The 57,345-nt window shown below is 41.1% G+C and carries 61 protein-coding genes and 1 other RNA gene (2 of these 62 only partly in view); 20 read left to right on the top strand and 42 right to left on the bottom strand.

Going from position 1 to position 57,345, the window contains the following annotated elements; translation table 11 throughout:
- Together proB and proC are read right to left on the bottom strand one after the other, a co-directional pair.
- Positions 1-240, bottom strand: partial view of a glutamate 5-kinase gene (proB, locus tag BK049_RS17770; protein WP_071169080.1) — the start only. It extends 879 nt beyond the left edge of the window; 240 of the gene's 1,119 nt are visible here — the first part of the coding sequence; it begins with the start codon at positions 238-240; its stop codon lies beyond the left edge, outside the window.
- A 27-nt stretch (positions 241-267) separates the two neighbouring features.
- The gene (gene proC / locus BK049_RS17765; RefSeq protein WP_008357313.1) at positions 268-1,065 is read right to left on the bottom strand and encodes a pyrroline-5-carboxylate reductase; all 798 of its coding nucleotides are present in this window, start codon (positions 1,063-1,065) and stop codon (positions 268-270) included.
- Positions 1,066-1,536: 471 nt separating this feature from the next.
- Here proC and BK049_RS17760 point away from each other — a divergent pair, with 471 nt between their 5' ends.
- Together BK049_RS17760 and BK049_RS17755 are read left to right on the top strand one after the other, a co-directional pair.
- The gene (locus BK049_RS17760; RefSeq protein ID WP_071169079.1) at positions 1,537-2,733 is read left to right on the top strand and encodes a cytochrome P450; all 1,197 of its coding nucleotides are present in this window, start codon (positions 1,537-1,539) and stop codon (positions 2,731-2,733) included.
- A 117-nt stretch (positions 2,734-2,850) separates the two neighbouring features.
- Positions 2,851-4,893: a molybdopterin oxidoreductase family protein gene (locus BK049_RS17755; RefSeq protein WP_071169078.1), complete on the top strand. Its 2,043-nt coding sequence runs from the start codon at positions 2,851-2,853 to the stop codon at positions 4,891-4,893.
- 623 nt (positions 4,894-5,516) lie between these two features.
- Here BK049_RS17755 and csaA read toward each other — a convergent pair.
- Positions 5,517-5,849, bottom strand: a complete 333-nt coding sequence (gene csaA, locus BK049_RS17750) for a chaperone CsaA (RefSeq protein ID WP_008357318.1) — start codon at positions 5,847-5,849, stop codon at positions 5,517-5,519.
- A gap of 239 nt (positions 5,850-6,088) precedes the next feature.
- Here csaA and BK049_RS17745 point away from each other — a divergent pair, with 239 nt between their 5' ends.
- Positions 6,089-6,568 carry a zinc metalloprotease gene (locus BK049_RS17745; protein WP_071169077.1) on the top strand — a complete coding sequence of 160 codons (480 nt, stop codon included), beginning with the start codon at positions 6,089-6,091 and terminating at the stop codon, positions 6,566-6,568.
- Here BK049_RS17745 and BK049_RS17740 read toward each other — a convergent pair.
- The 5 genes from BK049_RS17740 to BK049_RS17720 all read right to left on the bottom strand — a co-directional run bounded on the left by BK049_RS17740 (position 6,565) and on the right by BK049_RS17720 (position 11,079).
- Positions 6,565-8,190 (bottom strand): YndJ family protein, encoded by a 1,626-nt coding sequence (locus BK049_RS17740; RefSeq protein ID WP_008357321.1) that lies wholly within the window; start codon positions 8,188-8,190, stop codon positions 6,565-6,567. The two genes, BK049_RS17745 and BK049_RS17740, sit on opposite strands and share 4 nt — an antisense overlap.
- Positions 8,183-8,788: a DUF4166 domain-containing protein gene (locus BK049_RS17735; RefSeq protein WP_071169076.1), complete on the bottom strand. Its 606-nt coding sequence runs from the start codon at positions 8,786-8,788 to the stop codon at positions 8,183-8,185. The genes BK049_RS17740 and BK049_RS17735 overlap by 8 nt, the downstream gene beginning before the upstream one ends.
- Positions 8,751-9,632, bottom strand: a complete 882-nt coding sequence (locus BK049_RS17730; protein ID WP_071169075.1) for a hypothetical protein — start codon at positions 9,630-9,632, stop codon at positions 8,751-8,753. The genes BK049_RS17735 and BK049_RS17730 overlap by 38 nt, the downstream gene beginning before the upstream one ends.
- Positions 9,633-9,783: 151 nt before the next feature.
- A complete protein-coding gene (locus tag BK049_RS17725) occupies positions 9,784-10,356 on the bottom strand; it encodes a TetR/AcrR family transcriptional regulator (protein ID WP_071169074.1) in 573 nt (190 codons plus the stop codon).
- A gap of 3 nt (positions 10,357-10,359) precedes the next feature.
- Positions 10,360-11,079 carry an MBL fold metallo-hydrolase gene (locus BK049_RS17720; RefSeq protein WP_071169073.1) on the bottom strand — a complete coding sequence of 240 codons (720 nt, stop codon included), beginning with the start codon at positions 11,077-11,079 and terminating at the stop codon, positions 10,360-10,362.
- A 282-nt stretch (positions 11,080-11,361) separates the two neighbouring features.
- Here BK049_RS17720 and BK049_RS17715 point away from each other — a divergent pair, with 282 nt between their 5' ends.
- Positions 11,362-11,886 (top strand): CcdC protein domain-containing protein, encoded by a 525-nt coding sequence (locus tag BK049_RS17715; protein WP_008357331.1) that lies wholly within the window; start codon positions 11,362-11,364, stop codon positions 11,884-11,886.
- Between the two features lie 48 nt (positions 11,887-11,934).
- Here BK049_RS17715 and czrA read toward each other — a convergent pair whose 3' ends face one another.
- Entirely contained in the window at positions 11,935-12,264 is a 330-nt protein-coding gene (czrA, locus tag BK049_RS17710) for a Zn(II)-responsive metalloregulatory transcriptional repressor CzrA (protein ID WP_007500691.1), read from the bottom strand.
- 187 nt (positions 12,265-12,451) lie between these two features.
- On the opposite strand from czrA, the gene BK049_RS17705 reads away from it, so the two are divergent.
- Together BK049_RS17705 and BK049_RS17700 are read left to right on the top strand one after the other, a co-directional pair.
- Entirely contained in the window at positions 12,452-13,777 is a 1,326-nt protein-coding gene (locus BK049_RS17705) for an APC family permease (protein ID WP_008357334.1), read from the top strand.
- A gap of 96 nt (positions 13,778-13,873) precedes the next feature.
- Complete coding sequence (locus BK049_RS17700; protein WP_071169072.1) at positions 13,874-14,536, top strand: lysozyme family protein; 663 nt, start codon at positions 13,874-13,876, stop codon at positions 14,534-14,536.
- A gap of 79 nt (positions 14,537-14,615) precedes the next feature.
- Here BK049_RS17700 and prpB read toward each other — a convergent pair whose 3' ends face one another.
- The 4 genes from prpB to BK049_RS17680 form a co-directional block, all read right to left on the bottom strand.
- Positions 14,616-15,533, bottom strand: coding sequence for a methylisocitrate lyase (gene prpB, locus BK049_RS17695; RefSeq protein WP_071169071.1), 918 nt, complete (start codon positions 15,531-15,533; stop codon positions 14,616-14,618).
- 12 nt (positions 15,534-15,545) lie between these two features.
- A complete protein-coding gene (locus BK049_RS17690) occupies positions 15,546-16,982 on the bottom strand; it encodes a bifunctional 2-methylcitrate dehydratase/aconitate hydratase (RefSeq protein WP_071169070.1) in 1,437 nt (478 codons plus the stop codon).
- Between the two features lie 2 nt (positions 16,983-16,984).
- Positions 16,985-18,127: a citrate synthase gene (gene mmgD / locus BK049_RS17685; protein WP_008357341.1), complete on the bottom strand. Its 1,143-nt coding sequence runs from the start codon at positions 18,125-18,127 to the stop codon at positions 16,985-16,987.
- 168 nt (positions 18,128-18,295) lie between these two features.
- Positions 18,296-18,835: a DUF420 domain-containing protein gene (locus tag BK049_RS17680; protein ID WP_008346516.1), complete on the bottom strand. Its 540-nt coding sequence runs from the start codon at positions 18,833-18,835 to the stop codon at positions 18,296-18,298.
- Between the two features lie 195 nt (positions 18,836-19,030).
- On the opposite strand from BK049_RS17680, the gene BK049_RS17675 reads away from it, so the two are divergent.
- Entirely contained in the window at positions 19,031-19,537 is a 507-nt protein-coding gene (locus BK049_RS17675; RefSeq protein ID WP_008357343.1) for a GNAT family N-acetyltransferase, read from the top strand.
- Positions 19,538-19,689: 152 nt separating this feature from the next.
- On the opposite strand, the gene BK049_RS17670 is transcribed toward BK049_RS17675, so the two are convergent.
- From BK049_RS17670 to BK049_RS17640, 8 genes are all read right to left on the bottom strand, one after another.
- Positions 19,690-20,481, bottom strand: a complete 792-nt coding sequence (locus tag BK049_RS17670; RefSeq protein ID WP_008357345.1) for a 3D domain-containing protein — start codon at positions 20,479-20,481, stop codon at positions 19,690-19,692.
- Positions 20,482-20,727: 246 nt separating this feature from the next.
- Positions 20,728-22,518 carry a DNA helicase RecQ gene (gene recQ / locus BK049_RS17665; RefSeq protein ID WP_071169069.1) on the bottom strand — a complete coding sequence of 597 codons (1,791 nt, stop codon included), beginning with the start codon at positions 22,516-22,518 and terminating at the stop codon, positions 20,728-20,730.
- 134 nt (positions 22,519-22,652) lie between these two features.
- Positions 22,653-22,838, bottom strand: a non-coding RNA gene (gene ssrS, locus BK049_RS17660) — 6S RNA.
- A gap of 132 nt (positions 22,839-22,970) precedes the next feature.
- Positions 22,971-23,471, bottom strand: a complete 501-nt coding sequence (locus BK049_RS17655) for a TraR/DksA family transcriptional regulator (RefSeq protein ID WP_034738713.1) — start codon at positions 23,469-23,471, stop codon at positions 22,971-22,973.
- 96 nt (positions 23,472-23,567) lie between these two features.
- On the bottom strand, positions 23,568-24,215 hold the full coding sequence (locus tag BK049_RS17650) for an SDR family oxidoreductase (RefSeq protein ID WP_071169068.1): 648 nt from the start codon (positions 24,213-24,215) through the stop codon (positions 23,568-23,570).
- Positions 24,216-24,392: 177 nt separating this feature from the next.
- Positions 24,393-24,734: a PH domain-containing protein gene (locus tag BK049_RS17645; RefSeq protein WP_008357353.1), complete on the bottom strand. Its 342-nt coding sequence runs from the start codon at positions 24,732-24,734 to the stop codon at positions 24,393-24,395.
- Positions 24,735-25,024: 290 nt separating this feature from the next.
- Positions 25,025-25,162, bottom strand: coding sequence for a DUF4025 domain-containing protein (locus tag BK049_RS19170; protein WP_082194734.1), 138 nt, complete (start codon positions 25,160-25,162; stop codon positions 25,025-25,027).
- A gap of 49 nt (positions 25,163-25,211) precedes the next feature.
- Positions 25,212-25,424, bottom strand: a complete 213-nt coding sequence (locus BK049_RS17640) for a DUF6501 family protein (RefSeq protein ID WP_008357355.1) — start codon at positions 25,422-25,424, stop codon at positions 25,212-25,214.
- A 210-nt stretch (positions 25,425-25,634) separates the two neighbouring features.
- Here BK049_RS17640 and BK049_RS17635 point away from each other — a divergent pair, with 210 nt between their 5' ends.
- The 4 genes from BK049_RS17635 to BK049_RS17620 all read left to right on the top strand — a co-directional run bounded on the left by BK049_RS17635 (position 25,635) and on the right by BK049_RS17620 (position 31,011).
- On the top strand, positions 25,635-27,119 hold the full coding sequence (locus BK049_RS17635) for an aldehyde dehydrogenase family protein (protein ID WP_008357356.1): 1,485 nt from the start codon (positions 25,635-25,637) through the stop codon (positions 27,117-27,119).
- 105 nt (positions 27,120-27,224) lie between these two features.
- Positions 27,225-29,102, top strand: a complete 1,878-nt coding sequence (locus BK049_RS17630) for a terpene cyclase/mutase family protein (RefSeq protein ID WP_071169067.1) — start codon at positions 27,225-27,227, stop codon at positions 29,100-29,102.
- A complete protein-coding gene (locus BK049_RS17625; RefSeq protein WP_008359976.1) occupies positions 29,095-29,916 on the top strand; it encodes a superoxide dismutase in 822 nt (273 codons plus the stop codon). The genes BK049_RS17630 and BK049_RS17625 overlap by 8 nt, the downstream gene beginning before the upstream one ends.
- Positions 29,917-30,060: 144 nt before the next feature.
- Entirely contained in the window at positions 30,061-31,011 is a 951-nt protein-coding gene (locus BK049_RS17620) for a bile acid:sodium symporter family protein (RefSeq protein WP_071169066.1), read from the top strand.
- Positions 31,012-31,045: 34 nt separating this feature from the next.
- On the opposite strand, the gene odhB is transcribed toward BK049_RS17620, so the two are convergent.
- The 7 genes from odhB to cdaS all read right to left on the bottom strand — a co-directional run bounded on the left by odhB (position 31,046) and on the right by cdaS (position 41,288).
- Positions 31,046-32,302, bottom strand: a complete 1,257-nt coding sequence (gene odhB / locus BK049_RS17615) for a 2-oxoglutarate dehydrogenase complex dihydrolipoyllysine-residue succinyltransferase (protein ID WP_071169065.1) — start codon at positions 32,300-32,302, stop codon at positions 31,046-31,048.
- Between the two features lie 14 nt (positions 32,303-32,316).
- The gene (gene sucA / locus BK049_RS17610) at positions 32,317-35,151 is read right to left on the bottom strand and encodes a 2-oxoglutarate dehydrogenase E1 component (RefSeq protein WP_071169064.1); all 2,835 of its coding nucleotides are present in this window, start codon (positions 35,149-35,151) and stop codon (positions 32,317-32,319) included.
- A 224-nt stretch (positions 35,152-35,375) separates the two neighbouring features.
- A complete protein-coding gene (locus BK049_RS17605; RefSeq protein WP_071169063.1) occupies positions 35,376-37,292 on the bottom strand; it encodes a vWA domain-containing protein in 1,917 nt (638 codons plus the stop codon).
- 11 nt (positions 37,293-37,303) lie between these two features.
- Positions 37,304-38,182: an ATP-binding protein gene (locus BK049_RS17600; protein WP_008359985.1), complete on the bottom strand. Its 879-nt coding sequence runs from the start codon at positions 38,180-38,182 to the stop codon at positions 37,304-37,306.
- An 89-nt stretch (positions 38,183-38,271) separates the two neighbouring features.
- Entirely contained in the window at positions 38,272-38,850 is a 579-nt protein-coding gene (locus BK049_RS17595; protein ID WP_071169062.1) for a superoxide dismutase family protein, read from the bottom strand.
- A 75-nt stretch (positions 38,851-38,925) separates the two neighbouring features.
- Positions 38,926-40,260, bottom strand: coding sequence for a C40 family peptidase (locus BK049_RS17590; RefSeq protein WP_008359989.1), 1,335 nt, complete (start codon positions 40,258-40,260; stop codon positions 38,926-38,928).
- Positions 40,261-40,661: 401 nt separating this feature from the next.
- Complete coding sequence (cdaS, locus tag BK049_RS17585) at positions 40,662-41,288, bottom strand: sporulation-specific diadenylate cyclase CdaS (RefSeq protein ID WP_071169061.1); 627 nt, start codon at positions 41,286-41,288, stop codon at positions 40,662-40,664.
- Between the two features lie 81 nt (positions 41,289-41,369).
- On the opposite strand from cdaS, the gene BK049_RS20020 reads away from it, so the two are divergent.
- Both BK049_RS20020 and BK049_RS17580 read left to right on the top strand, forming a co-directional pair.
- Positions 41,370-41,495: a hypothetical protein gene (locus tag BK049_RS20020; RefSeq protein WP_008359993.1), complete on the top strand. Its 126-nt coding sequence runs from the start codon at positions 41,370-41,372 to the stop codon at positions 41,493-41,495.
- A gap of 59 nt (positions 41,496-41,554) precedes the next feature.
- Entirely contained in the window at positions 41,555-42,952 is a 1,398-nt protein-coding gene (locus BK049_RS17580) for an MATE family efflux transporter (protein ID WP_071169060.1), read from the top strand.
- Positions 42,953-43,116: 164 nt separating this feature from the next.
- Here the strand turns inward: BK049_RS17580 and BK049_RS17575 are convergent, their stop codons facing one another.
- The 5 genes from BK049_RS17575 to rarD form a co-directional block, all read right to left on the bottom strand.
- Positions 43,117-44,325, bottom strand: a complete 1,209-nt coding sequence (locus BK049_RS17575; RefSeq protein ID WP_071169059.1) for an MFS transporter — start codon at positions 44,323-44,325, stop codon at positions 43,117-43,119.
- 474 nt (positions 44,326-44,799) lie between these two features.
- Positions 44,800-45,465: a bacillithiol biosynthesis deacetylase BshB2 gene (gene bshB2 / locus BK049_RS17570; protein ID WP_008359998.1), complete on the bottom strand. Its 666-nt coding sequence runs from the start codon at positions 45,463-45,465 to the stop codon at positions 44,800-44,802.
- 18 nt (positions 45,466-45,483) lie between these two features.
- Positions 45,484-45,834: a YojF family protein gene (locus BK049_RS17565; protein WP_008359999.1), complete on the bottom strand. Its 351-nt coding sequence runs from the start codon at positions 45,832-45,834 to the stop codon at positions 45,484-45,486.
- Positions 45,831-46,112, bottom strand: a complete 282-nt coding sequence (locus tag BK049_RS17560) for a hypothetical protein (RefSeq protein WP_008360001.1) — start codon at positions 46,110-46,112, stop codon at positions 45,831-45,833. Before BK049_RS17560 ends, BK049_RS17565 begins: the two co-directional genes overlap by 4 nt.
- Before the next feature lie 79 nt (positions 46,113-46,191).
- Entirely contained in the window at positions 46,192-47,097 is a 906-nt protein-coding gene (gene rarD, locus BK049_RS17555; protein WP_071169058.1) for an EamA family transporter RarD, read from the bottom strand.
- 95 nt (positions 47,098-47,192) lie between these two features.
- Here rarD and BK049_RS17550 point away from each other — a divergent pair, with 95 nt between their 5' ends.
- Positions 47,193-47,666 (top strand): Hsp20/alpha crystallin family protein, encoded by a 474-nt coding sequence (locus BK049_RS17550; protein ID WP_008360004.1) that lies wholly within the window; start codon positions 47,193-47,195, stop codon positions 47,664-47,666.
- Between the two features lie 40 nt (positions 47,667-47,706).
- Here BK049_RS17550 and BK049_RS17545 read toward each other — a convergent pair whose 3' ends face one another.
- A complete protein-coding gene (locus BK049_RS17545) occupies positions 47,707-47,925 on the bottom strand; it encodes a hypothetical protein (RefSeq protein ID WP_008360006.1) in 219 nt (72 codons plus the stop codon).
- Between the two features lie 75 nt (positions 47,926-48,000).
- Positions 48,001-48,333: a winged helix-turn-helix transcriptional regulator gene (locus BK049_RS17540; RefSeq protein ID WP_071169057.1), complete on the bottom strand. Its 333-nt coding sequence runs from the start codon at positions 48,331-48,333 to the stop codon at positions 48,001-48,003.
- Between the two features lie 139 nt (positions 48,334-48,472).
- On the opposite strand from BK049_RS17540, the gene BK049_RS17535 reads away from it, so the two are divergent.
- The 3 genes from BK049_RS17535 to BK049_RS17525 all read left to right on the top strand — a co-directional run bounded on the left by BK049_RS17535 (position 48,473) and on the right by BK049_RS17525 (position 51,024).
- Entirely contained in the window at positions 48,473-49,090 is a 618-nt protein-coding gene (locus BK049_RS17535) for a nitroreductase family protein (RefSeq protein WP_071169056.1), read from the top strand.
- 237 nt (positions 49,091-49,327) lie between these two features.
- A complete protein-coding gene (locus BK049_RS17530) occupies positions 49,328-49,531 on the top strand; it encodes a DUF3311 domain-containing protein (RefSeq protein ID WP_008360011.1) in 204 nt (67 codons plus the stop codon).
- Entirely contained in the window at positions 49,531-51,024 is a 1,494-nt protein-coding gene (locus tag BK049_RS17525; protein WP_008360013.1) for a sodium:solute symporter family protein, read from the top strand. The genes BK049_RS17530 and BK049_RS17525 overlap by 1 nt, the downstream gene beginning before the upstream one ends.
- 221 nt (positions 51,025-51,245) lie before the next feature.
- Here the strand turns inward: BK049_RS17525 and BK049_RS17520 are convergent, their stop codons facing one another.
- Complete coding sequence (locus BK049_RS17520) at positions 51,246-52,631, bottom strand: S41 family peptidase (protein ID WP_071169055.1); 1,386 nt, start codon at positions 52,629-52,631, stop codon at positions 51,246-51,248.
- Between the two features lie 151 nt (positions 52,632-52,782).
- Here BK049_RS17520 and BK049_RS17515 point away from each other — a divergent pair, with 151 nt between their 5' ends.
- Together BK049_RS17515 and BK049_RS17510 are read left to right on the top strand one after the other, a co-directional pair.
- Positions 52,783-53,484, top strand: coding sequence for a class I SAM-dependent methyltransferase (locus tag BK049_RS17515; RefSeq protein ID WP_071169054.1), 702 nt, complete (start codon positions 52,783-52,785; stop codon positions 53,482-53,484).
- 92 nt (positions 53,485-53,576) lie between these two features.
- Positions 53,577-53,834 carry a hypothetical protein gene (locus tag BK049_RS17510; protein ID WP_008360018.1) on the top strand — a complete coding sequence of 86 codons (258 nt, stop codon included), beginning with the start codon at positions 53,577-53,579 and terminating at the stop codon, positions 53,832-53,834.
- Between the two features lie 253 nt (positions 53,835-54,087).
- Here the strand turns inward: BK049_RS17510 and BK049_RS17505 are convergent, their stop codons facing one another.
- The 5 genes from BK049_RS17505 to BK049_RS17485 form a co-directional block, all read right to left on the bottom strand.
- Positions 54,088-54,915: a M15 family metallopeptidase gene (locus BK049_RS17505; RefSeq protein ID WP_008358196.1), complete on the bottom strand. Its 828-nt coding sequence runs from the start codon at positions 54,913-54,915 to the stop codon at positions 54,088-54,090.
- 68 nt (positions 54,916-54,983) lie between these two features.
- Positions 54,984-55,679 carry a purine-nucleoside phosphorylase gene (gene deoD, locus BK049_RS17500; protein ID WP_008358194.1) on the bottom strand — a complete coding sequence of 232 codons (696 nt, stop codon included), beginning with the start codon at positions 55,677-55,679 and terminating at the stop codon, positions 54,984-54,986.
- Between the two features lie 110 nt (positions 55,680-55,789).
- Positions 55,790-56,107: a YodL domain-containing protein gene (locus BK049_RS17495; protein ID WP_008358192.1), complete on the bottom strand. Its 318-nt coding sequence runs from the start codon at positions 56,105-56,107 to the stop codon at positions 55,790-55,792.
- A 54-nt stretch (positions 56,108-56,161) separates the two neighbouring features.
- Positions 56,162-56,770: a phosphatase PAP2 family protein gene (locus BK049_RS17490; RefSeq protein WP_008358190.1), complete on the bottom strand. Its 609-nt coding sequence runs from the start codon at positions 56,768-56,770 to the stop codon at positions 56,162-56,164.
- A 51-nt stretch (positions 56,771-56,821) separates the two neighbouring features.
- A complete protein-coding gene (locus BK049_RS17485; protein ID WP_071169053.1) occupies positions 56,822-56,992 on the bottom strand; it encodes a YozD family protein in 171 nt (56 codons plus the stop codon).
- A 118-nt stretch (positions 56,993-57,110) separates the two neighbouring features.
- On the opposite strand from BK049_RS17485, the gene BK049_RS20015 reads away from it, so the two are divergent.
- Positions 57,111-57,245, top strand: a complete 135-nt coding sequence (locus tag BK049_RS20015; RefSeq protein ID WP_008358186.1) for a hypothetical protein — start codon at positions 57,111-57,113, stop codon at positions 57,243-57,245.
- On the opposite strand, the gene BK049_RS17480 is transcribed toward BK049_RS20015, so the two are convergent.
- Positions 57,242-57,345 carry the final stretch of a hypothetical protein gene (locus tag BK049_RS17480; protein WP_008358185.1) on the bottom strand. 577 nt of this gene lie beyond the right edge of the window, so only the last 104 of its 681 coding nucleotides appear in the window; its start codon lies off the right edge, out of view; it ends in the stop codon at positions 57,242-57,244. The two genes, BK049_RS20015 and BK049_RS17480, sit on opposite strands and share 4 nt — an antisense overlap.

The raw sequence follows: 57,345 nt of genomic DNA, 5'->3' as shown, positions 1-57,345 counted from the left end.
TGAGGCAGACGCCTGTTTTTCTGGCAGTGTTTTGGGTCTATCAATAAATCCTAGCTTTCGGTAACCTGCTGCAACTGCACCAGAAGAAACCAAAATGACTTCGTGTCCTTCATCTTTGAGTTTGACAATTTGATTCACGAGATTTTCTAGTTTTTTTAAACTGATCTCCCCTTGAAAGCTAGTAAGAGAGCTGCTTCCGATTTTGACAACAATTCGTTTTCTCTCTTTATCTGAGTACACCTTATCACTCCTGTTTTGAGGCTCTATTTATATCGTTACTTTTTGTTTTTGCTGTTCGCTTATCTCTTTTGATCGATTGGCGGCATGTTTGACGGCCTGCTTCATGGCTTCTCCTCCGCCGAAATGATCTAATGCATTTAGTCCTGCAGCAGTTGTTCCATTTGGTGACGTAATTTTTTCTCTAAGGACAGAAGGGTTTTCAGCTGTTTCTTGGAGCATCTTCGCTGCACCAAGAAGTGTCTGTGTCCCGATTTGGCGAGACATTTCTTTTGATAAACCGGCTTCTTCTCCCGCTTCTTCGATTCTTTCCATTAAGAAATAAAAGTAGGCTGGCCCGCTTCCGGCAATTCCTGTAAAAATGTCCATTTGCTCTTCCTGAATGGTATAGACTTCTCCCATTTCAGATAGAAGAGCCTGACTCATGCTCACATCTTCACTTTTTACATAACGTCCAGCAGATAATGCCGTTGCTGATGCCCCGATGGTACTTGACGTATTTGGCATCACCCTCATGACAGGCTGGCCTTCATGCAGCATGTCTTCAATATACGATGATTTCACTCCTGCAAGTACAGACAGGATGAGCTGATCTCTCTGAATATGGGGTTTTAATGATTCAAGTGCTGTTTCAGCATCCTTCGGCTTCATTGCCAGGATCAACATATCCATTTCTTCAAAAGGAAATGAATCCATTGTGGCTGTTTGGATTCCGTAGCGCTTCGTTAATTCATTTAATCGCTGCTTATTTTGCCTGTTTGTTGCGTAAATATGGCCTAACGGCATCTGTTCTGATCGCACAATACCTGCAATCATTCCTTCCGCCATCGAACCTGCTCCAATGAAAGCAACTTTCTTTTGATCAATGATATTGATCCTCTCCCTTGTTCGCTTTTTGTTCGTGTTTTTCGCACGTTAGTTATCGTAACATGATGAGAAATCGTGTCAAGAAAGAGCCGGCGCTTTTCAAAAGTCCCGAATGCACGCTGAACAGCTTGCTGTATGTATGTCAGCTCTGTTTTTCCGAATCAGTAATTTAGATCAAAAGAACTATACGTATTTGAATCAAAGTACCCTTTCGTTCGACTGAATTCACCATTTTATTTTTGGTTTCGGTGACTTCAATTCTATTTTTAAGAAAGCGTTATCATTTTTATTGACTGTCTCATTTCCTATGCGATGAATGGGTAAGAATCTTTCGATTAGACTATTGACATATTTTAGAAAACATGTCCGTTGAAATGCGCTTTTCGTGATGATACCGTGAAAGGGAAATCAAGCGAAAAAGGAGTGTTCATAATGAAAGTGAAAAAAAACTATGTCAATGTCATTCCAATGAAAGAAATCCGTTCCACTGATGACCTTCTTTTCCCATTCCCTATCTACAATGAATTACGATCGCAAGGTGATATTCGATACGATGAAAGAAGAAAGTGCTGGGATCTCTTTCGGTATGCGGACATTCAGTCCGTTTTGAAGCACCCAAAAGTGTTTTCATCACAGCGGGGCAGAAGCACATCTAAAACGAGTATTTTAACAATGGACCCTCCAAAACATACAAAAATGAGAGCACTCGTCAATAAAGCATTCACGCCAAAAGCGATCAAACAATTAGAAGATCAGATTAAAGACCTGACACATGATTTATTAAATCAAGTAAAGGATCAACGTACCTTTGATCTTGTTCAGGACCTAGCAGCTCCCCTGCCTGTCATGATCATCGCCGAGCTTCTTGGTGCAGAGGTGGAAGACCGAGAGCTGATTAAGAAACATTCAGATGCCCTTGTTGCAGGAGCAAAGGATGATTCAAAAGAAGCCATTCAAGCCGTTGTAGAGATGCAAAAACAAGCAGAAGAAGAACTGTCAGAGTACTTTGCGCATTTGATCCAAAAGCGGAAAGAAACGCCTGCCGATGATTTAATCTCCCTTCTCATCCAAGCGGAAATTGATGGGGAACATTTAACAGAAAATGAGCTGCTTGGCTTTTGTATTCTCTTACTCGTTGCTGGTAATGAGACGACGACGAATTTAATCACAAATGCAGTACGACTGCTAACAGAGCAGCCGCACATTGCAGAATCAGTCCGGCAAGATCCCTCTCTCATTCCTCAATTGACAGAGGAAACACTGCGCTATTATCCACCTGTACAAGCGATTGGGAGAATTGCAGCAGAGGATGTTGAGATCGCAGGTTCACACATTAAAAAAGGAGACTATCTCATCAACTGGGTTGCCTCTGCGAACCGCGATGAACGGAAATTTGAAGATCCAGATACGTTTCGTCTTGACCGGAAATCCAATCCGCATATGAGTTTTGGTTTTGGTATTCATTTTTGTCTTGGTGCACCTCTCGCCCGGCTTGAGAGTCATATTGCACTTGAGATTTTACTCAATACATTTCAAGAGATCACCTGTGCGGCAGATAAGCTGAAACCCATTCAAAGCACGTTTGTTTTTGGGGTAAAAGAATTTCCTGTACAGGTCACCCGTTTTTAAAAGTCCCTTTGATATGGGGCTTTTTTCATCAGCTTATTCTTACCTTCCTGCTCCGAACATGCTAAAATAAAGTCCATATCAACGTGATCACGGAATTCGGAAAGGAAGCCAAAACTTATGACCGATTATACAGCTATGAAAGACGGAATATTCAAATCAGTTTGTTCGTTAGATTGTCCTGATCAATGCGGTCTTTTAATACATAAAGAAAATGGAAAGATCGTCAAAGTTCAAGGAGATCCAGACCATCCAGTCACTCAAGGAAACATATGCAATAAAGTGCGGAATGTCACAGCCCGCTTATATGATGAAAAACGGCTGACAACGCCATTAAAACGTGTAGGTAAAAAAGGGGACGGGCAGTTTGCACCGATTACGTGGAAAGAAGCCATTGAAACCATCCGGCAAAAATGGACAAAGCTGATCGAAGAAAAAGGTCCGGAAAGCATTTTGCCTTACAGCTTCTATGGGAATATGGGCAATCTCAATGCTGAGGGAATGGACCGCCGCTTTTTCTATCGTCTTGGCTCAAGTCAGCTAGACCGAACGATCTGTCAGTCAGCAGGAACCACTGGCTATAAATATACAATGGGCGCAAGCATCGGGACCGATCCAGAAGACACCATTCATACGAAACTATTTATTTTTTGGGGCATCAATGCCGTGTCGACCAATATGCATCAAATCACCTTGGCACAAAAAGCGAGAAAGCAAGGAGCAAAGATTGTCGTCATCGATGTTCACAAAAACCAAACTGGTCGAATGGCTGATTGGTTCATTCCGCTTCGCCCTGGCACTGACAGTGCGCTGGCTCTAGGGATCATGCATATCCTTTTTGCAGAAAATCGCACAGATCATTCATTTTTAGAAACTTACACGGTCGGCCACAATGAACTTCGCGAGCATGTAAAGCAGTATGATCCAAAAACCGTTGAACAGATCACAGGTGTCCCTAAAGAAGACATCATCACACTTGCGAGAATGTATGCAGAGACATCGCCATCTCTCATTCGTATTGGAAATGGACTTCAGCATCATGATAATGGCGGGATGAGTATAAGAACCATCTCCTGCCTCCCTGCCTTGACGGGGCAATGGCTGCATAAAGGCGGCGGTGCGATGAAATCGAACTCTTCTTTTCTCAGTTATAATGAAACAGCTCTTCAGCGGCCGGATCTATTAAAAGGCCGTACACCTAGATCATTTAATATGAATCAGCTAGGTAGCGTGCTGACCAGCGCAGAGCCTTCCATTGATTCTCTTTTTGTCTACTCATGCAACCCAGCTGTTGTCACACCTGAAGCGAATAAAGTAAGAGAAGGTTTGCTGAGAGAAGACCTATTTACGGTGGTTCATGATCTATTCATGACAGAGACAGCGGCTTATGCAGATATTGTACTGCCAGCGACATCTGCCTTTGAAAATGAGGATTTCTATACTTCATACTGGCATCATTATATTCAAATTCAAGAGCCAGTCATTGAACGCTATGGAGAAAGCAAATCAAACACGGAAGTATTTCGTCTATTAGCTCAGGCCATGGGCTTTGAAGATGAAGCGTTTCGCGAGACAGATGCTGAACTGATGGAACAAGCCCTTCATCATCCAGAAAATCCGCATTATGCAGATATTTCATATCAGGCGCTGAAAGAGAAAAAATGGATCAAAGCAAAACGTGGATCTTTCGAGGAATTAAAGCTCCCTACCCCAAGCGGGAAAATTGAGCTTTACTCTGAACAAATGAAAAAAGATGGATATCCAGCACTTCCAACCTATGTACCACTTTATCAGGAAAGTGATTATCCGCTGACGTTTATACCGGGACCAAATCATAATTTTCTAAATTCCACCTTCTCTCTTCACGAAAAGCATCAAAAGCTTGAAAAATTTCCGAAGCTTCATATGAATGAACAAGATGCAAAAGAGAGACAGATTGAAGATGGTGACATGGTACGTGTGCTCAATGATCGAGGAGAATGTGAACTTGTCGTGTCAGTCGGTCAAAATGTGTTACCTGGCGTTGTGGTCAGTCAAGGATTATGGGCAGATCAGAAAGGCAAAAAACATTTGGTAAATGGTCTCACACCTGATCGTTTGGCAGATATGGGCGGTGGAGCGACGTTCTTTTCTGGCAGAGTTGAGGTTGAAAAATTATCATAAATAAAGCCAACAGCCTCGCGGACTGATCCCCGTTTTTAAGACTGGGATCAACACCACTTTATAAAACAGCCGGTTACCGAAGCTCTTTCGGTGACTGATTGTTTTATATCGCTTCTTTTCATTTGTTGCAAAAATGAAGCTGAACCTATTTCCCTTTCGGCTTATCCCGCATACGCGAGCCACTCATTCATATCCTGTCATGTTTCTTTATATCAGAATATACATAAGCGCTTCTATTCTTCCAAAATAAAAGAGAAATCAATTAATGGTTGCATTTAGGCTGGTCCCATGCTATATTAATCAAGCGATGAGCTGAATTGTGTAAGCCGGGTAACACGTCTCTTTGAGACACACACGAATGTGGCGTGTGGTTATTCCGCCTCAATACGCAAAAGACATCTTCTGTTGAAGATGTCTCAGATTGTTGACAAAGGGCTAAAATGAACTTGATTTTAGCCCTTTGTCTTCTTTTCAGCGTGACATGAAAACCTTTGCAGTCTAGGAAGGACGAGTACCGGCGCGGAGCGAATTTAACATTCGTGAGCACCGGCACGCAGGACTGACAAAGAATGCGAGGGTTTGTCTACACGCTGAGACATCTTCTGTTGAAGATGTCTTTTTTCTTACCCTATTTTTGTTCCATTTGCAACCGGCTCATCTGCGGTAAGCAAGACCACGTCTTCTTTCGACGGCATGCCTCCTAAGACTAGCACTTCAGATTTAAACCCAGCAATTCTTCTTGGCGGGAAATTGACGACTGCCACAATTTGTTTCCCGGTGAGATTCTCAGCAGTATAACGTTTTGTGAGCTGAGCGCTGGATTGTTTGATCCCAATCTCATCGCCAAAATCAATCTTTAGTTTCAAAGCAGGTACTCTTGCTTCTGCAAAGAATTCTGCTTCTAATATCGTCCCAACACGAATGTCTAAAGCCAAAAACTGTTCAATATCTGCCATATGAACCTCTCCTTTTCATTGATCCATTCTTCTGTTAGCTGCCCTTGTATCTCTCGCTGATTTCTCCATTGTAGCACAGTCACCTCTTTGAAAAGGAAGGGGAAAAATCCGCAGTCGCCTTTTAGTTTACATAATAAAGTTATCGTGATCTATTAAATGTTTGCATCCTGAAAATGAATTCTGTAAAATGGCAAATAATCCTACTGCTTCCTCTCGAATATTTCAGGGAGGGGTAACACTTGTTTACATTATCGGATATGTGGACGTTTTGCTGGTCATTTTTCGTCATTCTTCCTATCGTGGCCATCTTGCATCAGTTAGGTCATATTTTGGTCGCATGGATGTTTGGGGCAAAGGTTTCTTTTGCACTTGGCCGCGGCAAAAAAGTATTGAAAATAGGCGTAGTTGAAATTCGAAGAATCTATTTTCTAGATGCATTTTGCCATTATGAAGAAATGAGGAAAAATAACCGTTTCTCACACATTCTTGTCTACTTAGGCGGATCATTATGCAACCTGCTCAGTGTTCTCATACTGAATACAATGATCGCCAATGATGTCCTGCCAGAGCATCAATTTTTCTATCAATTTGCTTACTTCTCAATCTACTATGTCTTTTTTGCTTTACTGCCAGTACAGTATGCAGATCATCATCCAAGTGATGGACAAGCGATTGTCAATATCATTCGTCACGGTGAACCATGTGACATCATTGACTAAGATGAATGACTGTCACTGTCGATATGATACTGAATGGTTAAAAAAGGAATGCCAAACAGCTTCATTTGATGCAATGCTGTGAGACTATTTTCCGTCCCCGGTTTCATGTGAAAGCTTTCTTCCATTGGCAGTTTCATGGTGATGAAAGGCGTATGCACATACAATCCTTCATGACCAGTACTGCCTTTTGGACTTTTACTTTTTAACAAAAAGTCTTCCTGTTCATTAAAAGGTTTTAAAATAGCAGTAAGCTGAGAAAATGGAAGCGGCAAAGCAATATTCATATAGACCGTCTCTTCATCATGGTGCTGGGCATAAAGCGCATAAAAGACTTGCTCGCCTTTCTCATTTCGTCTGATCCACACACGTACATTTTCCCTTTCCTCAAGAGGATGTTGAAATTTTAAAAGACTCCCCGGCATTTCATATGGCTTTCGTGATGACCCTAAATAAAGCTGTCCTAGTCGTCTAAAAACAGGTTGAAGCAAATAGACAAATGGCCTCACCCACCAGTGAAAACAGACGGCTGCTTTTAACGTAAATGACATCGGATCCTCATAAAATCTGCGAATAACAGGTGACACACTCTCTGCTGAAAACGTCTCTCCATTTAATTGGTCAAGAGAATCTACTAAACCGATCTTCTCGTCATGCTGCATGTGTTGATTTTGAAAAGACATGAACTGAAAGCGACCGTGAACTCTCGAAACCGGAAAATCCTTCTGTTTCAATCGATCAGCTGGCCTTTCAATCAGCCACCCTATGAGACCTGGTAAAATCACCATACTTGCATTGATACTGCCATGAAACCAAATCATTTGATCGATGCTTATGTAGGTAACACGTAAAAGCATACCAGCAGAATATAGTAATGATAAGGCGATGGTTCCCATTAAGATGATGCTAGAAAACACAACGAGCCCCTTTGCGGCAGTTGAACGAAACCTTGTTTTCATACACAGAATTCCATACAAATAAAGTGCGATCACATAAAGAATGACACTGAACGTATCAAACAGGCGAGAATAACTGATTCCAACAGCAATCATCATAGGTGACAGTAAAATCAACCAACCGCCTATTTTGTATAGAATCGTCTCTTCTTTCCGCTGCCTCCCTAATAATCCATAAAAGATGGGGATAAAAAAAGCGGAGTAATGAAAATGAATAGCGGTCAAAAGAACAATCATCGGTGAAAATGTCATCACTTGTATATCTGCTGTGTACAGCCAGAACCAAAGCCCGCCTAAAGCGATATACATCAATGCGCCATCTATCATCAGCTCATGAAGCGGATGGATTCCTCTTTTCAAGAAGCGGATGAAACCAAATAAAGCCAGAATCATTGTATAGAAAAGCCATCCCAATGCGAGCCAAAGGGAATGATAGATGAATGCACCTGTTGCACATAGCGCTGCTGCTGGGAAGGCTTTCATTATGAAGTAAATCAGCCACTCCTGCTGCCGTTTCTTCTCTTCCTGATAGAAAAAGTGTAAGAACGCGGGAAGAAAAAACAAAATCGCAACGAGGACAAAGAATTCTGCTATGGGGGCTGTCGTTAAACGGATAACGAGAAAGCAAGACATCAAAATGATGCTAGACGTCAAATGCCATTTATTCATGAGATGACACCCTTTCTGTAAACCGGCCCTTGTATGTAAAAAGAGTGCCAAAAAGGCGATTTTTCACTTGGACATCAATGGTATACTCACCTGCACGCTCATCGTAACCTTCCGTTACATCAGATACACCGTAAAGCCATGAAGGCAGCGGCCACTCCCGCCCTAACATCAAAAACTTTTGCTTACCTGATTGAATGTGCAAGAACCCTTTTTCCGTGACTGTAAAATGAAGCTCTGACATCAGAAGCCTAGGTTTTCCAAAGTAGTCCAGTACTTGATGACTCTTCTGATCAATGATCATATCTGCATCAAAATGTCTTTCCTTCTTTGGGAAATAGAACGTACGAAACCAGTGCATTCCTTCTTCTCCTTTACTTGTCGTAAAAGGCTTGTTCACGATTTGGAAGGGAATATTTTGACCTCTTTCAGGAAAAAAGCAGCGAAACAATGGACCGATTTTAAACAACAATCGAATGAGCTTCGTTCCGCCACCTATTTCCTCCATGATGCCTTCGGCCGTAAATGCACGGTTATAACGTTCTTTTAATTTTGGATGCAGCTTATCGTAGTCCTTTACTTGATGATGATGAACGACCATGTCTACCTCCCCTTTTTCGTTTGATTGAAAACACATCTACACAATCTTTTAAATTGATCATTCCTGCAACGGATAAAATGAAAAATGCACTCAGCACCAGCGGCTCATGCAGAGTCGTTTTTGGTGATAAAATCCCTATACTAAGCATTATGAGCAGAAAGATGCTTTGAAGGATGAATATATATTTCTTTGGCAGCTTAGGCATGAGCCATGATACGCCTAATAGTGCATAAAACAATCGAAATCCGGTGCTATGATCAAAAGCAGAAGGTGAAAAGGGAATCATCGCCTGACATAACCAGACGACAGCAAACAACAAACAAATGCCATAATGGGCAAGTGTTCTCTCAAGCAGCAAACGGGGATGTGTGCCCTTTTCAAGCCACGTCTTTAATGCGCCAAAGCTAAAGGCCGTCATAAAACCCATCATTGGACGAAAAAAGAACCGGTCTGCCCATTTCCACCCTTTTCCTTCTTTTGTTTCATAATCAAATTGCGTTTGAAACACAATGTGATCATTTGTTTTCATGTATTTCCAATACCCTCCACCTTCTTTAATAAAAGATAAAGGATGTGACGACTTAAATTGAAGTGAGGATGCTCTTTCATGACGCTCATCCTTCACGCTCGTTCGATACGATCCTGTCCCAGTCACACTGATGCCGAATCCAAGATGTTTTTCATATAAAAAGGATTGGGGCTGTTCATCTCTTGGTCCATTTAATGAAATGGTCGAAAACCGCAAATCCCATTGTTCATGAAGCTTTGGATTTTGCGTATACTCCCATACTTTTTCAATAGGTGCATGAATGGTTGTTTCCACATAAACAGGCTTTCTTTTCATCTGCCTCTACTCCTCTATGTGAATTATTTCACATAATAAGCATACCATGTTTCACAAAACTGTCAAATCTTTATTGGTTATTTGCAAAAAAAATGTTTTGATCTGTTTCCGCCTCCTTCATCATATCGGTTCAATACATAAAAAAGACCTGTCAATGAGACAGATCTTCTTGCTGCTTAATACCTGCGATATAAAGACGGACCGCATAGCTGACACTCTCTTCAAGCTGTTCTTTTCGTTGAAATCCCTTTTTGTTTGAAATATCCCCAAAACCATGCAGTAAACTTCTGAGACCTCTGACGACATGCGTCATCTCCTCTTCTTTTACACCAAAACGAGACATGATGGATTGAACAAAATCAGCAAGGCTCTCTGCAGCCATACTGACTTCTTTTTCATTCATATGTGAAAAAGCAGCCTCATATAGACCGGGATGCTGACGGACAAAATGAACATATTGTCTTGCAAATGCTAAAACAGCGTCCTCTTTTTCCAGCCCCGCCGTTACTTGTTTGCCCTCCTCACAAAGCATTGTCAGCCCCTTAACAGCAAGAGCAGCCTGTATTTCATGCAGACCAGATACGTGATTGTAAAGTGATGGCGGTCTGATGTTGAGCCGTTTGGACAATGTAGCAATCGTCAAAGCGGAGTAGCCCTCTTCATCAACAAATTCAATAGCAGTTTTAAAAATTTTGTCTTGAGTGATACCCATTCTTGGAGACATGGTTTACTGCCCTCCCTTTTGTAGCTGATGTTTCCTTTTTTCAATAGCGGTTTGCAGCTTTGCCTTAGGCTCTATAATGAGATCACCATGTCCTGCTGCGAGACAAGATAAGGGAAGTGCCAGTAATTTTTCAGCACTTTTTAGTGCTGTTTCTGCATCCCAAGTGGCAAAAGCCGGAAATGGAAAGGTGAAGCGAAACTCTCCCGTTACAAATAAACCACCTTTTGTCACAACTGCATCACCTGCAATGACAACCCCCGACTTTTCATCGTATAAAGAGATGCTTCCTGGGGTATGTCCTGGTGTGGCAATGACTGTAAGTGAGCCAATCTCGTCCCCTTCTTCGACAAGCACATCTGGTTTTGTGTGAATGTTTTTTGAAAAACTGCCTTTCACTTTTTTCTCCGGCTCACCAGGGAGTAAGGAAAAATCACCAGCAAACAGACGAGCATCTCGTTTCGACAAATAGACAACTGCCTCTGGAAAAGCCTTTTTCACTTCATCTAGAGCACCAATATGATCCATATGACTATGAGTCAGAATTACTTTTTTAATCGGTTTGTTTAATGTATGTGCAAATTCAATTATCGAGCTTGCTGCCATTTTCAAAGCTGCATCAATTAAGATGAGTTCATCCTCTGCCTCAAATACATAACAATTTACCGGAAAGATTCGAGGCATTAATGTAAGCTGGTGTAAGCGACCAAATGTAGTGAATCTCATCTTATTCCCCCCTAAAACTAATGTCGTTAGTTTCATATTAACTAATGCTATTAGTTTTAGCAACTATTTTTTCATCAACTGCAATATAAATATTGATTTGGGCTTCTTTTGGATCGATAGATCGTCAGTATCATCACAATGGACAAAATGCGATCTATTTTCATGACTTTTCCTCTTTTTCATAAATGTAGGTTTTGATTTGATAAAAAAAGAAAGAATGGTAAAGATAAGTAACAGCCAGCATTCATTTACATCCCTGCCCGTGCAGGAGGAGGTTGCATCATGACACATCACGTATGGCAGTTGTTCATGATCGGGATCATCATTTTGACATGGATTATCATTCGAATGAATCGAATGAGACGTTATCAACTTGTGCGCCCGGTAAATCTGTTCATGAGAATGTATGTATTTGGTTTCACTGCCCTTATTCTCTTATCAGAAGGATGGCAAAATCACAGTATTTTTATCTATGCCGCAATTGGCATGATCTTTGGGAGCATTCTGGCTCTTCACGCCTATCAAACGATTCGGATGAAATCAGAAGATGGCCGGCTTTATGTCAAAACGAGTAAATGGATTGAGAGCTTCATTTTATGTTTGTTTTTATCCAGGCTTGCATTGAAATTAGTCGATCTGACCAAACATGCGATCACAAAAATGGATGTCGTTGAATTATATCAGCATATCGTAAGCGATGATGCCCTGACCATGCTCAGCTTTTTTCTGCTAGCTGCTTACTATATTGTTTTTTCTTATCAAATGATGAAAGCAAATAAACGATCGACACATATGCATCATGCATAAAAACCTTCCTATCTGGGGTCAGTCCCCTGAAAGTAGGAAGGTTTTTTATCAATCGTGCTGTGCATGGTGAATCATTTGTTCAAGCACTTCCATCACATGCTGATCTTCAGGGCTGTAAAAAATGGACGTCCCTGCTCGTCTAGATTTTACGAGACGAAGGTTTTTTAAAAAGCGCAGCTGATGAGAAACGGTTGATTGCATAAGGTTGAGTGTTTCCGCTATATCATTTACCGAATGTTCTCCTTGAGACAGCAAATGCAGAATACGAATACGGGTCGGATCAGACAATGCCTTAAATGTTTGTGAGACAAGAAATAAACTTTCTTCGTCCAGCTCCATCCGTTCCTGTTCTTGATTTGTATTCAGTTCTTCCTTCATTTCGCTTCACCTTTCTTGTCAGTCAATTCACGACTTATTCTATGTATCATCATATACCAAAACGTGCGGCATGCAAAGCTTACACACCTTTAGGAAAAAGATTTATTCAAATAGCATTGACACGTGGTAGCATTCTTTTTAAAATGAGCATTATTTATTCATTTTTTTAGAGGAGCTGATAGGCAAATTGACTGAAGAGCCAAGACTAAAACGCAGCCTGACTGTCTTTCCACTTGTTGTGATCGGGCTTGCTTATATGGACCCGCTTGTCGTATTTGATTCATACGGCATCGTAGCGCAGCTGACGAAAGGCCACGTAGCTGCAGCTTATATATTTACTTTACTTGCATTACTATTGACAGCGCTTAGCTATGGGAATATGGTGAAGGCTTTTCCAAAAGCAGGATCTGCATATACATACGCGCAAAAAAGTATTCATCCTCACGTCGGCTTCCTTGTAGGCTGGACGCTCTTGCTGGATTATTTATTTTTGCCTATGGTGAATTTTGCAATCGGAAGTGCATATTTAACCGCAGCCTTTCCTGATGTACCTCATTACATTTGGATCATCATACTTGCTATCGCCATAACGACTGTCAATGTAATCGGTATACGTCTTACAGCCAACATTACGGCGCTATTTGTGACCTTTCAGGTCATTGTTGCTGTTACATTTGTTGGATTTATGATTTATGGACTTTCGCAAAACGCAGGTACGGGGGAGTTATTGTCAGCCCGTCCGTTTTATTCAGCGAGCTTAGATCCTACTCTTATTTTTTCAGGGGCAACCATTTTATGTTTTTCTTTTCTTGGATTTGATGCGATTTCGACCATGTCTGAGGAAACGATTAAGCCAAAAAGAACGATTCCTCTTGCGATTTTCTTAACGGTCGCCATTGGAGGCGTTTTGTTTACCCTCACCTCTTATTTTTTACAGCAGGTGTTTCCAAATTTTCAGCAGTTCAAGCATCCTGATGCAGCTTCACTTGAAATTGCGGAATTTGTGGGCGGCGCATTTCTCCACTCGTTCTTTTTAGCTGGCACCATGGTCGCTGTCATCTCTTCATCCTTATCCTCACACGCAAGTGCAGCAAGGCTCTTGTATGCGATGGGAAGAGATCAATCATTACCGAAGCGATTCTTCGGTTATATTCATCCGACATTGAAAACCCCTGTTTTCAACATTTTATTAATTGGCGTTTTCTCTTTAACCGCAGTCATTGGCGAGCTTGAAGTCATTTATTCGTTTATCAGCTTTGGGGCATTAATTGGATTTACCTTTGTAAACGTGTCTGTTTTCGCATACTATTTCATCAAACAGAAACAAAGAGGGATATTAAACACACTCAGATATGCAATCATTCCTCTTTGCGGAACGGCCTTTTGTATGTGGCTGTTAACAAGCATCAGTACCAATGCATTAATCATTGGCATGGTGTGGCTCATGATCGGTTTCGTTTATTTCTGCTACAGGCTGAAAACAAGAGCTGAATTTACGTTTGGGTATGATTGATGATAGGTTTTCACTTGGTATCCGGTGCAGGATGTGGCATAATAAAAAGGCTGTACTTCCCTTTTAAAAGCGGGGCAAAACAGGGGTGAACTGACCTTGAAAAAGAAAAAAACAGGATGTTTTGCCATTTCAGGCTGTTTCACGATTTTTCTGTTTGTTTGCGTATTAGCAGCTATTGTCATTTCCTTTAATCAAAAGGAATTAAAAAAGCTGCCGATTGATACGGAATCAATTGTTTTGTCGAGATTGGATGATTACAAACCGCTTGTAGAAACAGAGTTAAGAGATGAAGATTTAGATCAATATACCGCGTTAATCCTCGGTATGATGTATCAAGAATCAAAAGGCAGAGGCGGAGATCCCATGCAGTCCTCAGAATCTCTTGGTTTGAAACGAAATGAAATCAATGACCCACAGAAAAGCATTAAACAAGGTATCCATCATTTTTCGACCATGTACAAGCATGGGAAGAAAAAAGGCGTTGATTTGGAAACCATTATACAAAGCTATAATATGGGAATCGGCTATATTGATTTTGTTGCAAAAAACGGGGGGAAACATTCCGAAAAATTGGCAAAGCAATACTCCAAAAAGCAAGTGAAACGAAACCCCAATGTGTATACGTGCGGAGGAGACAAAGATAACTTCCGCTATCCGTATTGCTACGGTGATTTCACTTATGCTGAAAAAGTAAAAGAAAAAATGAAAACAGTTGAAGAAAAAATGAAATTGGCTTCATCATCCACACCATCATCTTAAAAAAAGCACTTCCGGCTAGGAAGTGTTTCAGAATTGTTGAGAAAGAGCTAAAATGATTTTATTTTAGCTCTTTCTTTTTTTATGAATGTTCTTTTCCGATTTCCGGCAGGATTGTTTTGGCTAAATGCTGATCCATTTCTTCATATTCATCATAATGAATTGTCTCATACAGTTCTTTTCTCGTTTGCATGTCCTCCAGCATCCCTTGCTGCGTCCCCTTTTCCATGATCTCTCTAAATAAACGCTCATACGCTTTTGCAGCGACTCTAAGGGAGGACACAGGATAAATGACCATTTGAAAGCCGAACATGGAAAATTCGTCTGTATGATAATAAGGCGTTTTGCCAAACTCCGTCATGTTTGCAAGGAGCGGTCCTTTTATATGGCTTGAAGCATGCGTGAAATCTTCTGCTGTGATCAGCGCCTCGGGGAAAATGGCGTCCGCACCTGCTTCTACATATAAATTGGCCCGGTGAATGACATCCTCCATCCCGTTTACTGATTTCGCATCGGTTCTAGCAATGACGAGCAGCGTTGGGGCCGCTTGTTTGATGGCTTTGATTTTCGCCATCATTTCTTCTACAGGGACAAGTGACTTTCCGTTTAAATGCCCGCATTTTTTCGGCATTTGCTGATCTTCGATTTGAACAGCTGCCACCTTACTCTCCACCATTTCCTTTGCTGCCCTTGCTGCATTTAATACACCGCCATAGCCAGTGTCCATATCGACCAAAAGAGGTAACTGAGAAGCCCGAATGATTTCCTTTGCTTTTTCCGCCATTTCGGTGGAATGAATCATGCCTAAGTCAGGAAGTCCTTTGCTGGCACAAAAAGCGGCACCAGATAAATAAAGCCCTTGAAAGCCCATTTTTTTCGCATAGAGCGCAGACATTCCATCGTGAACGCCTGGGATTTGAAATAAAGCGGATTTGTTCATTTGCTCTTTAAAAGCTGCGGCTAAGTCAGTTTGACTCGTCTCATCATTCACGATCCACACACTAGCTCCCCCTTATATCACGAATAGGTCCATAAATGCTGGTACTGTCGTTGTTTTTAATTGATTTGGATTTTGGCAAAGTGACACAATTTGTTCTACTTGTTTTTGTGGAAATCTTGTCTTCAAATGATACGCCCATTTCTTTTCAAGCAGCGGAATGCCTTCCTGTCTTCTTCTGCGATGACCAAGCGGATACTCAATTTCAATTCGATCTGTCATCGTCCCGTCTTTAAAGAAAATTTGCACACAGTTTGCAATCGACCTCTTTTTCGGATCTAAATAGTCTTCAGTGTAACGTTTATCTTCTTTCACGACCATTTGATCACGCAAACGATCAATGAGGGGATTTTGTGCAGTTTCTTCTTCATAATGATCAGCTGTCAGCTCACCATAGATCAGCCCAATAGCTGTAATATATTGTAAACAATGATCACGATCTGCCGGGTTGTAAAGCGGTCCTTTTTTATCAATAATTCGAATCGCTGATTCATGTGTCGTAATCTCAATTCGGTCAATCTCATCTAACCGGTCTTTTACAGCATCATGGAGCATCACAGCAGCTTCAGCAGCAGTTTGTGCATGAAATTCTGCAGGATAAGCAATTTTAAAGAGCACATTTTCTATGACATATGATCCGAGCGGCTGGGCAAGTGTGAGCGGTTTTCCCTTCATTAACACATCTTCAAACCCCCACTTTTCTGCACTGAGCGGTGTTTGATAGCCCATCTCTCCTTTCAGTGTCATTATCGCCAGTCTCACCCCGCGGCTTGTGGCATCCCCTGCTGCCCACGATTTTCTTGATCCTGTGTTTGGGGCGTGCCGGTACGTTCTGAGCGGGGAATTATCAACAAAGGCCTGTGATAGCACATGCTGCACGTCTTCCTTTGTTCCGCCAAGCATCGCACAAACGACTGCACTTGTGGCTACCTTAACAAAGAGAACATGATCCAAACCATTTCGATTCAGACAATTGTCTAAAGCCAGCACACCTTGTATTTCATGTGCCTTCACAATTGCATGCAAGACGTCATTCATCGAAAGCGGCTCTTCTCCATTTGCAAGACGCGTTCTGCTCAAATAATCACTTACAGCTAAAATACCGCCTAGGTTATCAGACGGATGACCCCACTCCTGTGCAAGCCACGTGTCATTATAATCTAACCAACGGATCATACATCCTATATTAAAGGCCGCTTGAACTGGATCTAACACAAATGAAGTGCCAGGCACTCTTGCTCCGTTAGGGACAACGGTTCCAGGTACAATCGGTCCAAGATGCTTCGTGCATTCAGGAAAATTGAGCGCCAGCATCCCGCAGCCGAGTGTATCCATGAGGACGTACCTTGCTGTTTCAATTGCCTCTTTGCTCGTAATTTCTCCGTCTACGGCATAGGCAGCGATTTCTTCTAATAGTTGATCCGTTTGATTGGCTACTGCTGTTTTATTCATGTTCATTCCCCCGTTTTTCCATCATCATTTGAGACTTTTAATCCTCTTGGCCCTAAATACCGGACTCTTGGTCTAAATATCCGATTGTGCAAATGCTGCTCAATGACATGAGCGGCTAATCCGCTTGCTCTCGCAGCAAAGAAGATCGGCGTGTAAAGTGAAATAGGAATTCCGAGCACGTAATAAATAGGTGCTGCGTAATAATCAAGGTTTGGATAGAGGTTTTTCTTCTCCTTCATGTATGCCTCGCCTGCGACGCACATGTCATACAATGTTGTATCTCCCTTTGATTCAGTAAGCGTTTTCAATGATCGTTTTAAAAGAGCAGCTCTCGGGTCCATTTTTCTCATGTATACCCGGTGGCCAAAGCCCATCATTTTTTCTTTTGCGGCTAATTTACGTTCAATGAGTGCAAGGAAACCTTCTGTTGTTTTGCCTTCGAGTAACATGTGCATGACGGCTTCATTCGCTCCTCCGTGTAAATCGCCTTTTAATGAAGAGATCGCTCCAGTAAAAGCGCCATACATGTCAGAATGAGTAGATGCAATGACTCTGGCAGCAAAAGTTGAATTCGGCAGCTCATGTTCGCTATAGAGCGTAAGCGTTTGGTCAAAAGCGGTGATTTCGTCTTGTGTAGGAGTGCGGCCTGTTAACATGGCTAAAAAGTTTTCAGTGTAGGGTTTGGTCTGATCTGGAGAAATAGCGGCGTTTTTTGTGAGAATATGATAGCTCCCTGCAACAATCGCTGGCAGCTGGCCAAGTAATCGAACGGCACGCGCTTGTTGGCATGCTTCTGATCGATCATTCAGTTGTTCATCATACCCTGCAAGAGCAGATAAACAAGTTCTTATGGCATCCATCGGGTGAGTGGTTTTTGGCAGTTTTGTCAAAATGGTTTGAATGGTTGGATGTAAGTTTGTTTGTGAGGAAATGTCTTGCTGAAATTGGTGATATTCCATTGCATCTGGTAATCTTCCGTAAATAAGCAGATAGGCTGTTTCTAAGTATGTCTTGTTTTGCGCCAACTCAATGAGATCATAGCCGCGAATCACAATTTCTTCTTGCTGCACATCTAAGTAGGAAATGGACGTTTCGCTTGCCACAATGTCTTCAAGCCCCGGTTTATACTGCAATTGTTCAGTCATCATATAACCCCCGTTTCGTTCAATTGTTGTTCTCCAAACGAGCAAACGGCCAGAAATGATGTGATTCTATTGATGGGAAAATACCGTGCAAGTCGGATACCCAATTCCCATTTTATCCAAAGCACCTCATCTTGTAAATAAAAGAACGTATGTCCAAATGGACATACGTTAACTGTAGTATGGAGAAATCATGATATACACAATGACGCCAGTGAGACTGACATAGAGCCAAAGCGGCATTGTCCAGCGGGCAATTTTACGGTGACGCTCCACTTGCATTTGTGCCCCTCTAAAAAGTGTAATGAGGGCAAGCGGTACAATAACGGCAGATAACACGATATGTGTAATTAAAATAAAGAAGTAAATCGGACGAATGATCCCTTCTCCCCCAAAGTGTGTATCAGCTGCCATTGAATGATACGTCACATACGAAATTAAAAAGACAAGTGTGGTTGAAAAAGCCGCAAAGATAAATCGTCTATGCGCTTTGATATTCTTTTGTTTAATCATGATGAGCGCTGAAAGTAAAAAGATAAACGTAAAGCTGTTCATCACAGCATTCAGTAATGGCAGAAATGTAATATCCAGATGACTAAATTTATCTGTTTTTGGCATGAAAAATAATAAAGCAATTAAGCCGTTTATGGCAATTGTTAAAAAGACAACAATGCCGGTAAAATTTTTCGGTTTTTGATTCTGTTCGTTCATGTTTGAAAACCCCTCTTTATTAGTTCCGACTAAGAGTATGTTATTTAACTTTCTTGCTAAAGTCAATGAATTCGCTGTCTTCGTCGAATTTTAGACAAACTTGCCGATTGCTAGCGGCTTGAAAGATCTATGCACTTCCTTTAGAATGGGAATTTGTGTGGTTTTTATCATCTCAATATGAAAGGAGCAATAGACTTGTCAATCTTACAGGAAACAGCAAAAGATGTGAAGACGTTAGAGCAAGAATTACAGCAATTGCAGTTCCAAATGTATCGAATGCAAGAAAATATGAAGGATATTTCAAAAAAAGCAAAGATTATTGGCATTGATCAAGCGAAAGAAGATGAGTGGATGATTGTCTCCGCCATTGAAAGTGCGGATACATGTAAAATTATGTTAAGCGATTGTGAAAAAGCTTTTCGCGGACAATCTGATTTTTCCTTAATTGCGGAATATCCTGAAGAAGGAAAGATTCACATTGCCGATATTAAAGGCCCGCCCAATAACGGCTATGGGTCAATCTGTATGAAGCATTTAAAGGAAATCGCAAGAGAGCAAAACATTCCTGTGATTACTGGAGATCTCGTCAAAAGAGATTGGAATCACGTGAACCGCCTGATTCATTTTTATGAAAAACACCATTTTGATGTCCAAATCAATTGGAGAGAACAAAGCGGAGAAATTTATTGGGTGGACAGCTAACGACAAAAACCAGCGTTTATCATGAGATGTACGCTGGTTTTTGTCGAAAATGCAAATTTTTCAGAAAAATATGTGTTTTTTTGCCCAAAAAAAGGGTACAATAAAAGCATCAGGCCGCCACCTGATGCTTTCTTCCAAAAAACAATAGACTACTAGTTAAGTACTTTCACTTTGACTGATTTTACGCCCCAATTTTTTGCTTGGGATTTGCTCGGTACGTGTACATCAATTTTGTTACCTTTAATTGCGCCGCCAGTATCTGCTGCGATGGCTTCACCGTAGCCTTCAACATAAACCTTACTTCCTAATGGAATGACCTTAGGATCTACTGCAATGACTTTTGCATTCGGGTTTTTGTTTAAGTTTACCCCTGTTGCAGTGATACCTGAGATGCCACCATCATTTGCTGTATACGCCGTAGCCGTTACAGTCATTTCTTTTTTCACACTTTGACTTGCAGAAGATGATGCTGCTTTAGCTGTTTCCTTTTTAGGAGCAGCTTTTTTCGTTGTTTGCTCTTTTTGGACAGGTTCCTGTTTTTGAACAGACTCTGAGCTTACCGGAGCTGAGCTTTGACCAGCAACACTTAGTGTTGAACCAATCAAAATTATATCTGAGTTTAAGTTATTCCAAGACTTAAGATCGCTAATTGACACATTGAATTTTTGAGCGATTTTCCAGAGGCTGTCCCCCTTCTGGACTTCGTACTGCTCCTGAGTTTTCTCTTTTGAAGAGATTGTCAATTTATCGCCAACATAGATCATGTCTGTAGATAAATTGTTCCAACCCTTTAGGTCCTTTAGAGACACATCATTTTTTTGAGAGATTCCCCAAAGTGTATCACCTTTCTTTACAGTGATTTCCTTTGCAGAAGCTTGCTGTGCTCCTAATGCTGTTGTTGAGATTGCTGCAACAGCAACCAAGGACATAATAGTCTTCTTCATAAAGTAAATCCTCCCTTGTTAGCTTTTTATGGCGGCTAACGAGTGCTATCGTAACATATGTAAATGTCATTTCAATAACAAAACGATATGTTTTAGATTACAGTTCCTTTACATGAAACATCTCTCTCCATTGGTAAATCAGACCACCAAACGGCTCAATTCCTCATCACATCAAGGTTTTAAAAGGATGGAAAACATCGTGAAAAGCACATGTCCAAGTGCTGTGAAAAAAATTATTTTTCTTCTTCAAACGCTTGATTTTTTCTCTTTTTCTATAAATAAACGTATTTCTTCTAAAAAAGCATCCCCGTATTTCTCTCTTTTTTGAGCGCCGACACCCTTAATATTCAGAAGTTCTTCTTCCGTTTTAGGCTCTACTGCTGACATTTCCTTCAATGTTTGATCAGAAAATACAACAAACGGCGGAACGCCCTGCTCTCTTGCTAACCTCATTCTCACTACCCTCAACTGCTCAAATAGTGCGTCGTTTTCTTGAATGGCCATAGCTTTGATCGCCTGCTTTTTATAAACAGCCTCTTGCCCTACTAGCACTTTCTTTCCTTTATACGTCACCTTTAGCGTTGGATACGTTCCTTCTGACATATGTAAATACTCTTCTGTAATTAAAAATTCAATGAAATCACTAATGTGCTGGGCTGAATGATGCTTCATTAAAGCATATGTAGGAAGACGGTCGAAACCAAGATCAAGCACTTTTTTGTTTTTTGAGCCCGCTAATACTTGGGCAATCATCATTTTTCCGAATCGTTCGTTCATTCTAACGGTGCAAGATAAAACCATTTGCGCTTCTCTTGTGACGTCTTCACGCTCTCTCTCGTCTAAGCAATTGCTGCACTTTTGACAAGGCGCACTTGCTGATTGATCAAAATAGTCCATCACAAATTGCTGAAGGCACTGCTCCGTATGACAGTAATCGACCATTTGTCTTAGTTTAAACAATTCATGCTGATACCGCACTTCATCTTCTGTCGATTGCTCAATGAGAAAACGCTGCACTCGTACGCCTTGAGGTGAAAAGAGCAAAATGCATTCACTTTCAAGCCCGTCTCTGCCGGCCCGTCCTGCTTCTTGATAGTAGCTTTCAATATCCCTAGGAATTTGATGATGAATGACAAAACGTACATTGGACTTATTGATTCCCATGCCAAATGCAGACGTAGCCACCATCACCTGAATGTCATCATTTAAAAAGAGGTTTTGCTGATCCTCTCGCACATCATCATCTAATCCTCCATGGTAAATACCCACTTTGATCTTTTGCTTTTTTAAGCGATTGTAAATCTGATCTGCTTCTTTTCGTGTAGCTGTATAAATAATGCCTGATTCAAGACTGTTTTTCTTCATATATTGTGTGATGAAATGGTCGCTGTTTTGTCCTTTCACCACTTGAAAGGATAAATTTTCTCTAGCAAAACCAGTAAAGATGGTTTCTTCCCCGTTCATGCCAAGCTGCTGACATATATCCTGATGAACTTTTTTTGTGGCTGTTGCTGTTAATGCCACAATCACCGGCCTTTTCGGCAGCTTATTTAAACATTCTTGAATAAAGCGATAGCTCGGTCTAAAATCATGACCCCACTCAGATATACAGTGCGCTTCATCAATAGCGATTAAAGGAATCGTCAATTGATGAAGCAGCTGAAAAAAGCGTTCATTTTGTAAGCGTTCAGGGGTGATATACAGCAGATCATATTCACCATTTTCACATTTTTTCAGCCTTGCATTCAATTCGCCTGCTGAAAGTGTACTGTTTAAAAAAGACGATCGTATTCCCATCTCATTTAACGCATCCACCTGATCTTTCATTAAAGAAATAAGCGGAGATACAACGATCGTTGTGCCTTCCATCATCAGGGCAGGAATCTGGTAGCAAACCGATTTCCCTCCGCCTGTCGGCATAATGCAGACGGTATCTTTTCCTTTGCTTACAATCGATTCAATGGCTTGTTTCTGTCCCTGCCTAAAGGCATCAAAGCCATAATATTGTTTAAGGAGTGCTTCTGCTTGTCGTAACATCCAATTCCCTCTCCGTCATTTGTTTTGTCTATTTTAACATACATTCCTGCATTCACATTCGGTCTGCTCAATTTCGTATTTTGAGCAAAATAAAAAGCCATTTTCCAAAATGGAAAATGGCTTGATTCATCCTAGGAAAAGCTGCGGATGCCGTAATCTAAGTAAGAAAGTTTTAAACCACCACTCCTCAAAGTGGGTGTTTGCAGAAACGTTCCTGTCTTCCTCTCAAAGGAGGCGTGACATTCCAGCTTCAATATAAAACTCCCTATTACAGCTTAAAGGTTAAAACTTAATTAACATTACGCACATCGCAGCCTTTAAACTATACTACACGAAAGTTTATTAAATTTCAAGATATGTTTTTTCAATAAAATGCTCATGTATTCAAGATATCTGTCCATACATACATAAGAAAACATTATTCTAAGAAAGTTTCATTTTTTCCCATCGTGTTATTTGTCATCCTCTAAATCAACATCTTGCTCTTCTTCTAATCTTTCATACGTGTCTGAATGCATTTGATCCATTGTTTCTCTATTTGTTAAATTACGCATTTGTTCAGAGAACGAACGGTCAAATTCATTCGGATCTTGATTGGTTTCTTCGTTTTTCTTGGCATCAATTGAATAACGCGTATATGGTACTGCTTTTAAACGTTCATACGGAATGTCTTTTCCTGTTTTCTCACATATCCCATATGTGCCGTCCTCCATTCGCTTAAGCGCTGCATCAATTTCACCTTCAAGCTGATCATCGACTTGATCCAGCGTTTGTTCTGTCATGCGGTCTAAATAAATGCTTCCATGATCAGCCAGATGGTTTCCAACACCATTTGACATTTCATTAGATTCGACCAGCATGGATTCTTCTTTCTTTTTTGATCCTTTCACATCTTTTTTTAATTGAATGAGTCTTTCATATAAATCAGCTTTTTGCTCTTTCGTTAAGCTCACGGTCAACCACTCCTTTCTCCTTTCCTTCCCGCTACAAGCGAAATAAAAACATTAAAAAAAGCTGCCGCCTCTTTGGCAGCAGCTTTCTTCCTTCACTTAAAGCTTACGAAGTGCTTCTTCTACTGGTGTATCACCTTTGATTAAGTCAAAGGTCTTATTTTTCACATTAGGCTCCGTTAAGCTTTCTACTAGAACAACAGCTACATCTTCTCTTGAAATCTCAATGTTTCGATCATCTGGGATATGAGCAGCAGCTTCTATTTTCCCTGTTTTCTTCTCATGCAGCAACGCACCTGGGCGCACAATGGTGTAAGAAAGACCAGACTGTTTTAAATGTTCATCTGCCTTTCTTTTCGCTTCATAATAAATTTCCATACTGCCTTGTCCTTTTCCTTGGTTAGGATCGTCAGCATTATACGAACTCAGCATCACAAAGTGCTGAATATTTTCTGTTTTGGCCGCATCAACGAGGCGCTTTGCCCCCTCTTGATCCACAGCAATCGTTTTATCTGCACCTGTTTTTGAGCCTGAACCAGCTGCAAAGATGACAGCTTCCGCTTGTTTTACAGCAGGTGTGACATCCTTTTCAAGATCACCGGTGACAGGCGTGGCACCAAGTTCTTTTAGCTCATCGGCTTGTTTTTCATCTCGAATGAGAGCAAGCGGCTCATGTCCTTTTTCTTTTAAATAACGAATGACAAGTCTGCCTGTATGTCCATTTGCTCCAGCAACTAATACTTTCATTGTTCATTCTCCTTTCTGTATCTGTTTCATCTTTATCCTTTTTTTCTATGATTCAAACACGCCAATAGAAAAAAGCCTTTCCCATTTGTTATGAGAAAGGCTAAATCATGTGCGATAAATAAAAATAAGAACGAAGAATGAGAAAAGTGCATGTGATCTATGTAATCGCAAAGTTGATCAGCAAAGATGTTTTGTTAAGATGGCCTGCACATCACTCAAATCTGTATCTTTAGAAAAATCGAGTTCAAATACTTTTGAGCTTGTGACAAGCAGCATACCTGTGTCTTGATCAAACACGCCAGCTTCTTGAATGGCAAAACTTTCAATTGATCGATACGGCAAGGAGACCCTGACTTTCTTTTTAGAAAATATGCGGTTATCGCCAAAGATCAGTCGTTTATTGGTAAAACAAATTTGGTCGTGACGCAGTCTGTAAACAGCCTCAATTCTTTCCCCTTCAATCAATAAGGATTCGAATTTTTTATGATCATTTTGTTTACTGACAGAAAAAATACCCACGTAAACCCCCTCTTCCTGCATCAAATTCCTTTATGACAAAACGGCCACACGGCTCTGTGGGTACGTTTTATTCTCACTTATAGAATACGCTATAAGTGGTTGTTATTCCATTACGAATAGATTAAATTTCATTTAACTTTTTCTTTATGATCCGATGCTCTTTCCTCTACTTATTTAGACTGCTAAAGCAGGAAAAAAGTTTCAGTTCTTTTCGAGAAATCACCTTTGATTTTCTATTGTCATCATCCTATAAAAAAACAGTGATTGTGTAAAATCACTGTTTTAAATGGCTATTCATCTTTTGAGGTATCAATCGTTCCCTCGGCATACACATCAGAAATCTGCTCAAGCGTGATCGCCATATCAGCGTCTTCGTTATCATGCCAAGCATTTTGATGTTTCTGCTCGTCTGTTTGCTGCTTTTTCATTTTCATCACCCTTTACTGTTTTTCTTAGTATGAGTGATGACCCTTCAAATCATTCAGCCGAAATGTCTTCGAAATACTCTTTGTAATATCCGCCTACTTTACCGGTATTATCAACGACAAAGAGGAATTCCTCTGTTTCATTTTTCACTTCATATGTGTTTCCAACCGTTAGAACGCGGTTGACCATATATTTTTTCGCATTCGTATGTACACATTTTACTTGTTTTAACGTTTTGGCCGTTTGCCAGTTTTGATGGATCATGATATAAAAACTCCTTTTTTCATCTATATATTTATTGTAGCCAATTTTTTGTGAAATGCAATCAGTGTTATGGATTGCTTTCAAGCATGTCGTGTACTATGATAAATGTATACGTTTACATCTGTGTGCGTATACTGTTTGGCTTCACGTCCACTTTTTCCACCTAGAACTCGCAGAACAACCCATATCTTTAAGGAGGTTTGTTTATTTATGAGCTCTACAACACTTCAAATCAGTTCAAAACTCGAATCTTTTCTCCAAGGGACGAAGAAACTCTACATTAACGGTCAATTTGTCGCAAGTCACGATAACAAAACATTCTCTACGCCTAACCCAGCCACAGGAGAAACCCTTATTGATGTATATGAAGCCGGTGCAAACGACATTGATGAGGCAGTGAAAGCGGCTAAAAAAGCCTTCCATGGTCCGTGGCGCTCAATGTCTGCGGCAGAACGTGCCCGCCTGATGTTTAAACTTGCAGACCTAATGGAAGAACACCAAGAAGAGCTGGCTCAGCTTGAAACACTGGATAATGGAAAGCCCATTAATGAAACAACACATGCGGATGTTCCTCTTGCCATTGAACACATGCGCTATTATGCAGGCTGGACCACCAAAATGACTGGACAAACGATTCCTGTCAGTCAGGGATATTTTAACTATACCCGCCATGAGCCTGTTGGCGTTGTGGGACAAATCATTCCTTGGAACTTCCCGCTGCTTATGGCCATGTGGAAAATGGGGGCAGCACTAGCAACAGGCTGTACCATCGTTTTAAAGCCAGCCGAACAAACCCCTCTTTCTGCTCTTTATTTGGCTGAATTAGTGGATAAAGCTGGATTCCCAGATGGCGTCATTAACATCGTCCCTGGATTCGGTGAAACAGCCGGAGAAGCTTTAACTGATCACCCTGATGTCAACAAACTGGCATTCACAGGGTCAACAAGTGTTGGGAAATTGATTATGGAGAAAGCGGCTAAATCTATTAAACGGGTCACATTAGAGCTTGGCGGAAAATCGCCAAATATTATTTTACCGGATGCCGATTTAAAGAAAGCCATTCCAGGAGCTTTAAATGGTGTCATGTTTAACCAAGGTCAAGTGTGCTGTGCAGGCTCAAGAGTCTTTATTCACCGGAGTCAATATGATGAAGTAGTTGATCAAATGGCCACGTATGCGACCTCATTAAAGCAAGGCGCTGGTCTGCATCAGGATACCCAAATCGGCCCTCTTGTCAGTAAAGAGCAGCATGAGCGTGTGTTAGGCTATATTGAAAAAGGGAAGTCAGAAGGCGCAACCGCTGTTGTCGGTGGCGATTGTCCTTATGAAGCCGGCTATTTCGTCTCTCCTACTGTGTTTAAAGATGTAGAAGATGACATGACAATCGCAAAGGAAGAGATTTTCGGCCCAGTCCTATCTGCAATTCCTTATGATTCCATTGATGAAGTGGTCGAACGGGCCAATCAGTCTGAATATGGATTAGCCGCAGGACTTTGGACAGAAAATCTAAAACATGCCCATGATATCGCTGCACGTCTTGAAGCAGGCACGATTTGGGTCAACTGCTATAATGTCTTTGATGCCGCCTCCCCGTTTGGAGGATATAAGCAGTCAGGCCTTGGCAGAGAAATGGGATCATATGCCCTGAACAACTATACAGAAGTCAAAAGTGTGTGGATTAACCTTCAAGACTAATCAAGCACGTAAAGAAAAGCCGGTGACGATGTCATCGGCCTTTTTGTGATGGCATGTGACAGGCAGGCTCCTGAATATAGTGGTAAAGGAAAGGAGCATGACCAAATGCAGGATGTCAAAACGAGAGTACAGGAATACATCAATGAACTGCACATGCAGGTAGAACGCAGACAAAGAGAAGATGGCGCTTTTGTTTTCTGCTTTGAAGGACCTATGATGACAAATGCTTTTTTAATTATGCTGTTAAAGGCTGTGCATGACCCCGATCAGACATTGATCTATCAATTGGCCGAAGCAATACATGCAAAGCAAAATGAAGATGGTTCCTTTTCTTTGTATCATGATCAAACGGGACATGTCACAGCAACAGTTCAAGGCTATTGCGGAATGCTCGCTTCTGGCAAATTTCAAAAAGACGAACCTCATATGAAAAAAGCAGCACAATATATTCGATCAAAAGGTGGATTAAAGAACGTACATTTTATGACAAAGTGGATGCTCGCCGTCAATGGCATGCACCCCTGGCCGTACTTCTATGCACCCCTTTCTTTTTTACTCATCCCTACATCATTTCCACTGCATTTCTACCATCTTAGTGCATATGCAAGAATTCATTTTGTGCCAATGATGATTGCACTGAACAAACGGTATACCTCTCATGCTAAGTTTCCATCGTTAGCACACCTTGATGACAGCATGTCCAAAAATCCATTTGACTGGTTTATGGCAAGAGAAGAACGTTCAACGGATCACTTCCTGATGTATATGAGATCATATACCGCCTTAGACAACCGGCTCGACTTTTTCGGATATGAAGCGGCTAAGCGATATATGTTTGACCGGCTTGAACAAGATGGGACGCTGTACAGTTACTTAAGTGCGACAATCTTTATGGTCTATGCACTAATGAGCCTTGGTCACCCACCAGGACATCATCTCATCCAAAAAGCGGTCAAAGGCATGAAAAAGCTTGTCACCTCCTGTCACGGCCACATGTATGCTGAGAATTCCACATCCACTGTTTGGGATACTGCGCTGGTCAGTTATGCCTCTCAAAAAGCAGGCAAAAAACGAGAAGATCCCATGATCATAAAATCATTCACATACTTGTTGAACCGGCAGCAAATGAAGAAAGCGGATTGGGCAATTCATAACCGGCATGCCGCTCCAGGAGGCTTTGGTTTTTCACATATTAATACCAATAACCCTGATTGTGATGACACACAAATTGTGTTAAAAGCAATTCCAAAAGAATTTGCGCAAGCGCAATGGACACGAGGGTTTGAATGGCTTCTTTCCATGCAAAACCGTGATGGCGGCTTTTCTGCGTTCGAAAAAAATCAAGATCACTTTCTGCTTCGTCATCTTCCGCTTGAATCGGCGGAGGATGCGGCCATTGATCCCTCAACTCCTGATATTACAGGCCGCGTGCTTCATCTGATTGGTTTAGAGGAGAAAAACATGGCTTCTCCAACTATCCTCAGACAAAAAGATCAATGCGTGAAATGGCTTCTTGATCATCAAGAGAAAAACGGATCATGGTTTGGCAGATGGGGTGTTTGTTATATTTATGGAACTTGGGCAGCGTTAACAGGACTCAAAGCGGCCGGTATCCCTTTCTCACACCCTGCCGTTCAAAAAGCATGCCGTTTCCTAAAGCAGATTCAACTAGAGGATGGCAGCTTCGGAGAATCATGCAAAAGTGCAGAAGTGAAAACCTATGTCCCGCTCCCGTTTGGCACAGTGGTTCAAACCGCCTGGGCAGCAGAGGCTCTCCTGCAATATGAGAAACCAAATGACAAAGCGATTTTAAAAGCTGTCTCCTTTTTAGTGAATCATCATCATACGGAAGAAGCCTTGCACTATCCAGTAGGCATTGGACTGCCAAAGCAATTTTACATCACATATCATAGCTATCCATTTGTGTTTCCAATGATGGCTTGTTCCACATTTTTAAAAGAAATGAGGCGTATCAATGAATAAGGAAGAATATCGTTCACAGCTCAAAGAGTGGCTTAGCTCGATTCAACATGTAACTCAAGATGATCACATTCACCAGAAAGCAGAAAATTTACGCGTCAAAATGAACGATGACCGTTCCAGTGAACAAGAGTGGTACGAACTGGCCGAAAGGATTGCAGACGATTTGAAACAACACGAAGCCCTGCGGGATGTAGCAGCAGGAAATCATCAGTTACCACCACTGCCTTATCGGTATGAAGCGCTAGAGCCTTATATTTCAAAGGAAATTATGTATTTGCACCACCAAAAGCATCATCAGTCTTATGTCGATGGTCTAAATAAAGCTGAACTTGCACTAAAAAAAGCAAGAAGAACCAATGATTTTACGATGATCAAGCATTGGGAACGTGAGCTTTCTTTTCATGGGGCAGGGCATTATTTACATTGTATCTTTTGGTTTTCAATGAGTCCTTCAGGAAAAAGAAAGCCTACTGGTCAAATGCTTCGTCTTATTGAGCATTCGTTCGACAGCTATGAGGCATTCAAATCACATTTTTCAGCGGCAGCCAAACAAGTAGAAGGAGTCGGGTGGGCGATCCTTGTATGGGCACCACGCGCTCATCGCTTAGAGATTTTACAAGCCGAACGCCACCAACTGCTCTCACAATGGGATGTCATCCCTCTCCTTGCCCTTGATGTGTGGGAACATGCCTACTACCTTCAGTACCGAAATGAAAAGACACAATATGTAGACCGGTGGTGGAATGTCGTTGACTGGCGTGAGCCTGAAGCAAGACTAAAGCAGGCTCAGCAAGTGAAATGGACCCCTTATTGATATCATGCTTCATGTAGGCCTTGGCCTGCGTGGGTTTTTTAGTTTACATAATATAATTATAAACACCTATTAAGATCAGGTTGTTTTTTCAGAAAATTCATTTAAAATAGAAAAGATATGGAAAGAAAGAGAGTTGAATGATGAATGAACACCCTTTTAAACATTAGCCGCTTTGCAGGAAGAACATTTGCCATATGGGTCATTGTATTTGCTTGTCTAGGCTTTTTCTTCCCTGCCGCATTTTCGATGATTGGACCTTATATTCCTTTTTTACTTGGGATCATTATGTTTGGAATGGGTTTGATGCTGTCCTCTGATGATTTTAAAGAGCTGTTCCGAAAACCTCTCTATGTGCTGATCGGGGTTTTGGCGCAGTATACACTCATGCCGCTGATTGCATTTTTATTGGCCTATGGGTTACATTTGCCTTCTGAAATCGCTGTTGGTGTGATTCTCGTAGGCTGCTGCCCAGGCGGAACAGCCTCCAATGTGATGACCTTTTTGGCGAAAGGAAATACGGCATTATCTGTTGCCGTGACAACGATATCAACACTACTTGCCCCCATTTTAACCCCTGTCTTCATTTACCTTTTTGCACGATCCTGGCTGCCCGTATCTCCAGGTGCTTTATTTTTGTCGATCGTCCAAGTTGTTTTGATTCCGATTATTTTAGGGGTCATCGTCAAATTGTTTTTTTCAAAACAAGTCACATATGCAGTTCAAGCACTGCCGCTTGTATCTGTTGCCGGGATTGTGGCGATCATCGCTGCGGTTGTCAGTGCAAATAAAGACCAGATACTGCAATCTGGCCTGCTTATTTTTGCAGTTGTTATGTTACATAATGGACTCGGGCTTTTATTTGGTTTCCTTATTGCCAAATGGTCTAAAATGGACATTCCCTCCCAAAGAGCTATTTCGATTGAAGTGGGGATGCAAAACTCTGGACTTGGCGCAGCTCTTGCGACAGCACACTTCTCTCCTCTTGCCGCCGTACCAAGTGCCATTTTTAGTGTGTGGCATAATTTATCTGGCTCATGGCTTGCGACGTATTGGTCAAAACGAGGAAATCAACAAAACAAAGAGAAAAAAAGCTAGCCCCTTAATCGGTGCTAGCTTTTTATTTTTCCGATTATCCTTCAAGCAATAGCTGCTCAGGATCTTCAAGCAGGTTTTTGATGGTGACAAGGAATCCAACAGCTTCTTTTCCATCGACAATACGGTGGTCATAAGAAAGAGCTAGATACATCATTGGGCGGTTTTCAAAACGTTCTTCATCAATCGCAACAGGACGAAGCTGAATTTTATGCATTCCTAAAATTCCAACTTGAGGACTGTTTAAAATTGGTGTCGAAAGCAGAGAACCGAATGTTCCACCATTTGTGATCGTGAATGATCCACCTTGTAATTCATTGAGAGACAATTTGTTATCTCTTGCTTTTTTCGCAAGATGGCCAATTTCTTTTTCAATTCCTGCAAATGACAATCTGTCTGCATCACGGACAACTGGAACAACAAGCCCTTCATTGGCAGCTACAGCGATACCGATGTCATAGAATTTCTTGATGACAAGCTCGTCACCTTGAATTTCCGCATTGAGCAGCGGATATTTCTTAAGTGCTGCGACTACAGCTTTTGTAAAGAAGGACATGAAGCCAAGTTTCACATCATTTTGTTCAAGGAAGGCATCTTTACGACGCTTTCTTAGATCCATCACAGCTGTCATATCCACTTCATTAAATGTTGTCAGCATCGCAGCTGTTTGTTGAACTTCAACTAAACGCTTTGCAATGGTTTGTCTGCGGCGTGACATTTTTTCACGCTCAACTGGTTTTCCTGCTTGGTCATTTTGCACTGCAACATTTGCTTTTGGCGCGGCTTTCGGTGCACTTGCAGGAGCTTCATTCTTTTGGTAAGAAGCCACATCCTGCTTTCGTACCCTGCCCAGCGGATCTACGGTTGGAATCTCAGATAAGTCTAGTCCCTTCTCTCGTGCTAGTTTTCTAGCTGCAGGAGAAGCGATGGTTCTGCCATTACCAGCTTTTGGCTCTTCTTTTGGTGCCTTTTGTTTTTGTTCAGCTGCCGGTTCTTCTTTCGAAGCTGGTGCAGAATCTTGCTCAGGTGCTGGAGCTGCGGACTCGCTTCCGCCAGCTTCACCTGCTGCAATGGTTCCAATGACTTCTCCAACTTGGACAGTGTCACCAGAATCTTTCAGTACTTCTTTTAGTACACCAGATTCTTCAGCTGTCAGTTCGACATTGACTTTATCTGTTTCAAGTTCTAGCAGGTATTCTCCCTGCTCAACATAATCGCCCGGCTGCTTTAGCCATTGGGCAATCGTTCCTTCCGAGATTGATTCCGCTAATTCAGGTACTTTAATTTCCGCCATTTTTCATTTCCCCCTTAGTTTTTGCGAGTCAAGCTATCAGATACAATTCGTTCTTGTTCTTTTTTATGCACTGTTGGATCACCCTCAGCCGTACTTGAGCGTCTTCTGCGGCCGATGTAACGCACTTTTACTTTTTCAGACGCAATTTCACGTAAATATGGCTCGATGTATCCCCAAGCCCCCATATTCTGTGGTTCTTCTTGCACCCAGACGATTTCTTCTAAGTTCACAAGTTTCGTTAAAATTGCTTTAATATCTTTCGCTGGGAATGGATATAGTTGTTCCACTCTCGCAATATGAAGCCAATCTTTCGGCTCTTCCATTTGATTGAAACGATCACTAATATCAATTGATACCTTCCCGCTGGATAGAACGAGGCGTGATACTTTTTCATGATCATGCACAAGTCCCGGCTGTTCCAGAACTGGACGGAACTGTCCGTCAGTTAATTCTTGGACTTCGGATAATGTGTTCGGGTTACGAAGCAGACTCTTCGGTGTCATAATGACAAGCGGACGAATCTCTTCACGAAGCAGCATTTTCGCCTGTCTTCTAAGAATATGGAAGTACTGCGCGGCACTTGTCAAGTTCGCAACTGTCCAGTTATTCTCAGCAGCTGATTGCAGGAAGCGCTCTGTTCTTCCACTTGAATGTTCTGGACCTTGTCCTTCATATCCATGCGGCAAGAGCATTACAAGACCTGATTTTTGTCCCCATTTTGCGCGGCCTGCTGAAATAAATTGATCGAAATACACTTGAGCCGCATTTGCGAAGTCTCCAAATTGAGCTTCCCAAATCACTAATGTTTCAGGAGAATAGACATTATAACCATATTCAAATCCGATGACAGAGCCTTCAGACAGTGGACTGTTATGGACTGCAAATGATGCATTTGCATCACTCAGTTCATGAAGAGCAATAAATTCATCTCCCGTTTGACTGTCGTGAAGAACAAGGTTTCTTTGAGCAAATGTGCCTCGCTCTGAATCCTGTCCGGTCATTCGAATTGGCGTACCGTCTTTTAATATAGATGCAAATGCCAGTGCTTCACCAAGTGACCACTCCACTTTCCGGTCATCTGTAAACACCTTTGCACGTTTTTCAAGGATCCGTTTTAGCTTACCGAATACTTGGAAGTCTTTCGGCCAGCTGATCAATTCATCGTTCAGCTTTCTTAATACATCAAATTCAACGGATGTATCGACTGCTGGGAAGCCATTAGACACAGGCTCTGGCAGTTCAATTTCTTGAATCGTATGTTCTTTCTTTGAAGGCACTTTTTTATAGGCTTCTTCTAATTTTTTCGTTACAGCCTGCTCGATTTCTTCTCGTTGTTCTTTTGACAGAAGACCCTCTGAGACAAGCTTATCCGCAAAGATATTCTTGACGGTTTTGTGCTTTCTGACCGCATCGTATAGCATTGGCTGCGTTGTCGAAGGCTCATCCATTTCGTTATGGCCGTATCTGCGGTAACCAATCAAGTCAATTAAGAAATCCTTTTTAAAGCGTTTGCGGTATTCTACAGCTAACTGAACTGCCGCTAAACATGCTTCTGGATCGTCTGCATTGACATGAACAATTGGAATCTCGAATCCTTTTGCAAGGTCACTAGCGTATTTCGTTGAACGAGATTCATTGCTTTCCGTTGTGAATCCAATCATATTGTTTGCAATGATGTGGATCGTTCCACCTACTTGATAGCCATCCAACTGGCTTAAATTTAATGTTTCTGCTACAATTCCTTCTCCAGGAAATGCTGCATCCCCATGAATTAAGATGGCTAACGCTTTTTCGACGTCTTGAACTGGATAGCCCTTTTGAGTACGTGATTCCTGAGCAGCACGTGTGCTTCCTTCAATAATCGGGTCAATAAATTCCAAGTGACTCGGGTTATTGGCAAGTGTGACTCTCGCACTCTTTGTATCTTCATCTTTAATTTGACGATCAGCCCCAAGATGGTACTTCACATCCCCTGTCCATCCGTAGCTGATGCCGATAGAGCCTTCTGATGGAACAAGCTCTTTATTTGGCGCATGCTGGAATTCTGAGAAAATGATCTCATATGGTTTTCCTAATACATGGGCTAATACATTTAAACGGCCTCTATGTGCCATTCCAATGTTAATATTTGAAGTCCCTTGTGTAACAGACTCTGATATAATTTCATCTAGTACTGGAACAAGTGCGTCTAATCCTTCTATAGAAAAACGCTTTTGCCCCACAAATGTTTTATGAAGGAACTGCTCGAAGTGCTCGACTTCTGTTAATCTTTTGAATACAGAAACTAGTTTATCAGCTGGTTTTTTCTTAAATAGTTCACCAGATTCAATCGAGTTTAAGAGCCAGTTTCGCTCTTCGAAGTCATGCACGTGATCAAATTCAAACGAAATGGTACGCTTATACGTATTTCTCAGGTGGTTAATGGCTTCTATGCCGTTTGAAATGTTTTTAGGTGCGCTTGCACTGATAATTGATATCGGAATATTTTTAACGTCTTCTTCAGTTAAACCGTAATCCTTTAAAGGAAACAGCTCTTGTAATTCCTTTTCTTTGCGAAGAGGATTGACGGAAGCATTTAAATGGCCATACGTTCTGATGTCTTCTGCCAGTTTAACGACTGATGCTATCTTTTGGATTTGTTCAGAAGTAACTACGCTATTTTCTTTTTTCCCAATTTCCTCCTTCATTTCACTCGGTGGTGCACCAAGTTCATCAAACATGCCTCTTAGATCTTCATCAACACTAGTAGGATCCTGGACATATTGATCGTAGAGCTCGAGCACGTAGCCGAGGTTCGGACCATGAAATTCTTCCCAACTCAACGGTTGTTTCACATTATTTTGAAACATTTTGAACACTACCCCCAACTTTGATCATCAAGTGATTGAACACTATCTCGATATAACTTCCAGAACAAAATGACCAAATTTATGTAATAAAACGCTTCCAATCATATTCTACCACTGTTTTGGATTACTTTCTACATTCTTTGTTCAATTAAAGATAAAAAATTCAAAGAAAAACAAAAAATTTAAATCATTCCGAAAAATAATTTGAAGAAAGGGGCAAAACCTTATGCCCCAATGCTTTTATGCAGAAGTTTCTTGAGTAATGGATATAAGACATCTGGCAGTGTATCGACATCTGGTACAAAAATGCTGAACTTGCCATACATATCTTGTATCGTTTTCATCTGTGCTTCTTCAATTGGTGAATTGGATAAAAACACATTGATTACCTCAATTCCCTTTTTCCGCGCTTCAAGAACCGCTTCATGTGTATCCACGATCCCATTTTGCTCGTAGCTGAACGCTGCGGGTTCTCCGTCTGAGAAGACAATGAGAAATTTTTGCTCTTCTCTTCGTTTTAAAATCATGTTTGTCATTTGACGAATCGCATAGCCGTCCCGGTTATCCTCTTCTGGTTCAAGTGACATAATGGAAGGTCCTGCGTCAAATAAGGAGTCTTTAAACGATACAACTGTATTGAAATAGTTCGGCTGACTTGTTTCTGTTGCGTCATTTGTATCTTCCCAAAACCCTACAATTTGGTGAGGTACCTGCACTGATTTTAATGCTTCATGAAACAGTACGATCCCTTTTTTCGTCTCATCCATCTTGTCAAACATGCTCGCAGAACAGTCAACTAACAGGGTGAAAACAGCATCAATTTGAGAGGATGGTGCCTGTTTTTTATAGAAAAGACGCGGATTAGACTCGGTAAAATAGCGAATGAGCTTTTTACTAAGACGTCCTGCATGAAGGTCTGTTTTTGGCCATGTTTTTTTATGCTCGAGTGTTTTTTGAATCATTTGCTTTAAGCGTTTCTGGTAAGGTTCAATGGCCTTTGCATGCTGCTTATACACATCGATTTGCTCTGGCGTAGGAGGATCTGGTGAAATCATGACTGGGAACGCAAATTTATTCTCTTTCCCGTTCTCATGAGTATCTGCTCCGCTTTCTTCGCCTTCTGCCTCTTCTAATGCTTCAAGCTTTGAATAGTCTTTTCGATGGGTTTGCTTGGCAGAGCCTTGAACAGTTCCAAGCGCTTGATCTCCATCATCACCTTCTCTTGCCGCATCTTTACCGAGATCACTTTTACCGCCGTGCTCTAAATCAAATTGAAGGAAACTTTTAGACGGCGCTTCCGTTTCTCTATGCCATACTTCCATATACTCTTGGTGGATGTCTTCATCCCCCTCTTTTTCCCGGTCGACTTTGATGTCCTCACTTAGCTTAGGTTTTCTTTTGAGGTCATGAAACAGCGGTTCTTTTGCCGCTTTTTCATAGTCCAATTCTGGGAAGAAAAAGTATGTATTCAGCATATCTTTTTCAAGAAGCTCATCAAATCCTTCTGTCAATGCTTTTACGATTGCTGCTATATCAGATGTAGAATCTGCATCATATACTCGTGCAAGACTTGACTCAATAAACGGAATCATCGGATGAATCCGCTCGTGAAGGGATGGAATTTCTTCAAGCGGTGATTCAGCTGTCAGCTTCAGATACATGGCGCAAAAGAGAGCATCTGTTAAAATGCTTCGCTCCTGGTTAATCGTTAATTGCGTCTTAAAGTGGCGTCTGTAAAGTTCTCTTCTGCGTTTAAACACTTTTTTTGTTCCTGGGCGGTCACGTTTAATTCGCTCTTCAATTCGGATATCTTCAAACAGCATAAACAATTGTTTACATACATCAGGAATAGACAGTGTATGGGCATAGCGGATGATATCCTGAAATACCGTAAGATCGCTATACACCGCACCTACTGCGCGCAGGAACACATCACTTTTTAGCCCTGCGGTCATGTCTTCTTGTTTGCGATCATCCCAAAAATGGCTGATGTAAATTTTCTTTTCAAAAGGTTCATAGTAGGATTGCACGCCATATTCCAGTTCGACATCGTCACTTTCGGCTAATGTTTTGGCTAAATCCGTTAATTCCATAAATAAAAATGAATCGATTCTGCTGTCATTAAATTTGATGAATTTCAAAAGTCAGAACCTCACTCGAATAATGTTTGGGCAATATTTCTTACCGCTGCTTTTTCCCGGTCATCTTCTAGCTTTTCAACAATCCCTCGTTCAACGGCACGAAGCGGCGGGATATATTGTGCAAGATCACATGTATCTAAGAGCGCGCGGATGGATGCTGCCTCTTCACTCACCTGTCCATTGTGCGCTTGTGTAATGAGATCTGATGAGAGCTGTACGAATTGGTCGATGAACCGCTCATTCTTTAAGACGGATTGAGATTGCAGCACTTCTTTTAAAATTCCCCCGCCAATATAAGGAACGTCTATGACGACAAAACGGTTTTTCAGCGCTTCGTTGAGAGGCACTGTACCAACATATCCTTCATTGATTGCCGCAATTACGCCGAAGCCTTCTTCCGCTCTAACAACTTCACCTGTAAACGGGTTTGTCATCATTTTTCGGTAATCAAGCACACCATTTAAAATAGGCAATGTTTCCGGCTTTGCCATGTTGATTTCATCAATATATAAAAGGTGACCTTTTTTCATCGCTTTTGTTACGGGGCCTTCAATGAATTCTATAGAAGCGACCTGACCATCATTGTGGATGGTTTTATAGCCAATTAAGCTTTCTGCATCAAGATCAACCGAGCAGTTTACACTGTGCATCGGCTGCTGAAAGAAAGCGGATAAAGTTTCTGCCAATTTTGTTTTACCTGAGCCGGTCGGTCCTTTTAAAAGAACGTTTTTTCCTAGCGCAAGGGCAATGATGGCATCTTGAATGATAGAAGGATCTTGTGATTCATAGCCGCCTGTTCCGATGAGCTGGCGGTATTCTTCGTTAAGAACTTTCGTTTTCGCTTTGATCATTGCTTGGATTTCTTCTGGGAGTGATTGTTGGTTAAACATATATGATTAATTCCTCTCTTCGATCATTTTCCTCACCAAGTATACTAAAAAAACCTTTATGCACTCAATACATAAAGGTTCGTCTTCTGTTATTTTACCATTTCTTTTGTGATGGCTCCGCAAGCGATGCGTTTCCCTGAATTTCCAGACGGGTTACTTAAGTAATCATCTGCTTCTGCATGGATGATAAAACTTCGGCCATGTTGATCAATTAATTGATTTGCGCCTCCCTTTAACGTCACATCAGGTACATTGACGACAACATCAATCTGGCCATCTGCTCCTACCTCTAAATTAGGCATATCTCCCGCATGATGCCCCTTTGGGTTGTCGAAGCCGTGTTCTCTATGCGTGGGATTAAAATGCGCACCCGCCGTTTCAAAATCTGGTGCTTCACATACGCCTGTCTCATGAATATGGAAGCCGTGGGCTCCTGGCGGTAATCCTTTTGCTTTCACATGTAAATCCAGTCCATTTGATGAGGATTCTCGTATGTCGATGCTTCCTATTTTTTGCCCGCTTTCATTAATCAATGAAGCGGTGACTGGCGCTTGTTTAGGTGCTGCAACTTCGTGACTCTCTTCTGTTGTTTCTTTTTTCGGCGGCGCATGACATGCTGATGCGAGAATGACCAAACACATCATGACCGTCCACATGGACATTTTCATCTGACTGCCCCCTTTTTTCAATCAGTATGGACAATCTCATAAGGGGACAAACAAAAAAAGCCGAAAATCGGCTTTTTAGAAGAAACGTTTTGCACCTAGATACGCTTTTTTCCAATATGGGTTGCTTAAGTTTGAAATCCCTACGCCGCTGTCACTCGCATGAAGGAAATCTCCATTCCCAAGGTATAGTCCCATGTGAGAAGGCCCTGCTTTGTACGTTGTGAAATAAACAAAATCTCCAACTTGTGGTGTGCTGACAGGCGTCATCATATTCCAGTAGCCTGCTGTGCTTAATCTCGATACAGATGAAACCTTATTAATGAGATAGTACACAAAGCCGCTACAGTCAAACCCAGCTGGTGTATTGCCGCCCCATCTGTAAGGAATGCCTGTGAGCTTTTTGCCTTCTTGGATCATCGTCATAATTTTTGCATTCATTGGCACGTCGTTTTTGCTATTGTTAGCCGGAGTTGTTGAACCGTTAGACGTAGAACCATCAGATCCAGTTGAGCCGGAAGCCGCGCCATTAATTTTCAATACTTGTCCAATTCTAAGCACATCACTTTTCAAGCTGTTTGCCATGCGGATGGATTGAACCTGCACGCTAAACTGATTGGCGATTTTCCACAATGAATCACCTGATTTGACGGTATAAGATGTTGTTTTACCGCTTGAAGACTGATTACTGTTTGAAGACGGGCTGCTTGACTTAGCAGGTGTTTGCGGCTGACTTGGTTTTGACGTCACCGTCCCTTTTATCTTCAATACTTGATTTGGATAAATCATATCAGATTTTAAGGCGTTCAATGTTTTAATTTCACCAATCGACATATTTAAGGAATTGGCAATTTTCCAGAGAGAATCGCCTAATTTCACCTTGTATGTACTAGATGCTGATGATGAACTATTTGAGTTCGTTGTTTTATTATCTGAGCTGGAATTAGATGTTGAATTTGAACTTGATGACTGACTGCCGCTCGTTTTTGTACTTCCAGACACTTTCAGTTTTTGACCAGGGCGAATGAGGTCACTGTTTAAGCTGTTCAGGCTTTTTAAGCTTGCAACTGACATGTTATGATTTTTTGCGATCAGCCATAATGAATCTCCAAGCTTGACAGTGTAGCTAGATGTCGTTGAAGCACTGGATTTCGTTGCTTTTGAGCTTGTTGATGAGCTGGATTTCGAACTTTTTGCACCAGGAATTTTTAAGCTTTGTCCTGCAAATATCATTGTCGTTTTTAATTGATTAAGAGATTGAAGCTCCGAAATACTTGTATTGTACTGTTCGGCAATCTTCCAAAGTGAGTCACCGCTTTTCACCTTGATCGTCTGTGCTTCTGCCGGTGCAGCAATAACAGCTGAGCCCGCGATCGCTGAAACTGTGAGGCCGGTTACTACTTTTTTCTTCATAGATGAATCTCCGCCTTTCATAATTTCGTTCAATAAGACTTATGTACTAGTTTTGAGTTTAGCATTTAATGGTTCTGCTTCTCTTGCACTATTTTATCTTTATTTCTATTATATTACTCGACATGAAGACGTTGGGCAATCATAAATAGGTTAGAGCAGCAAACTCAAAATGCTAAAACAAAGCCATATCGTTTCTATCGGCTGTTTACTGTATTTATAAACATTTTTCAAGGAATTTTTAAGTTGACGTTTAGAAAATTTGTCAAAACAAGCACGCTGCTAGTTTCATAGTTCTATTCTACATGACAAATTTTTCTGTATCAAATGACTTTTTACTTAATTGCCTGTTTTTTCTCCATTAAAAAAAGCATCCTTCCAAATGAAGAATGCCGTGGACATGGCTATTTCCTAATTTCCGGACCTTTCACAGTGAGCGGATAAAGCACTCCTTCTTTCGCAAACGACATTTTTCCCGTTTCTTCTGATACAACGAGAACAAGTGCATCGGTCATACTAGATAGTCCGATGGCTGCCCGGTGTCTTGTCCCAAGAGAAGGACTGACTTTCTTTGAGGTGAGCGGCAGGACATTTGCGGCGGAGACAAGCGTATTTTCTTTTACTAAAAGAGCGCCATCATGAAGTGGATTCCCAGGGTAGAAAATGCTCTCTATTAATGATGCACTTATTTTCGCATGGAGGTTTGTCCCTTTTTGGATATAATCCTCGACCTCGTCTCTTCTTTGAATCACAATCAGTGCTCCATGCTTTTGTTTTGATAAATTCTCAATGGCTAAAGAAAATTGAGCAAATCCCGGTGTGAATTCTTCCATATACGATTGCAAATAAAACGAGGAAGCCTCTGCATGCATTTCATTAAACTGATCATGCAATGATTCGAGTTCACAAAGGAGACATTGCTCCGTCTGGTCAAGCGAATCGACGATTTTCCTTGCATCCATCATCATTTGCATCAAATGGGATTTCATCTCTAATTTAAACATCGTTTCTTCGTTTGTGCTATTCATCATCTCACCATTTCTCTCCTTGTTTCGCTTGTGTCATAAAATAACAAATTGTGCACATTCTATTTGTATGGAGGTGAACTCAATATGACCATTCAGAAAATCATTCAATATGCTTGCAGCATTTTAGGTGTTGTCAGTCTTTCTTTTATTTATGCCCAAATGTTTAAAAAAACGAAGCCATCAAAGAAAAATAATCCGACGGAGAATTGATTTTTTTACATAGCATGATATAATTCCTCTCGTTATTTATGTTCAGAGAGGAACTTATGATGAGAGAAACGAATAGCACTCGAGCAAAGTTGGCACAATTTTTAACTATTTTGATTCCGATCTTAATTACGCAAGCGGGTCTTTCGCTTATCACGTTTTTAGACACGGTTATGTCTGGAAAGGTGAGCGCAGAAGACCTTGCGGGTGTAGCGATCGGTTCTAGTATTTGGACACCTGTTTATACTGGACTTGCCGGTATATTAATGGCCGTTACCCCTATTGTGGCTCAGTTAATGGGCGGTGGCCGCAGGGAAGACGTTCCTCGGGCTGTCTTCCAGGCCATTTATTTATCTTTCCTTTTAAGTATCGTGGTGATCGTCATTGGATCGTTATGTGTTCCTTTTATTTTAGGGAGACTTGGGCTTGAACCATCCGTAGAAACCATTGCCCGACATTTTCTCAGCTTCCTTGCTATTGGAATCATCCCGCTTTTTGGTTATTCAGTCATGAGATCGTTCGTTGATGCATTAGGAAAAACACGTGTGACGATGTTCATTACGTTAACCGCACTTCCTATTAATTTTGTTTTAAATGACCTATTTATTTTTGGGAACTTTGGGTTTCCAAAGCTTGGCGGTGCGGGGGCTGGTCTTGCATCTGCGATGACGTATTGGGCGATTTTTATCATGAGTATTTGTATTGTCATCAAAGCCGAACCGTTTGCCTCCTTTCGGTTGTTTCAAAAACTGCCCCGGTTCAGCCTCTCCCGTATGGGACAAATACTGAAAATCGGTATCCCTATTGGGTTTGCGATCTTTTTTGAAACAAGCATCTTTGCCGCCGTCACTCTTTTAATGGGTCACTTTGATACCGTGACGATCGCAAGTCACCAAGCAGCGATGAACTTTGCTTCTATCTTATATATACTGCCGCTCAGCATCTCTATGGCGTTAACGATCGTCGTAGGTTTTGAAGCGGGTGCCATGCGGTATAAAGATGCCAAAAGCTACAGCTATATTGGCATTGGAACAGCTGTTTTGTTCTCGTTATGTACGGCAGCACTCATCTTGTTATTTAGACCTGAGATTGCAGGTTTGTATACAGCCGATTCAGCTGTTTTACAAATGACACAGCACTTTTTGATGTATGCGATCTTTTTCCAGCTGTCAGATGCGGTCGCTGCACCGATTCAAGGCGCTCTGCGCGGCTATAAAGATGTGAATTATACATTGATTGCTGCTTTTGTCTCTTACTGGGTCATTGGTCTTCCGGCCGGCTACCTGATTGGTACGTATACCTCATTTGGGGCGTTTGGCTATTGGATCGGGCTCATTGCCGGACTTGCCGCAGGTGCAATCGTCCTCTTTATCCGCCTCAGATTGATTGAAAGACGATATTCTCTGTCTAATCCAATTGAAAATCATCGTGTATCATCATTACCTAAATTCAAAGTGTAAAAAATCAACCGAATCATTCTCGGTTGATTTTTTAATTGAGACAGTGCGGTAAATGTTGTGAGATGTACACTAAATGATATGACTTCATTTTTTATCCGCCCAGGAGCAAGCTTGCCCCCACCCTTCCATCTGAGAGACCTAATGAGGCAAAAGCAGGACATTGTTCAGTCTAATGTACGGATTTTCTTCACATATAAATAGGAGGTGATGAGAAGAGAGACCATGACGATCATACATAAAATGACATAGCCAACATTTGATTTTCCTGCTGGCACCACAGTGATTGTTAAAATACCAATAAGCGAAATCTGACCTAATAACTTACAAGCATTGATGAAAGAGTTGACGCGTCCCATGAACGCATTATCAACATGACGAAACAGATAACTTTTTCTGAAAATCCTAATTGATGCATTTGCGTTTCCTAAAAACAGACTTGCTGCAATAAATGTGTAAGAATGAGGAATGAGGAAAATAGCCATGATTGAGGCGGCAAAAAGAAGCATGAACAACATAACTCCCGGAATATCCCCGACTTTCTTCGACATTTGATACGCAATGAAGCCTGCACTGATTGCGCCGACTGCGTAAAAAATATTGGCGATGCCAATCACTGAGGGCCCCTCGTTTAAGTAATGATAAACAAAAATGGGATCCAAATAATTCGCTACAATAATGACAATGCTGGGCACAAAAGTCGTTAGTAAAAGGACAAACAAAACTTTACGGTGGAAAAGATATTGTAGTGATGATGTGAAGTTTTCCCAGTACGATGCACTTTTAGTAGAATGGAATTGTTCCTTAATTGAACTGCTAGATTGATAGGGCAATTTATAAATGAGAATGGATGCGATGGCAAAAGTGATGACATTCATAAGCAATATAACTGTAATAGATATTTGTCCGATCAAACAAGCGGCTAAACCAGAGCTGATCATTAACGCTGCTTGCCCCTGAACCTCTAAACTGCTATTCACTTTGCTATACTCATTCTTATTAAACATTTCTTGGGTTAGAGCTGATAAGGTTGGATATTTTATTGAATCATATGTCGTATTGTACAAGGTCAATATAACGACAAGAATGATGTTAAGAAAAGTTGAAATATCAAAGAGAATGAGAAAAATAAGCAGCATGACCGCACCAGTGATCTCCAATTGAAGGAATATGCTTTTTCGAGAGTGTCTATCAACCAAGCTTCCTAAAAAAGGAGAGGCTAAGAACACAAAAGTCATCGTAACCATGGTTACAATGCCATATAAAACTGACTGATTTAATTGGTCTATTAGCAGCCAAATCATTAAATAGGAAGTAACTCCAGTACCTACAGAGGAAATAAGATTCGCCGCTAATAACAACCTTAACTTGACCATAAAAGTATCTCCCTTTATTGAACCAAATGTTCCTTCTATAGTATCGCCAGAATCTGATTCTCCAAGGAATGTATACTCGTCAAATCCTTTTATGAAACGTGTGAGTAATATTTAATAAAGCTTTTCTTTATTTCACTCTGCGCTTTCATAATAGACAACTTGATATAAAATTCGATTGGAAAATGATGAGACCATTTACATGGATGAGTCGATCGCTAAATAAAGGTGTAAAAAGAGAAGGATGAAAGAAGAATAATATAAGAATTTGACATTTTATACGATTAAAATTTACCATATGATACATTTACAGTCAATCAGGCATTTCTTAAACTCATCGCGAATACTTAGGAATCTACCATCAACTAAATAAAGCGGTTAAGAAGACATATCAATCATAGGTATTTAGACAATAAAGGAGGCTGTCGATATGTTGACGACAGCCCGAGAAAGCTGACTTCGGCCAGCTCTTTTTATTTAGTCATTCCATTGATACGTCCAGAAAATTTCTTCATCGAACCATTTTTGGACGACAGGTTCTTTGTTTTTCAGCTTTTGTTCAAGCTCTCTTAGCATGCCTTCTGTTTGTGTTCTATGCGCTCTTAGTGCGTTTAATTTGATATCTGCTACATCTGTAATATCAATCACAATATCGGCATTTCCCAGCACTTCTTCTCGATTTTTCGTAATGGCCATGCAGTATGTGACGGGACGGTCTTCTTTTTTCTTGCGGTATAGAGCACGAATGACCGCTTCACCTGTCGCATCATGATCAGGGTGTACACCATGCCCTGGATAAAACGTGACAATAAGTGTTGGTTTCACGTCATCAATGATGTTTTCCATCACATCGGCCAAATACTCATCATCTTCAAATTCTAACGTTTTATCGCGAAGGCCAAGCATACGTAAATCCGTGACATCCATTTCTTTACATGCATTGATTAATTCCTGTTTTCTTAATTCAGGTAGTGTCTCACGGTTAGCGTATGTCGGGCTTCCCATATTTCTTCCCATTTCTCCAAGTGTTCCGCATGCATACGTCACTGGAATTCCACGTTTTCTGCTTTGCGCGATGAGCCCTGCGACCCCAAAGGATTCATCGTCGGGGTGAGGCAGCATCACAAGTACATGTTCGTTCATCAGTTGTCACCCTTTCTCCTACACCTGAAATGGTGTTTCACTAATTTGTAATGAGATCGCTAGTTTTCCATCTGGCAGATGCCCTGCTAACAGCAAGCGGCCTTGGTCATCAAACACGTAGTCGGTCAAACCTTCTGCGTAAATCCAGCCATCTTCCGTTTTCATTCCCACACGGTATGGACCTTGTCCTTTTATTTTTGCCTGTGAATAGACGACTTTCGCATTGCGGATATACGCCACGACCGTCATGTTTTGTTCATTCACATGAGCTGAATAAGAACCAGTTGTCGTTTCAAGATGAACGAAGACTGGACGATTTAAAAACGATTCAAGATGTGCTGTGACATCTTCCGTTTGAATTGGTTTCATGAGTGGTTCCTTCCTTCATTTTGAATTAGTTCTCGCAGCTTTTTCGTATGTAAGCTGATCAGCTGCAGCTGATGATCCTGCTTAACAGCACTCTCTAATATTCTCTCCACAGCGAGCACGTACTTTTGATGCAAAGATTTTCTTGCACGCGGATGGGTGCGTGCATCGAGTAAATCATCACATATGGCCTCGTGTAAAGAAGACATATCATCGACTTGAAGCTGACGATTTTTCCATAAAGACCTGTAAGCGAATACTAGCTCATTGGCTGATGACATGTGATCACCCTCTACAGTTTTGGTAACAACTTATTATGACATGATCCGCCTTCAAAAAAAAGCAAACTGCTTGTTCTCTTTAATGAGAATTCGCTGTTTTTTTCATTCGTATTTGCGAGGTGGTAAATAAGAAAATCGCTGTCCAAATACAGAGAAACGTCACGATTTTAGCCGCAGATAAATGTTCGTGATACACAAACAGACCTAAGAACAACGTAATCGTCGGTGCAATATATTGCAAAATGCCCACTTGATAAAGTGGAATTCTTTTTGCCCCTTCAGAAAATAAAAGAAGCGGAACAGCTGTAAAGACCCCTGCAAAAAATAACAGGCCAAGAGAACCGAAGCTGCTCGGATGCATTGTCACAACTGGTTCTTTTAAGAAAAATAATAAGTAAACAAGTGTAGCCGGCGCAAGAAGAAGCGTTTCAATCGTTAGTCCAATGGCACTTGTAAAACTCATCCTCTTTTTAATCAAGCCATAAAAACCAAAGCTAAAGGCTAATAAGAAAGCAACAACTGGGAATGAACCGTACTGAACTGTTGAAATGATCACGCCAGCAGCGGCGACGAGAATTGCGATTGTTTGCATTTTATTCATTCGTTCTTTCAAGAAAATGATGCCTAGTAAAACTGATACAAGTGGATTAATATAATACCCCAAACTCGCTTCTAGCATGAGATCATGATTCACGGCCCAAATGTACACATACCAGTTAACCGAAATTAAAATAGCAGATAAAAGTAAGGAGAAAAATGCTTTTCCGTCCATCATCAGACCCTTCACAGTCTGCATCGCTGGACGGACTTGCTTTAAATAAAGGAGAATACCGCACATAAAAATAAATGACCATACGATTCTGTGCGCTAAAATTTCGCCTGACGAAATATGTTCCATCAGTTTCCAATATAATGGGAACAGCCCCCATAATGTAAAAGATGCCGCAGTATATAAGACACCTTTTGATTGATGTTGTTCGTTCAATCTAACCATTCCTTTCTAAACCTATCGTATATTATAGCACGCACTCCGCTGAATGGGCATATACTAATTCAGGGCATTTAGAAAGGATGATTTGCATGTTTGACTGGAACCGATTATTCCCTTTTCAAAAACAATTTTCAAAAGAAGCCTTAAAAAATTCAGATCCTAAAGATGTTGAGCAATATGTCAATCAAGTGATGGAAAGTGTATTCGGCTCCAATTATTCTGCTCAGTTCCCCTTTCAGGATCCGCTGTCTCAGCAGAAAAAAACGAGAGAGCCCGATGTTAAAAAAGAGAAAGAGCCGAATGTTGAAGTGTTCGAGACAACTGATCACGTGTTTGTCAAAATAGAGCTTGCTCGTCCAAACACTGAAAAAGTAAAAATCAGACATACAGCTAATCTACTCTTTATTGATCATTTTCCAGAAGAGAATGAACAAAAGAAGGTGGTCCTGCCTGCTGCTGTGAAAAGAAAAGGAACGAAGGCTTCGTATCAGGATGGTATTTTAGAAATTATGTTTTTAAAGCATGATGATCCGGGGATTTCTGAAATAGATATTCCATTATAAAAAGCCTGCTTTCGTATGGGAGCAGGCTTAGTCTTTTTTCTTAATAATATGGTGGATATCCGCCGCCATATGGTGGTGGAACAGGCGGTGGTGGTGGTGGGTAATATGGACGAGGATAATTAAAAATCGCACTTCCTAGAAATCCGCCAAGCAGTCCGCCGACTAAAGGAGCGCCAAAACCAAAAAACAAAGGGACTCTGGATTCAAACGGCGGAATGCCAGGGGCGCCGCCTCGAAAATACGGAGTATGAGGGTACATGCATTTCTCCTCCTTTGTCATGTGCCTAACATCAGCATATTCATCAGGAGACAAAACGTTTGGGCAAACCTGAAACTAGGCTTGCTCTTTTTTTTCATGAGATCCGGCATACTCCCCTGCCCAGCGCGATACTTCTCCAAACACATCGTTTAATGCATTCCCTTTTTCGGTTAAGGAATAGATGACTTTCACAGGCATTTCAGGCAGCACAATGCGCTCTATAATTCCTTCTTGTTCAAGCTCTTTTAAGCGTTCTGCGAGCATTTTTTGACTGATAGATGGAATCATATCCGTCAGGTCTTTAAACCGCTTTGGACCATCAAGCAATACATGAATAATGAGACCATTCCACTTTTTCCCAAGAAGTAAAAAAGCTTGCTGAATGTGTGGGCATAATTGGAATTCCATATATTTCAGCCTTTCTTTTCATGAATGTTTGACAAATTAACGGTATACAATTTAAAATGTCTCTAGTTACAATAAGTAAGTTTCTCACTTTTTTATTTATTGTACCATACTATTTGCACAAACGGGAGGAAATATCCATATGGCGACCGATCAAAAAACGATTGACATTTTAAAAGAAAGAGCTTCAGTAAAAGAGTATGATACAACTCATGAAATGACAAAGGAAGAGTTAACAGAGCTTCTTGATATCACAACAAAAGCACCATCTGCATGGAACCTTCAACATTGGCATTTCACTGTTTTCCATAGTGCTGAATCAAAAGCAAAGCTTCTTCCAATTGCTTACAACCAAAAACAAGTTTCACAAGCATCCGCTGTCATTGCTGTGCTAGGTGACCTTGAAGCCAATAAAAATGGCGAAAAAATTTACAGTGAGCTAGCAGAGCAAGGGTTCATCACAGAGGACATTAAAGAAACACTGATGACGCAAATCAATAGTGCTTACCAAAGCGAGCAATATGCACGTGAAGCTGCCTATTCAAATGCTTCGTTAGCAGCCATGCAATTAATGATTGCGGCAAAAGCTATGGGATATGATACTTGCGCAATGGGCGGTTTCAGCAAAGAAGCTTACATAAAAGAATTCAATGTGAGCAGCCGCTACGAACCAGTTATGTTAATTTCTGTCGGAAAAGCAGCAAAAGAAGCTCATAAAAGCAATCGTTTTGACATCGAAGAAGTATCTGATTTCCTATAAAAAACGGCACAGTCCCAGCTTCATGCTGGGGCTTTTTTATTTGCATTAAATATTATTCCTCCATACTTATTTTCAAGATTCCCTTTACCGTACTTCGCTCTTTCTCTCTTTTCCAAAATGAAAGCGTTATATTAGTATGATATTCACAAAAATGATTGTTTTTTCTGAAAATGGTCTTGTGATCTAATCTGACAACTGCTATTATTATGAAATTACAAAATATTAGAGGAGGAACACATGAATAAAAAATTGATGCTGGCACTACTCATCGCGATTCCATTCATTGGGCAGCTTGCACTGCTTCCCTTGGTGAATCGTATTCATCCATTTGTGATTGGGCTGCCTTTTTTCCACTTCTGGCTCTTACTATGGATTGTTCTTACACCTATTTGCACATTTATCATTTACAGGATGCAACATTCAACTGGAGGAACTGACTGATGCAAGGAAATTTAACAGCTTTATTGATTACTGCAAGTATTATTTTCATCGTCGTGGTCATCGGATTTGCCGCTGGTCGTGACAAATCGTCAAGACAGACAGTAGAAGAATGGTCTGTCGGCGGAAGAAAATTCGGCGGGCTGCTCGTCTGGTTCCTTGTTGGCGCAGACTTATACACAGCCTATACCTTTTTAGGGCTAACAAGTACAGCTTATACAGCTGGAAGTGTGGCTTTTTTCGCTATCCCCTATTCGGTTCTTGCTTATTTTATTGCTTATTTCTTCTTACCGAAACTTTGGACGGTTGCGAAAAATCACAAGCTGACAACACTTGCTGACTATGCACGTGAGCGGTTTGACAGCAAGCTGTTATCCAGTTTAATTGCCATTATCGGTGTACTGATGCTGATTCCATATATTTGTCTGCAGCTAAGCGGCATTCAAGATACGCTAACTGTCGCTGGAACGAGTTATATTAATGTGAATGCAGTTGTTGTGATTTCATTTATTTTAGTCGCGCTTTATACGTTTTTCAGTGGGATTAAAGGGCCTACATATACAGCCATTATTAAAGATATTCTTGTTTGGGTGATCATGCTTTTTATGGTGGTTTCTCTGCCTATTATTCATTTTAACGGCTGGACACCAATGATGAATACGTTAGCTAAAGAGGCGCCGCAGCTTCTAACGATACCTGAAGGCGGTCCTAAAGGCATTTTATGGTTTATTACCGCTTCAGGCGTTTCTGCACTTGCTTTGTTTATGTGGGCACATGCAGCTACTGGGGTATTTACAGCGAAAAGCGCAGATGCCATCCGGAAAAACAGCATCTTTTTACCCCTTTACAACATTGTGCTGATTTTGGTCATTTTCCTTGGATTTATTGCATTTTTGGTCTTACCAGAAGATACAAATCCTAGATTTGCACTTCTTCATTTAATTCAAACGTCATATGGAGGCGTGATGCAGGGGCTTGCCTATTCAACGATTGCACTTGCTTCACTCATTCCATGCTCGATCATGGCCATTGGCGCGTCGAATTTATTTGCGAATAATTTATACCGTGACTTAATCCATCCAAATGTGTCACCTAAACGGTTAACCATCATTACACGTTCAATGGTATTTATCGTCATTGGGCTTGCTCTTTTATTCGGTATGCTGTTCCCAACTGCGCTTGTTACGCTTCAGCTGATCGGTGTTTCAGGAATGGTTCAAATTTTCCCGGCGATTGCGATCAGCTTGTTCTGGAAAAAACAATCTAGAGAAGCAACCATTGCTGGGCTTGTCGCAGGAATTATCGTTACTTTCACAGCCAATATCACACAAGTGACGTTTGGCCTTTATGAGGGCTTTCTCGGTTTACTAGCGAACGTTCTTATCATCTTGATATTGAATCCGTTCTTCCAGAAAAATGTCACATCTAACTCCGTGACAAGCGATCTGTTTGAAAATGGCAGTGAACAAGTAGAACCGGTAGCCAATAAAGCGTAAGCAGAAGAAAAAAGCAGTCCCCTGATAAGAACTGCCCAGCGTGTAGACAAACCCTCGCATTCCCGGGAACGAATGTCAAATTCGCTCCGCACCGGTACTCGTCCTTCCTAGAATGCAAAGGTTTTCAGGTCACGCTAAAAAGAAGACAAAGGGCTAAAATCAAGTTCATTTTAGCCCTTTGTCAACCATCTGAGCGCTCTTCTAATCGAAGAGTGCTTTTTCTATTTCATTTCTTTTTTCAACACTTCAATGGCTTTTTTCATTTGCGTATCATTTTTCTTTAGCTTCTCTTGGATCTTTGTCATCAGTACCGTCGTTGTGTCGCCTGTGAGAATACCGTCTGCCTTCAGATCGTGATCAGTTTGGAAGCTTTTCAAGATCGACTGGAATGCTTGATCATACTCTCCATTTGCTTTTGCTTTGTAGCCAAGCGCTTGGAACATTTTTTGAGCCGCTTTGACTTCATCTCCATGATCATTCAGCTGATACGTCTTTTTTGGGCTTAAATATGGCAGCTTCGCATAACTCGGTAGAGATGCTTTTATCTGTGGTTCAATGCCTTTTTTGTGAATCCAAGAGCCGTTTGGTGTCAGCCATTTGGCGATCGTTAATTTCACACTAGAACCATCATTATAGCTTTGGGCATTCTGAACAGTCCCTTTACCAAATGTCTTTTCACCAACAATTTGAATACCTGATGATTGGTGCAGAGCTGCCGCCATGATTTCAGCAGCACTAGCTGATCCGCCGTTTACTAGGACAACAGCCGGCTGCTGAACTTTTCGTTCTTTTTCCGCTTTGTACACTTGTTTCTTCCCTTTTTCTTCAACCTGCATAATGACTTTTCCTTTATCAATAAAGTCATTACTCATTTCAATCGCTTCAGTCATGATGCCGCCTGGATTATCTCTTAGGTCAATCACAAAACCTTTTGCACCTTTTTTCTGGAGGTCATCAATCGCTTTGTCTAGCTCCTTAGATGTCGTTTCAGCAAAAGAAGTAATTTGGATTTCTCCTATTTTATCTTTTGTTAGTTTTGTATAAACCGTTTCAAGAGGAATGGTGTCTCTTGTAATATTCACGTCCACGTTTCCAACACCTTGACGATTCAGACTTAGCTTGACATCCGTTCCTTTTTTCCCTCTGATGAGAGATACCGCTTTATTGACTGACATGCCTTTTGTGCTTTTTCCATCCACTTTTAAAATACGATCATGAGGTTTCAAACCAGCTTTTTCAGCAGGAGAGCCTTTAATCGGTGCGACAATTAAAATTTGTCCATCCTTTTCTTCTACTTGTGCACCAATTCCTTCAAATGAGGAAGAAATGGTGTTGTTAAACCCTTCGGCTTCCTCCTGATCCATATATGTAGAGTATGGATCATCAAGTGATGCAATCATTCCTTGAATCGCACCATCTACTAGTTTTTGATCATCCGTTTTTTCGTAATACTCATTTTTGACCTTCGTATAAGCAGCCATGAGTTTACTAAACTTCTCATCTCCTGAGACACTGACAGCACTTTGTTTTGTGATCACAAATGTAATCGATGAGGAAAGCGCTGCTGTCACCAGAATGGCTAGCACGAACTTGAATTGTTTTTTCAAAAAAACACCACCTTTATCTCCTTTCATTATTATCAAGGACGATTCTTCATCCGTCAACCAAAGGATCAAACTTCTATTTGAAAAGATAAGCCATTTGACCCTGGATTGCATAATCTTTAGAGAGAAACATGATAAGGAAAGAAGGGATTCCATGAGTGATTATGTAGAAATGCTTGCCTATTTTGGTGTATCAGGTGCTCATCCTGGTGGAATAGAGTTAACAAAAACGATGATCGAGCAAATGAACTTGAAGCCTGATGATCATATACTGGATACTGGATGCGGTACAGGACAAACAGCCGCATATTTAGGGCATTTAGGTTATCAGGTGAAAGCGATTGATACTCATCCGTTGATGATTAAAAAGGCTAACCTTCGATTCGCGCGTGAAAAACTGCCGCTCCATGCCCTGCAAGCTTCTATTGAACAACTACCATTTGCTGATGCATCGTTCTCTCTAGTGATCAGTGAATCTGTATTAAGCTTCACCCATTTACAGTCTGCACTTGCAGAGATTAAACGGGTACTTGCTCCTGGAGGTCAATTGATCGCTAATGAGGCTGTGTTAAAAGCACCGCTCACACCAAAAGAACAGGCAGCTGTTCGAGAGTTTTACGGGTTTCACTCCCTCTTTTCACTTTCAGAATGGAAAGAACAGTTAACATTGGCAGGATTCCGCGATATTCGGATTCTCTCTTTTGATGAGCACATGGTGCAGGAGGAGCCTACTACAGAAATGGAACTATCTGAACAAATACCACCGTCTCTTTACGATACACTGCAAACACACTATGAGCTTATTGGAGCCCACCGAGAAAACCTAAGTCACATTTTATTTGAATGTACAGTATAAAATGAGCGAATCTCCTATATGTTTTGTCCAAACTCTATGAAGTCTCTCGCATAGGATAAGAGTGAAAAGAGTTTATCATAAGGAGGTAAAACATGGAGCGCTACTACAAGCTTTGTCAGCAGCATATGGGAAAAGTGGCTAGAATCACTGATCGTAATGGCAGAGTACATGTTGGACGTATTGAGCGGGTGACAAACCGCAAAGTCTATATCCGTCCAATCGGCGGGTCCCGCGGGGGCTTTGGCTTTGGATATTACGGAGGTTATTATGGCTGGGGCTGGGGTGCAGCTTACGGCATTGGCCTCGGTTTTATTACCGGCTTCGCATTAGCAGGTTTGTTCTTTTTTTAAAAAGACAATAAAAGAAGGCCTCCCCATAAGCTGGGAGGCCTTTCAGATTGTTGACAAAGGGCTAAAATGATCTTGATTTTAGCCCTTTGTCTTCTTTTCAGCGTGACATGAAAACCTTTGCAGTCTAGGAAGGACGAGTACCGGAGCGGAGCGAATTTAAGATTCGTGAGCACCGGCACGCAGGACTGACAAAGAATGCGAGGGTTTGTCTACACGCTGGAAGGCCTCCCCATAAGCTGGGAGGCCTTTTTTGTTATACTTTCTTGACTTTGTTCATGTACTCTTCGAATGTTAAGTCGTGATCATGCATCGCTTTTGCGGCTTCTTTCCCTACATAGCGCAGGTGCCACGGCTCATATTCATATTTTGTGATGTCTTCTTTTCCTTTTGGATAACGGATGATAAAGCCATATTTATAGGCATTTTTGGCGACCCATTTGCCATCAGGTGTTTCACCAAATTTTTCAGAAATCTCAAAACCGGCACTTTTTGAGGAAATGTCTATTGCAAGACCTGTTTGATGTTCACTTTCGCCTGGTAATGCTACGGCTTCTTGGGCTTTTTCTTTCCCTTTTAATTTGACTTCACTATCAAAAATAACTTTTTGACGATCATAGGAGCGATAGCCAGATACAGCGGCCAGCTCGAAGTTTTTCTTTTTCGCACCTTTGAATAATTTCTCAAGTGCCTCCGCTGCTACTTTCCGAATATATCGTTTTTCAATATCCTCTGTAAAAGAGAATTCTACTTTTGGTACAACGAGATCAGAAGGTTTATAGGTTCCTGGCAGTGCGTATTCTTTGTTGACAAGTGCGAGCACATTTTCAGGATTTTGAATGGTTTTCAGCCCGCTAACAACCTTGATGTCATTGAAATATTCACTCTTTAACGTCAGCTCTTGATTAGATGAATCTGCCGTATCATTTGAGTTTTGCTGGGACGATGAACTTTGAGTTTTTTGTTCGCTTGTTTTGTTGGATTCACTGGTACCGCTTTTTTGATCCAGCAACTGGCAGCCTGATAATGCGGCCGTCAAACCAAGAATCGATGCGATTGAGAGTATTTTATAGCTTTTCTTCATGACATACCTTCCTTTTGCTCTACTAAAAAAATAAAGATGCGCTACGTCGTAGCACATCCTTTATACTATTATAAAACAGACTCTAGTGCAATTAAGATCATTTCGTCAAACGTTGTTTGGCGCTCTTCAGCAGTTGTTTCTTCTCCTGTTAGCACATGATCACTCACTGTCAAAATCGACAACGCTTTTCTGCCAAATTTTGCAGCGAGCGTATAAAGAGCTGTTGTCTCCATTTCAATCGCTAGAATTCCATATTGATCCATCAGCTCAAGTGGTTTTTCATTATAAAATTGGTCTGCGGTAAACACATTCCCAACACGCACAGCTACATTTTTTGCTTCGGCTGTGTCATAGGCTTTCTTCAGAAGATCAAAATCTGCGCAAGGCGCATAATCAATCGGTCCAAATGCCACACGGTTCATTTGAGAATCTGTTGATGATGTTTGAGCTAAAATGACATCACGCACATTGACGTCCTTTTTGATCGCTCCGCAAGAGCCAACACGAATTAAGTTTTGAACATCATAGCTTTGGATCAGCTCATTCACATAGATCGAAATAGACGGTACGCCCATTCCAGTGCCTTGTACAGAAATACGCTTCCCTTTATACGTTCCAGTAAAGCCATACATGCCGCGCACTTCGTTATAGCACACAACATCTTCTAAATATGTATCTGCAATATATTTCGCACGAAGCGGATCACCTGGCAGCAATACCGTTTCTGCAATTTGTCCTTTTTCTGCTCCAATATGTACACTCATTTGTCAGCCTCCACTTACATTTAACATGTATTTAGTCCCATTTATTATAAACGATTGAGGGGAAAAAGAAAATACCAGCTGGATGTGAGGCTGGCATCATCAGTTTATATTTAACTCATCGTCATTAGGCGTTCACTGCGTTTCCATCCTGTCGGAAAGAGCTGATAATAGCACTTCCCTTTTTTCTGATCATCAATCACAACGATATCCCCTGTTGAGATGAACCGTGCATTGTAATCATTAGGGACTGTATCTTGTACATTAAATGTCGAGAATGCTTTTTCCAGTACATCAAGGTGTGTCCTGCCGCCAATCTTTGTCCGGTACACAGGCTGATGCCCGCTTACAGCACCATATTCAGGTGTTTGGTAAATGGTTAAGTGATATGCTGAAGGTTTCTTTTGAAAAAATCTCAACGTCAATTGCATTCAAATCCCTCCCCTTTTATATAAAATTAGCTGGGATTTGTTAATTTCCTTCTTCTAATTTTGTCGAATGCCGGACAATTTTTCGTCAATCTTTTTACATATGAGAAATAAAGCTAGTCCGATCGCAAAGCCCCCTGCTACATCCGTCAAATAATGTACACCGATATACATCCTGCTGATGCCAATCATCAGCACACATAATCCTGTCACCATATAGACCGCTTTTTGTCTTTTTTTGAGCCATGGAATCATCTCAATTAATAGATATGCGATAAACGGATAGATTGTTGCTGCATTCATTGAATGACCGCTCGGAAAGCTGTAATATGTTTCATTCACTAGATGATCAAAGGCTGGACGCTCTCTAGCAAAAAGCCCTTTCAGTTCATGATTGATCGCCCTTTCTGAAATATAGAGCAGAAAAAGCAGCATGATAGAGTAGTAGCGTTTATACGCGAGCAGCACCACACTAAAGATGAGCATGATTGGGACAAGCAGTGCACTGATGCCAAAATCAGTCAAAGTGAGCATGACGTCATTTAAAAAAGGAAGTCTCATGTTCTCAAACGATAAGATGATCTGGTTGTCCAATTTTTGAAACACACCAGATACCATAAGCGCAGCGATGGCGCCAAATATCATGAAAAGAATGATCACATACACGCTAAAGTATTCCCCTCCCTTTCTACTCAGAATCTCTTCAAAGTATAGTGCCTACCAAGCGTCTTCTTCAACTATCATTGCTTTCCTCAGCATATATTCAAATGTGATATCAGCAAGCTCAAATGTTTCCAGCTCAGATGGTATGTACCCTCTTTTGACCAGCTCCATGTAGAAGTATTCTGCAATTTCCTCTGTATCAATCACCAAATCAGCTTCTTTCATTGCTTTAGCCTCCTTTTTTATGATGTATGAACGCTCCCTTATTTTTATTACAGTTTGTCATAATGGCTCATTCCATACATATAAATGCAGTAAACACAAAGAAAAGGGGCTTGAGACAATGAAATGGTTAAGCATATTAGATGGAGATACTTTTGATCAAGTGATGGGCCGTATCTTGAGGGGATGGTTTTATGTGATTGCTTTTTTCTGTGTCCCTTATTTTTTATTCGTGTTAGGACAAGTCTTTCTTTAACCAAAATGTTCGTTTAAGCTTTCCAAAATAAAGTCCATCATATCCTTGTATTCTGGGTCCTTAAAAAATTCATAGAGAATTTTATAATCATTGTAAATGT

Source organism: Bacillus xiamenensis (assembly GCF_001857925.1).
GTDB classification, from domain to species: domain Bacteria; phylum Bacillota; class Bacilli; order Bacillales; family Bacillaceae; genus Bacillus; species Bacillus xiamenensis.
The sequence above is the reverse complement of the archived record's forward strand: the minus strand, read 5'-3'. Positions and strand labels throughout refer to the sequence as shown.

What these genes read in the sequence shown, in the direction of transcription:
- BK049_RS17595 (WP_071169062.1), bottom strand. Translation starts at nt 38,850, where the DNA reads ATGAAAATGTCCATGTGGACGGTCATGATGTGTTTGGTCATTCTCGCA.
- sucA (WP_071169064.1), bottom strand. Translation starts at nt 35,151, where the DNA reads ATGTTTCAAAATAATGTGAAACAACCGTTGAGTTGGGAAGAATTTCAT.
- BK049_RS17495 (WP_008358192.1), bottom strand. Translation starts at nt 56,107, where the DNA reads ATGCAATTGACGTTGAGATTTTTTCAAAAGAAACCTTCAGCATATCAC.
- BK049_RS17635 (WP_008357356.1), top strand. Translation starts at nt 25,635, where the DNA reads ATGAGCTCTACAACACTTCAAATCAGTTCAAAACTCGAATCTTTTCTC.
- BK049_RS17510 (WP_008360018.1), top strand. Translation starts at nt 53,577, where the DNA reads ATGGAGCGCTACTACAAGCTTTGTCAGCAGCATATGGGAAAAGTGGCT.
- BK049_RS17630 (WP_071169067.1), top strand. Translation starts at nt 27,225, where the DNA reads ATGCAGGATGTCAAAACGAGAGTACAGGAATACATCAATGAACTGCAC.
- bshB2 (WP_008359998.1), bottom strand. Translation starts at nt 45,465, where the DNA reads ATGAACGAACATGTACTTGTGATGCTGCCTCACCCCGACGATGAATCC.
- BK049_RS17505 (WP_008358196.1), bottom strand. Translation starts at nt 54,915, where the DNA reads ATGAAGAAAAGCTATAAAATACTCTCAATCGCATCGATTCTTGGTTTG.
- BK049_RS17760 (WP_071169079.1), top strand. Translation starts at nt 1,537, where the DNA reads ATGAAAGTGAAAAAAAACTATGTCAATGTCATTCCAATGAAAGAAATC.
- BK049_RS17755 (WP_071169078.1), top strand. Translation starts at nt 2,851, where the DNA reads ATGACCGATTATACAGCTATGAAAGACGGAATATTCAAATCAGTTTGT.
- BK049_RS17715 (WP_008357331.1), top strand. Translation starts at nt 11,362, where the DNA reads ATGACACATCACGTATGGCAGTTGTTCATGATCGGGATCATCATTTTG.
- deoD (WP_008358194.1), bottom strand. Translation starts at nt 55,679, where the DNA reads ATGAGTGTACATATTGGAGCAGAAAAAGGACAAATTGCAGAAACGGTA.
- BK049_RS17525 (WP_008360013.1), top strand. Translation starts at nt 49,531, where the DNA reads ATGCAAGGAAATTTAACAGCTTTATTGATTACTGCAAGTATTATTTTC.
- BK049_RS17565 (WP_008359999.1), bottom strand. Translation starts at nt 45,834, where the DNA reads ATGAAACCAATTCAAACGGAAGATGTCACAGCACATCTTGAATCGTTT.
- BK049_RS17620 (WP_071169066.1), top strand. Translation starts at nt 30,061, where the DNA reads ATGAACACCCTTTTAAACATTAGCCGCTTTGCAGGAAGAACATTTGCC.
- BK049_RS17560 (WP_008360001.1), bottom strand. Translation starts at nt 46,112, where the DNA reads ATGTCATCAGCCAATGAGCTAGTATTCGCTTACAGGTCTTTATGGAAA.
- BK049_RS17485 (WP_071169053.1), bottom strand. Translation starts at nt 56,992, where the DNA reads ATGAAAGAAGCTGATTTGGTGATTGATACAGAGGAAATTGCAGAATAC.
- BK049_RS17720 (WP_071169073.1), bottom strand. Translation starts at nt 11,079, where the DNA reads ATGAGATTCACTACATTTGGTCGCTTACACCAGCTTACATTAATGCCT.
- csaA (WP_008357318.1), bottom strand. Translation starts at nt 5,849, where the DNA reads ATGGCAGATATTGAACAGTTTTTGGCTTTAGACATTCGTGTTGGGACG.
- BK049_RS17650 (WP_071169068.1), bottom strand. Translation starts at nt 24,215, where the DNA reads ATGAAAGTATTAGTTGCTGGAGCAAATGGACATACAGGCAGACTTGTC.
- BK049_RS17625 (WP_008359976.1), top strand. Translation starts at nt 29,095, where the DNA reads ATGAATAAGGAAGAATATCGTTCACAGCTCAAAGAGTGGCTTAGCTCG.
- BK049_RS17545 (WP_008360006.1), bottom strand. Translation starts at nt 47,925, where the DNA reads ATGTACCCTCATACTCCGTATTTTCGAGGCGGCGCCCCTGGCATTCCG.
- BK049_RS17600 (WP_008359985.1), bottom strand. Translation starts at nt 38,182, where the DNA reads ATGTTTAACCAACAATCACTCCCAGAAGAAATCCAAGCAATGATCAAA.
- BK049_RS17575 (WP_071169059.1), bottom strand. Translation starts at nt 44,325, where the DNA reads ATGGTCAAGTTAAGGTTGTTATTAGCGGCGAATCTTATTTCCTCTGTA.
- BK049_RS17550 (WP_008360004.1), top strand. Translation starts at nt 47,193, where the DNA reads ATGTTTGACTGGAACCGATTATTCCCTTTTCAAAAACAATTTTCAAAA.
- BK049_RS17535 (WP_071169056.1), top strand. Translation starts at nt 48,473, where the DNA reads ATGGCGACCGATCAAAAAACGATTGACATTTTAAAAGAAAGAGCTTCA.
- BK049_RS17725 (WP_071169074.1), bottom strand. Translation starts at nt 10,356, where the DNA reads ATGTCTCCAAGAATGGGTATCACTCAAGACAAAATTTTTAAAACTGCT.
- proC (WP_008357313.1), bottom strand. Translation starts at nt 1,065, where the DNA reads ATGGCGGAAGGAATGATTGCAGGTATTGTGCGATCAGAACAGATGCCG.
- mmgD (WP_008357341.1), bottom strand. Translation starts at nt 18,127, where the DNA reads ATGACTGAACAATTGCAGTATAAACCGGGGCTTGAAGACATTGTGGCA.
- BK049_RS17540 (WP_071169057.1), bottom strand. Translation starts at nt 48,333, where the DNA reads ATGGAATTCCAATTATGCCCACACATTCAGCAAGCTTTTTTACTTCTT.
- czrA (WP_007500691.1), bottom strand. Translation starts at nt 12,264, where the DNA reads ATGAAGGAAGAACTGAATACAAATCAAGAACAGGAACGGATGGAGCTG.
- BK049_RS17530 (WP_008360011.1), top strand. Translation starts at nt 49,328, where the DNA reads ATGAATAAAAAATTGATGCTGGCACTACTCATCGCGATTCCATTCATT.
- BK049_RS17640 (WP_008357355.1), bottom strand. Translation starts at nt 25,424, where the DNA reads ATGATCCATCAAAACTGGCAAACGGCCAAAACGTTAAAACAAGTAAAA.
- BK049_RS17670 (WP_008357345.1), bottom strand. Translation starts at nt 20,481, where the DNA reads ATGAAGAAGACTATTATGTCCTTGGTTGCTGTTGCAGCAATCTCAACA.
- BK049_RS19170 (WP_082194734.1), bottom strand. Translation starts at nt 25,162, where the DNA reads ATGAAAAAGCAGCAAACAGACGAGCAGAAACATCAAAATGCTTGGCAT.
- BK049_RS17730 (WP_071169075.1), bottom strand. Translation starts at nt 9,632, where the DNA reads ATGAAAAGAAAGCCTGTTTATGTGGAAACAACCATTCATGCACCTATT.
- BK049_RS17580 (WP_071169060.1), top strand. Translation starts at nt 41,555, where the DNA reads ATGAGAGAAACGAATAGCACTCGAGCAAAGTTGGCACAATTTTTAACT.
- recQ (WP_071169069.1), bottom strand. Translation starts at nt 22,518, where the DNA reads ATGTTACGACAAGCAGAAGCACTCCTTAAACAATATTATGGCTTTGAT.
- BK049_RS20015 (WP_008358186.1), top strand. Translation starts at nt 57,111, where the DNA reads ATGAAATGGTTAAGCATATTAGATGGAGATACTTTTGATCAAGTGATG.
- BK049_RS20020 (WP_008359993.1), top strand. Translation starts at nt 41,370, where the DNA reads ATGACCATTCAGAAAATCATTCAATATGCTTGCAGCATTTTAGGTGTT.
- odhB (WP_071169065.1), bottom strand. Translation starts at nt 32,302, where the DNA reads ATGGCGGAAATTAAAGTACCTGAATTAGCGGAATCAATCTCGGAAGGA.
- BK049_RS17515 (WP_071169054.1), top strand. Translation starts at nt 52,783, where the DNA reads ATGAGTGATTATGTAGAAATGCTTGCCTATTTTGGTGTATCAGGTGCT.
- BK049_RS17735 (WP_071169076.1), bottom strand. Translation starts at nt 8,788, where the DNA reads ATGGTCGTTCATCATCATCAAGTAAAGGACTACGATAAGCTGCATCCA.
- BK049_RS17680 (WP_008346516.1), bottom strand. Translation starts at nt 18,835, where the DNA reads ATGAACGAACAGAATCAAAAACCGAAAAATTTTACCGGCATTGTTGTC.
- BK049_RS17690 (WP_071169070.1), bottom strand. Translation starts at nt 16,982, where the DNA reads ATGAATAAAACAGCAGTAGCCAATCAAACGGATCAACTATTAGAAGAA.
- BK049_RS17740 (WP_008357321.1), bottom strand. Translation starts at nt 8,190, where the DNA reads ATGAATAAATGGCATTTGACGTCTAGCATCATTTTGATGTCTTGCTTT.
- BK049_RS17590 (WP_008359989.1), bottom strand. Translation starts at nt 40,260, where the DNA reads ATGAAGAAAAAAGTAGTAACCGGCCTCACAGTTTCAGCGATCGCGGGC.
- cdaS (WP_071169061.1), bottom strand. Translation starts at nt 41,288, where the DNA reads ATGATGAATAGCACAAACGAAGAAACGATGTTTAAATTAGAGATGAAA.